This window comes from Streptomyces sp. NPDC005151, assembly GCF_053599875.1.
The window spans coordinates 1-57,671 of sequence record NZ_JBSFYR010000021.1; the positions used below are offsets into that span (position 1 = coordinate 1).

The 57,671-nt window shown below is 69.6% G+C and carries 43 protein-coding genes and 8 pseudogenes (1 of these 51 running past the window's edge); 33 read left to right on the forward strand and 18 right to left on the reverse strand.

All coding sequences use genetic code 11. The features are described 5' to 3' along the window. On the forward strand, positions 1–231 hold a 231-nt coding region (locus ACWD6R_RS14180; protein WP_451818934.1), incomplete at its 5' end, for a zinc ribbon domain-containing protein. Positions 232–303: 72 nt separating this feature from the next. Here ACWD6R_RS14180 and treY read toward each other — a convergent pair. Beyond that, positions 304–2,694, reverse strand: coding sequence for a malto-oligosyltrehalose synthase (treY, locus tag ACWD6R_RS14185; protein ID WP_451818935.1), 2,391 nt, complete (start codon positions 2,692–2,694; stop codon positions 304–306). 97 nt (positions 2,695–2,791) lie between these two features. Continuing rightward, positions 2,792–4,945: a glycogen debranching protein GlgX gene (gene glgX / locus ACWD6R_RS14190; protein WP_451818936.1), complete on the reverse strand. Its 2,154-nt coding sequence runs from the start codon at positions 4,943–4,945 to the stop codon at positions 2,792–2,794. 541 nt (positions 4,946–5,486) lie between these two features. Here glgX and ACWD6R_RS14195 point away from each other — a divergent pair. Together ACWD6R_RS14195 and ACWD6R_RS14200 are read left to right on the forward strand one after the other, a co-directional pair. Beyond that, positions 5,487–6,719 carry an SAV2148 family HEPN domain-containing protein gene (locus tag ACWD6R_RS14195; protein ID WP_451818937.1) on the forward strand — a complete coding sequence of 411 codons (1,233 nt, stop codon included), beginning with the start codon at positions 5,487–5,489 and terminating at the stop codon, positions 6,717–6,719. Between the two features lie 77 nt (positions 6,720–6,796). Next, on the forward strand, positions 6,797–7,537 hold the full coding sequence (locus ACWD6R_RS14200; protein ID WP_451818938.1) for an exonuclease domain-containing protein: 741 nt from the start codon (positions 6,797–6,799) through the stop codon (positions 7,535–7,537). A gap of 17 nt (positions 7,538–7,554) precedes the next feature. On the opposite strand, the pseudogene ACWD6R_RS14205 reads toward ACWD6R_RS14200, so the two are convergent. From ACWD6R_RS14205 to ACWD6R_RS14215, 3 genes and pseudogenes are all read right to left on the reverse strand, one after another. Continuing rightward, a pseudogene (locus tag ACWD6R_RS14205) lies at positions 7,555–7,803 on the reverse strand (DUF4333 domain-containing protein); the annotation flags it as partial. Between the two features lie 39 nt (positions 7,804–7,842). Continuing rightward, on the reverse strand, positions 7,843–8,355 hold the full coding sequence (locus tag ACWD6R_RS14210) for a hypothetical protein (protein ID WP_451818939.1): 513 nt from the start codon (positions 8,353–8,355) through the stop codon (positions 7,843–7,845). 390 nt (positions 8,356–8,745) lie between these two features. After that, the gene (locus tag ACWD6R_RS14215) at positions 8,746–9,612 is read right to left on the reverse strand and encodes a phosphotransferase enzyme family protein (RefSeq protein ID WP_451818940.1); all 867 of its coding nucleotides are present in this window, start codon (positions 9,610–9,612) and stop codon (positions 8,746–8,748) included. Between the two features lie 147 nt (positions 9,613–9,759). Between ACWD6R_RS14215 and ACWD6R_RS14220 the strand changes: the two genes are divergently transcribed. The 4 genes and pseudogenes from ACWD6R_RS14220 to ACWD6R_RS14235 form a co-directional block, all read left to right on the forward strand. Beyond that, positions 9,760–10,698 carry a carbohydrate ABC transporter permease gene (locus tag ACWD6R_RS14220; protein WP_451819000.1) on the forward strand — a complete coding sequence of 313 codons (939 nt, stop codon included), beginning with the start codon at positions 9,760–9,762 and terminating at the stop codon, positions 10,696–10,698. Then, positions 10,695–11,534 (forward strand): carbohydrate ABC transporter permease, encoded by an 840-nt coding sequence (locus ACWD6R_RS14225; RefSeq protein WP_451818941.1) that lies wholly within the window; start codon positions 10,695–10,697, stop codon positions 11,532–11,534. Before ACWD6R_RS14220 ends, ACWD6R_RS14225 begins: the two co-directional genes overlap by 4 nt. Continuing rightward, on the forward strand, positions 11,534–12,841 hold the full coding sequence (locus tag ACWD6R_RS14230; RefSeq protein ID WP_451818942.1) for an ABC transporter substrate-binding protein: 1,308 nt from the start codon (positions 11,534–11,536) through the stop codon (positions 12,839–12,841). The genes ACWD6R_RS14225 and ACWD6R_RS14230 overlap by 1 nt, the downstream gene beginning before the upstream one ends. Positions 12,842–12,857: 16 nt before the next feature. Further along, positions 12,858–13,206, forward strand: a pseudogene (locus tag ACWD6R_RS14235) (nucleotide disphospho-sugar-binding domain-containing protein); the annotation flags it as partial. A gap of 7 nt (positions 13,207–13,213) precedes the next feature. On the opposite strand, the gene ACWD6R_RS14240 reads toward ACWD6R_RS14235, so the two are convergent. After that, positions 13,214–15,601 carry an MMPL family transporter gene (locus ACWD6R_RS14240; RefSeq protein ID WP_451818943.1) on the reverse strand — a complete coding sequence of 796 codons (2,388 nt, stop codon included), beginning with the start codon at positions 15,599–15,601 and terminating at the stop codon, positions 13,214–13,216. A 451-nt stretch (positions 15,602–16,052) separates the two neighbouring features. Between ACWD6R_RS14240 and ACWD6R_RS14245 the strand changes: the two genes are divergently transcribed. From ACWD6R_RS14245 to ACWD6R_RS14265, 5 genes and pseudogenes are all read left to right on the forward strand, one after another. Then, positions 16,053–16,478 carry a hypothetical protein gene (locus ACWD6R_RS14245; RefSeq protein ID WP_451818944.1) on the forward strand — a complete coding sequence of 142 codons (426 nt, stop codon included), beginning with the start codon at positions 16,053–16,055 and terminating at the stop codon, positions 16,476–16,478. Between the two features lie 558 nt (positions 16,479–17,036). Further along, the gene (locus ACWD6R_RS14250) at positions 17,037–18,230 is read left to right on the forward strand and encodes an RNA-guided endonuclease InsQ/TnpB family protein (protein WP_451818945.1); all 1,194 of its coding nucleotides are present in this window, start codon (positions 17,037–17,039) and stop codon (positions 18,228–18,230) included. A 2-nt stretch (positions 18,231–18,232) separates the two neighbouring features. Next, positions 18,233–19,465, forward strand: coding sequence for a S8 family serine peptidase (locus ACWD6R_RS14255; protein ID WP_451819001.1), 1,233 nt, complete (start codon positions 18,233–18,235; stop codon positions 19,463–19,465). A gap of 89 nt (positions 19,466–19,554) precedes the next feature. Further along, a pseudogene (locus ACWD6R_RS14260) lies at positions 19,555–19,713 on the forward strand (DUF1697 domain-containing protein); the annotation flags it as partial. 108 nt (positions 19,714–19,821) lie between these two features. After that, positions 19,822–20,205: a nuclear transport factor 2 family protein gene (locus ACWD6R_RS14265; protein WP_451818946.1), complete on the forward strand. Its 384-nt coding sequence runs from the start codon at positions 19,822–19,824 to the stop codon at positions 20,203–20,205. A 26-nt stretch (positions 20,206–20,231) separates the two neighbouring features. On the opposite strand, the pseudogene ACWD6R_RS14270 reads toward ACWD6R_RS14265, so the two are convergent. Both ACWD6R_RS14270 and ACWD6R_RS14275 read right to left on the reverse strand, forming a co-directional pair. Beyond that, positions 20,232–21,036, reverse strand: a pseudogene (locus ACWD6R_RS14270) (ABC transporter ATP-binding protein). A gap of 14 nt (positions 21,037–21,050) precedes the next feature. After that, on the reverse strand, positions 21,051–21,920 hold the full coding sequence (locus ACWD6R_RS14275; RefSeq protein WP_451818947.1) for an aldo/keto reductase: 870 nt from the start codon (positions 21,918–21,920) through the stop codon (positions 21,051–21,053). Between the two features lie 278 nt (positions 21,921–22,198). Here ACWD6R_RS14275 and ACWD6R_RS14280 point away from each other — a divergent pair. The 4 genes and pseudogenes from ACWD6R_RS14280 to ACWD6R_RS14295 all read left to right on the forward strand — a co-directional run bounded on the left by ACWD6R_RS14280 (position 22,199) and on the right by ACWD6R_RS14295 (position 27,424). After that, positions 22,199–23,200, forward strand: a pseudogene (locus ACWD6R_RS14280) (ketopantoate reductase family protein). Between the two features lie 78 nt (positions 23,201–23,278). Further along, the gene (locus tag ACWD6R_RS14285; protein WP_451818948.1) at positions 23,279–23,863 is read left to right on the forward strand and encodes a TIGR03086 family metal-binding protein; all 585 of its coding nucleotides are present in this window, start codon (positions 23,279–23,281) and stop codon (positions 23,861–23,863) included. A 68-nt stretch (positions 23,864–23,931) separates the two neighbouring features. Continuing rightward, complete coding sequence (locus tag ACWD6R_RS14290) at positions 23,932–24,564, forward strand: DsbA family protein (protein ID WP_451818949.1); 633 nt, start codon at positions 23,932–23,934, stop codon at positions 24,562–24,564. Positions 24,565–24,799: 235 nt separating this feature from the next. Beyond that, positions 24,800–27,424: a right-handed parallel beta-helix repeat-containing protein gene (locus ACWD6R_RS14295; RefSeq protein ID WP_451818950.1), complete on the forward strand. Its 2,625-nt coding sequence runs from the start codon at positions 24,800–24,802 to the stop codon at positions 27,422–27,424. 75 nt (positions 27,425–27,499) lie between these two features. On the opposite strand, the gene ACWD6R_RS14300 is transcribed toward ACWD6R_RS14295, so the two are convergent. From ACWD6R_RS14300 to ACWD6R_RS14310, 3 genes are read right to left on the reverse strand one after another with little or no spacing between them, the layout of a single operon-like run. Continuing rightward, complete coding sequence (locus ACWD6R_RS14300; RefSeq protein ID WP_451818951.1) at positions 27,500–28,264, reverse strand: sirohydrochlorin chelatase; 765 nt, start codon at positions 28,262–28,264, stop codon at positions 27,500–27,502. A 45-nt stretch (positions 28,265–28,309) separates the two neighbouring features. Beyond that, positions 28,310–29,230: an ABC transporter permease gene (locus ACWD6R_RS14305; protein ID WP_451818952.1), complete on the reverse strand. Its 921-nt coding sequence runs from the start codon at positions 29,228–29,230 to the stop codon at positions 28,310–28,312. Beyond that, positions 29,217–30,008, reverse strand: coding sequence for an ABC transporter ATP-binding protein (locus tag ACWD6R_RS14310; RefSeq protein ID WP_451818953.1), 792 nt, complete (start codon positions 30,006–30,008; stop codon positions 29,217–29,219). Before ACWD6R_RS14310 ends, ACWD6R_RS14305 begins: the two co-directional genes overlap by 14 nt. 214 nt (positions 30,009–30,222) lie before the next feature. Here ACWD6R_RS14310 and mutM point away from each other — a divergent pair, with 214 nt between their 5' ends. Then, positions 30,223–31,092, forward strand: coding sequence for a bifunctional DNA-formamidopyrimidine glycosylase/DNA-(apurinic or apyrimidinic site) lyase (mutM, locus tag ACWD6R_RS14315; protein ID WP_451818954.1), 870 nt, complete (start codon positions 30,223–30,225; stop codon positions 31,090–31,092). Here the strand turns inward: mutM and ACWD6R_RS14320 are convergent. Continuing rightward, positions 31,082–31,486, reverse strand: a complete 405-nt coding sequence (locus ACWD6R_RS14320; RefSeq protein WP_451818955.1) for a winged helix-turn-helix transcriptional regulator — start codon at positions 31,484–31,486, stop codon at positions 31,082–31,084. The two genes, mutM and ACWD6R_RS14320, sit on opposite strands and share 11 nt — an antisense overlap. Positions 31,487–32,076: 590 nt before the next feature. Here ACWD6R_RS14320 and ACWD6R_RS14325 point away from each other — a divergent pair. Together ACWD6R_RS14325 and ACWD6R_RS14330 are read left to right on the forward strand one after the other, a co-directional pair. After that, positions 32,077–32,289, forward strand: a complete 213-nt coding sequence (locus tag ACWD6R_RS14325) for a hypothetical protein (protein WP_451818956.1) — start codon at positions 32,077–32,079, stop codon at positions 32,287–32,289. 653 nt (positions 32,290–32,942) lie between these two features. After that, positions 32,943–33,185 (forward strand): DUF2283 domain-containing protein, encoded by a 243-nt coding sequence (locus tag ACWD6R_RS14330; RefSeq protein ID WP_451819002.1) that lies wholly within the window; start codon positions 32,943–32,945, stop codon positions 33,183–33,185. A gap of 792 nt (positions 33,186–33,977) precedes the next feature. Here the strand turns inward: ACWD6R_RS14330 and ACWD6R_RS14335 are convergent. Next, a complete protein-coding gene (locus ACWD6R_RS14335) occupies positions 33,978–34,208 on the reverse strand; it encodes a hypothetical protein (protein WP_451818957.1) in 231 nt (76 codons plus the stop codon). Between the two features lie 176 nt (positions 34,209–34,384). Here ACWD6R_RS14335 and ACWD6R_RS14340 point away from each other — a divergent pair, with 176 nt between their 5' ends. The 3 genes and pseudogenes from ACWD6R_RS14340 to ACWD6R_RS14350 all read left to right on the forward strand — a co-directional run. Further along, positions 34,385–34,633: a hypothetical protein gene (locus ACWD6R_RS14340; protein WP_451818958.1), complete on the forward strand. Its 249-nt coding sequence runs from the start codon at positions 34,385–34,387 to the stop codon at positions 34,631–34,633. Positions 34,634–34,865: 232 nt separating this feature from the next. After that, positions 34,866–35,075 (forward strand): annotated as a pseudogene (locus ACWD6R_RS14345) (transposase); the annotation flags it as partial. A 61-nt stretch (positions 35,076–35,136) separates the two neighbouring features. Then, positions 35,137–35,367, forward strand: a pseudogene (locus ACWD6R_RS14350) (tyrosine-type recombinase/integrase); the annotation flags it as partial. A gap of 23 nt (positions 35,368–35,390) precedes the next feature. Here the strand turns inward: ACWD6R_RS14350 and ACWD6R_RS14355 are convergent. Continuing rightward, complete coding sequence (locus ACWD6R_RS14355) at positions 35,391–36,311, reverse strand: CAP domain-containing protein (RefSeq protein WP_451818959.1); 921 nt, start codon at positions 36,309–36,311, stop codon at positions 35,391–35,393. 148 nt (positions 36,312–36,459) lie between these two features. Between ACWD6R_RS14355 and ACWD6R_RS14360 the strand changes: the two genes are divergently transcribed. The 4 genes from ACWD6R_RS14360 to ACWD6R_RS14375 all read left to right on the forward strand — a co-directional run bounded on the left by ACWD6R_RS14360 (position 36,460) and on the right by ACWD6R_RS14375 (position 43,178). Continuing rightward, a complete protein-coding gene (locus ACWD6R_RS14360) occupies positions 36,460–36,741 on the forward strand; it encodes an acylphosphatase (protein WP_451818960.1) in 282 nt (93 codons plus the stop codon). A gap of 439 nt (positions 36,742–37,180) precedes the next feature. After that, positions 37,181–37,393, forward strand: coding sequence for a hypothetical protein (locus tag ACWD6R_RS14365; protein ID WP_018551753.1), 213 nt, complete (start codon positions 37,181–37,183; stop codon positions 37,391–37,393). Between the two features lie 305 nt (positions 37,394–37,698). Next, the gene (locus ACWD6R_RS14370) at positions 37,699–41,553 is read left to right on the forward strand and encodes an AAA family ATPase (protein ID WP_451818961.1); all 3,855 of its coding nucleotides are present in this window, start codon (positions 37,699–37,701) and stop codon (positions 41,551–41,553) included. Between the two features lie 206 nt (positions 41,554–41,759). Beyond that, positions 41,760–43,178, forward strand: coding sequence for a sugar porter family MFS transporter (locus tag ACWD6R_RS14375; RefSeq protein WP_451818962.1), 1,419 nt, complete (start codon positions 41,760–41,762; stop codon positions 43,176–43,178). Between the two features lie 79 nt (positions 43,179–43,257). Here the strand turns inward: ACWD6R_RS14375 and ACWD6R_RS14380 are convergent, their stop codons facing one another. Together ACWD6R_RS14380 and ACWD6R_RS14385 are read right to left on the reverse strand one after the other, a co-directional pair. Further along, complete coding sequence (locus ACWD6R_RS14380) at positions 43,258–44,217, reverse strand: LLM class flavin-dependent oxidoreductase (protein WP_451818963.1); 960 nt, start codon at positions 44,215–44,217, stop codon at positions 43,258–43,260. 58 nt (positions 44,218–44,275) lie between these two features. Then, positions 44,276–44,858 (reverse strand): annotated as a pseudogene (locus ACWD6R_RS14385) (cytosine permease); the annotation flags it as partial. 183 nt (positions 44,859–45,041) lie between these two features. On the opposite strand from ACWD6R_RS14385, the gene ftsY reads away from it, so the two are divergent. Continuing rightward, positions 45,042–46,253, forward strand: a complete 1,212-nt coding sequence (gene ftsY, locus ACWD6R_RS14390; protein ID WP_451818964.1) for a signal recognition particle-docking protein FtsY — start codon at positions 45,042–45,044, stop codon at positions 46,251–46,253. Positions 46,254–46,427: 174 nt separating this feature from the next. On the opposite strand, the gene ACWD6R_RS14395 is transcribed toward ftsY, so the two are convergent. Then, positions 46,428–47,075, reverse strand: a complete 648-nt coding sequence (locus ACWD6R_RS14395; protein ID WP_451818965.1) for a bifunctional DNA primase/polymerase — start codon at positions 47,073–47,075, stop codon at positions 46,428–46,430. Positions 47,076–47,499: 424 nt separating this feature from the next. Here ACWD6R_RS14395 and nsdA point away from each other — a divergent pair, with 424 nt between their 5' ends. The 6 genes from nsdA (at position 47,500) to ftsH (ending at position 57,312) form a co-directional block, all read left to right on the forward strand. After that, positions 47,500–48,975 carry a transcriptional repressor NsdA gene (gene nsdA, locus ACWD6R_RS14400; RefSeq protein WP_451818966.1) on the forward strand — a complete coding sequence of 492 codons (1,476 nt, stop codon included), beginning with the start codon at positions 47,500–47,502 and terminating at the stop codon, positions 48,973–48,975. Positions 48,976–49,344: 369 nt separating this feature from the next. Further along, positions 49,345–50,700 carry an ammonium transporter gene (locus ACWD6R_RS14405; RefSeq protein ID WP_451818967.1) on the forward strand — a complete coding sequence of 452 codons (1,356 nt, stop codon included), beginning with the start codon at positions 49,345–49,347 and terminating at the stop codon, positions 50,698–50,700. After that, positions 50,697–51,035 carry a P-II family nitrogen regulator gene (locus ACWD6R_RS14410; protein WP_037689863.1) on the forward strand — a complete coding sequence of 113 codons (339 nt, stop codon included), beginning with the start codon at positions 50,697–50,699 and terminating at the stop codon, positions 51,033–51,035. Before ACWD6R_RS14405 ends, ACWD6R_RS14410 begins: the two co-directional genes overlap by 4 nt. 31 nt (positions 51,036–51,066) lie before the next feature. Further along, positions 51,067–53,520: a [protein-PII] uridylyltransferase gene (locus tag ACWD6R_RS14415; RefSeq protein WP_451818968.1), complete on the forward strand. Its 2,454-nt coding sequence runs from the start codon at positions 51,067–51,069 to the stop codon at positions 53,518–53,520. Between the two features lie 133 nt (positions 53,521–53,653). Then, a complete protein-coding gene (ffh, locus tag ACWD6R_RS14420; protein ID WP_451818969.1) occupies positions 53,654–55,207 on the forward strand; it encodes a signal recognition particle protein in 1,554 nt (517 codons plus the stop codon). 191 nt (positions 55,208–55,398) lie between these two features. Continuing rightward, on the forward strand, positions 55,399–57,312 hold the full coding sequence (ftsH, locus tag ACWD6R_RS14425; RefSeq protein WP_451818970.1) for an ATP-dependent zinc metalloprotease FtsH: 1,914 nt from the start codon (positions 55,399–55,401) through the stop codon (positions 57,310–57,312). 27 nt (positions 57,313–57,339) lie between these two features. Here the strand turns inward: ftsH and ACWD6R_RS14430 are convergent, their stop codons facing one another. Next, positions 57,340–57,671, reverse strand: partial view of a methyltransferase domain-containing protein gene (locus ACWD6R_RS14430; RefSeq protein ID WP_451818971.1) — the 3' portion only. The gene runs 538 nt beyond the window's last position; only the last 332 of its 870 coding nucleotides appear in the window; its start codon lies beyond the right edge, outside the window — the gene reads right to left on this strand; the stop codon is at positions 57,340–57,342.

The window sequence follows — 57,671 nt, forward strand, 5'->3', positions numbered from 1 at the left end:
CCGGTGGTGTATGTCGATCCGGCGTACACCAGCCAGGAATGTTCCCAGTGTCACCACATCGACAAGCGTAACCGGCCTGCTCAGGCCGTGTTCGCGTGCCAGGTCTGTGGCTTCGTTGAGCACGCGGACCTGAACTCGTCCCACAACATCGCCGCCCGCGGCTGGTGGACGTGGGTCTGCGGGGCCCCGTCAACGGCCCCTGCCATCCCGGAACTCACGCTCCTCGCGTAAGACATCCAAGGTGGCTGGACGCAGCCGGGCCTCGCCGAAGCCATCGACGACCCGAGCAGCAAGCCCGGGAATTCATTCCCGGGTAGTTGACCGACAGGCACGGAGCAGCGCCACCGGTCGCTCGGCGAACAACGCGGCCATCGCGACCGGACCGCCCGGGAACTCCCGTCCCGGCGTGAGCAGATCCGTCCACGGCCCGTCGCCCGGCAGCGCGAGCGTCGTCCCGCGCCAGCCGCCCGCCCCGGCCAGCCGCAGCGACAGCCTGGTCACCGCCGTGACGACCTCGCCGGAGCGGCAGAAGGCCAGACAGTGCGCGGCCGCCGGGCCCTGCGCGGTCAGCGGGGTGTACGTCCCCGACTCGCCGAAGAGCTCCGGCCGATTCCGCCGCAGTCGCAGTGCCGCAACCGTGAGCGCTGCCTTCTCGCTGACGGGACCGTCCTCGGGCGGGCGGCGGAACGGTTGCCGGTTGTCCGGGTCGACCAGTGCCACGTACTCCTGCTCCGTCCCCTGGTACAGGTCCGGCACCCCTGGCATCGTCAGCTGTACCAGGGCCGCGCCGAGCGCGTTGGCCCGGGTGAAGGGTTCGAGGGAGGCCGCAAACCGCTGCAACGCCTCCCGTGCCGGCCCGGTGCCGGCGGCTGGACCGGCCGCGACGAAGTCCGACACCGCCCGCTCGTAGACCGGATCGGGCTCCGTCCAGCTGGTGAACAGGTCCGCTTCCCGTACGGCTTTCAACAGTGCGGGTTCGAGACGGCCCGCCATCTCATCGGCGGGCAGCCCCGCGCAGCCGAACGCTGTCTGCCAGGCCTGCCAGGCCAGCTGCGGATCGGGCGCGACCGCATTCGGGGCTGCCCGCGCCAGCTCCGTCAGCAGCTCCGACCACTGCTGCGGACACTCCGACAGGACCGCGATCCGGGCCCGCACATCCGCGCTGCGCTTGGTGTCGTGCGTGGTCAGCGCGGTGCCGGTGGCGGGCCAGTCGCGCGCCAGCCGGGTGCAGAAGGCATGGAACTCCTCCGGAGCCACCGCGGGGCACCCGGGATCACCGCCCACCTCGGTCGCCGAGATCAGCGGCACGTACCGGTAGAAGGCCGTGTCCTCGACCGACTTGGCCCGCAGCGCCGACGCGGTCTGCGCGAACCGGGCGCAGAATGCCGCCCGGTCCGGCCCGTCACCGAGCCGCCCCAGCGCCAGGTCCCGCACGACAGCGACGGCCGTCGCCTCCTCGGGCACGGAGAACAACGCCCTGGCGTCCCGTACGGCCGTGTCCGGCAGCGCCGCCTCCGCCGCCTCGGTGCAGGGCCCGCCAGCCGTGACGTACGGGCGGTAGACCGGGACACGGACGAGCAGTTCATCGACGGCGGTGCGCAGCGCCCACGGGGCGTGGTCGCGCAGTGCGGGGTCCTCGGCGCAGATGCGTACGGCGAGGCGGGTCAGCAGCGCGGTCTCCGCGGCCAGTTCATGCGTCACCACCCGGTACGCGGCCCGACGGACCGTCGTCGACCAGTAGCCGCCGCGGTCCCCGGCCGGGCCGGCGAACTCCCGGTACCGGCCGAGCAGCTCGGTGGCGCCCATCGGATCGGTGAACAGCCCGTCGATCCGGTGCAGCGCGTCGTACCCCGTCGTCCCCGCGACGGCCCAGCCCGCGGGCAGCGGCTCGGTACCGGTGAGGATCTTCTCCACGACCGTCCACCGCCCGCCGGTCGCCTCGTCGAGCCGCTCCAGATAGCCGGCGGGGTCGGCGAGCCCGTCGGGATGGTCGATACGCAGTCCGTCGACGACACCGTCCCGGACCAGTTCGAGGATCTTGCCGTGGGTGGCCGCGAACACCTCGGGGTCCTCCACCCGGACCCCGATGAGGTCCGAGATGGTGAAGAACCGCCGGTAGTTCTGCTCGGTACGGGCCAGCCGCCACCAGCCGAGCCGGTAGTGCTGGGCGTCCAGCAGCTTCGGCAGCGGAAGACCGGCGGTGCCGGCCCGGAGCGGGAACTCCTGCTCGCCGTGGCGCAGCACCTCCCCGTCCACCTGGAACCGTTCCATCTCGTTGCCGATCCGCCCGGCGAGCACCGGCAGCAGCACCCGCCCGTCGCCCGCCGCCCAGTCGATGTCGAACCAGCGGGCGTACGGCGAGTCCGGGCCCTCGCGGAGGACCTCCCACAGCGCCCGGTTGTGGCGCGGGACGGCGGCCATGTGGTTCGGCACGATGTCCAGCACCAGCCCGAGTCCGTGCTCCCGCGCCGTAGCCGCCAGCTGCCGCAGCCCCTCCTCACCACCGAGCTCGGCCCGGACACGGCTGTGGTCGACCACGTCGTAGCCGTGTCTGGAGCCGGGCACGGCTTCGAGGACCGGCGACAGGTGAAGATGGGAGACGCCGAGCGCGGCGAGATACGGCACCGCGTGTCCGGCGGCCGAGAACGGGAAGTCCGGCTGGAGCTGGAGCCGGTACGTGGCGGTGGGCGTCATGCGAACGTACGTACCCAGCCTGGAGCCGACTGTGACACGGCATCCGGCCGATCCATCCGGACGAGGGGTCGCCCCCTTGGGCGTGCTGCCCCGACGACTACGCCGGCCGCTGCAGCACCGCCATGCTCTGCCCCACCAGCTTCACCCGGTCACCCGCAGACACCTTCGGGCCCGCTCCCGGCTGCACCCCGTCCGGGCGGGCCGTGTCGACCACCACCGACCACTGCCGGCCATGGTTCACCGGAACGGCGAATTCCAGCGTGTCGGCGCTCGCATTGAACATCAGCAGGAACGAGTCGTCGGAGATCCGCTCGCCCCGCGGGCCCGGCTCCGAGATGGCGTGCCCGTTCAGGAAGACCGTCAGCGCCTTGGCATGCGCCGCCTGCCAGTCCCGCTGTGTCATCTCACCTCCCTCGGGCGTGAACCAGGCGATGTCCGTCAGTTCGTCGTGCGTGCCCTCCACCGGCCGCCCGTGGAAGAACCGGCGGCGCCGGAAGACCGGGTGGTCGCGGCGGAGCCAGACCATCGCCCGGGTGAACTCCAGCAGGCTGCTGCGGGACTCCTGGCCGTCCCCCTCGTCATCCTCCGTACCGGCTTTGCGAGGCTCCGGCCAGTGCACCCATGACAGCTCGTTGTCCTGGCAGTACGCGTTGTTGTTGCCGTGCTGCGTCCGCGCGAACTCGTCGCCGTGACTCAGCATCGGCACCCCCTGGGACAGCATCAGCGTGGCGACGAAGTTCCGCATCTGCCGCTCACGCAGCTCCAGCACCTCCGGCTGGTCCGTCTCGCCCTCCACGCCGCAGTTCCACGACCGGTTGTGGCTCTCGCCGTCCTGGTTGTCCTCGCCGTTCGCGTCGTTGTGCTTGTCGTTGTACGAGACCAGGTCGTGCAGCGTGAAGCCGTCGTGGCAGGTGGCGAAGTTGATCGAGGCGAGCGGGCGCCGGCCGTCGTCCTGGTACAGGTCCGAGGACCCCGTCAGGCGCCCGGCGAATTCGGCGAGGGTCCGCGGCTCGCCCCGCCACAGGTCCCGGACCGTGTCCCGGTACTTGCCGTTCCACTCGGTCCACAGCGGCGGGAAGTTTCCCACCTGGTAACCGCCCTCGCCGACGTCCCACGGCTCGGCGATCAGTTTCACCTGGCTGACCACCGGGTCCTGCTGCACCAGGTCGAAGAACGACGACAGCCGGTCCACCTCGTGGAACTGCCGGGCCAGCGTGGCCGCGAGATCGAAGCGGAAGCCGTCCACATGCATCTCGGTCACCCAGTACCGCAGCGAGTCCATGATCAGCTGCAGCACGTGCGGGGACCTCATCAGCAGCGAGTTCCCGGTCCCCGTGGTGTCCATGTAGTACTGCTGATCATCCGCGAGGCGGTAGTACGAGGCGTTGTCGAGCCCTCGGAAGGACAGCGTCGGTCCCAGGTGGTTGCCCTCCGCGGTGTGGTTGTAGACCACGTCGAGGATGACCTCGACGCCCGCCTGGTGCAGTGCCCGTACAGCCTGCTTGAACTCGCTCACCTGCTCTCCGCGGTCGCCGCGGGAGGCGTACGCGTTGTGCGGGGCGAAGAAACCGATGGTGTTGTAGCCCCAGTAGTTGGCGAGCCCCGCGTCCACCAGCCGGTGGTCCTGAACGAACTGGTGCACCGGCATCAGCTCGATCGCCGTGACCCCGAGCTCCGTCAGATGCGCGATGACCTCCGGGTGCGCCAGCGCCGCGTACGTACCGCGCAGTTCCTTCGGCAGCCCCGGATGGAGCATCGTCAGACCCTTCACATGGGCCTCGTAGATCACCGTGCGGTGGTAGTCCGTACGGGGTCGCCGGTCGTCGCCCCAGTCGAAGTACGGGTTGACCACCACCGAGCTCATGGTGTGCGGCGCCGAGTCCAGATCGTTGCGCGCGTCGGGCCGGCCGAACGGATAGCCGTACACCGCCTCGCCCCACCGGATCTGCCCGGAGACCGCCCGCGCGTACGGGTCGAGGAGAAGTTTCGCCGAGTTGCAGCGGGCTCCGCGCTGCGGCTCGTACGGCCCGTGCACCCGGAATCCGTACCGCTGACCGGGCATCACCCCGGGCAGATAGGCATGGCGGACGAAGGCATCGGTCTCCCTCAGCTCCACCGCCGTCTCGGAACCGTCGTCATGCAGCAGGCACAACTCGATTCGGTCGGCGGCCTCGGAGAAGACCGCGAAGTTGGTGCCGACGCCGTCGTACGTGGCACCGAGGGGATACGCCTGTCCCGGCCAGACCTGCATAGATATGACTCTTCCACTTCTGATCCGGGTGCTGGGGCACTTGGGACCGACCCGGCCAGATCTTCCCCGAAAGAGTGCCCCGCACCCCGTGCCGTGACCGGCGATGTTTGCCCCATGGAGCGTCGTCCGGTGCGTGCGATCGCAAGGCGGCCGGACGTCCTTGCAGCGTAGCTACCAGGGCTTTTGGCCAACGCGGCGAGCGGGCGTGCCGGACGGTGCGACGGGGAAGAGCTTGCCGGGAGGGGCACTGGGACGTGGCACGGTCCGGTCGGCCACGTCCGCCGGACCGGTCAACATCGGGCCTCTCCGTGTCGCCCGGAACCGGAATCCGAGAACCTGACCGGGGCACACGTCCGGAATGCGGCCCTTGATGGGGTGCTCAATCACTATGAATCAGCTCACTACGGCAGAACTTGCCGCAGGGAACGCGCCTGACGGTTGGGGGAGTTGAGAAAGGAGCCTGTCCATCCGGCTGCACCGGCTCCCGCTCCCGGAGTACCCTTCCTTGATCGTTGGTGGGGGAGCGGAAGGCGGTGCGCGGTTGAGCTCGGGAGGGTTCGAGCTGCCCCCAGGTGACCCAGGTCACAAGGGGGAATCCGTCGACGCCCCGCCCGGGGCGGTATCGCTTGCGCAGCCCATGGAGATCGGTGCCGAACTGGGCTGGGGCGCGGAAGCCTGGAGCGAGGTCCGGACCCGGGCCCAGCGGGCCGGGCGTGCCTATATTTGGCTGAATCTCGTGGAACAGCGGCTGCGCTCCGTGGTCGCCGCGGTGCTGCGGCCGATTTACGAGCCGGTGCACGGCGAGGACTGGGTGGTGGCCGCCGCGGGGCCCGCCGGACAGGAATGGGTGCAACGCGCCGTCGCCGTGCGCGAGGTCTCCCGCCGCAAGGGCTATCTGCTCGACCCGGCCGACGACAACGTGCTCAGCTTCCTCACACTCCCGCAGCTGCGGGAGCTGATGGTCCAGCACTGGCCCTGCTTCGAGCCGTACTTCGACGACCGGCGCGATGTCGAGCTGGCACTCGATGAACTGGAGGTCGCCCGCAATGTCGTCTCCCGCAACCGTGCGCTGAACGAGGCGGTCCTCGCCCAGGCCGAGCGCGCCTCGGCGCGCCTCCTGGAGATTCTGGGCAGCGGCGCCGCGGTGCCGTCCGCGGACCGGCTGCCGGTCGACGCCGTCGAGGAACTGGTCGGCGACCGGTACGCGGATGTGGTCTCCGTCCACTCCGACCGGGTCCGGCTGCAGCGCCAGCTGCCCGCCGAGGACCTTTTCGGCGGTTCGCGCCGCCTCGACGCGATCGGCATCGGCCTCAATCTGCTGGTGCAGAACTTCTCCGGCCGCCGGCTGGTCCGGCTCGCCGAATCGGGCTGCCGGATCCGGCTGCTGTTCATCAACCCGGCGAGCAGCGCGGTCAAGCGGCGTGAGCGGGAACTCGGGCTCAAGAAGGGCGAGCTGAGCCGGTCGGTGGAGATGAACATCCTCCACATGCGCCGGGTCCGCTCCAAACTCCGTGATCCGGGCGCGTTCGAGATCCACGTCTTCGACGAGACGCCGCGCTTCACGGCCTATCTGGTGGACGGCGACGGGTCGGACGCGGTCGGGGTCGTCCAGACGTATCTGCGGCGCGCACGCGGCATGGAGGCACCCGTGCTGGTGCTGCGGGGCGGTGGGCGCGCGGTGGTCCGGGCGGGGCAGGAGAACGAGCACGGGCTGTTCGAGACGTACCGCGAGGAATTCGAGTCCGTGTGGACCGACTCCCGGCCGGTCTCCTGACGTCCCTTCCTGCGTTGTCAGTGGTGCGTGCGAAGGTGGTCGTCACTTGGGGGAAGCACCACAGAAGGAGGTACGGGATGAGCTGGATCAGTGGGCCGTTGTCGGCGTTCGACCTGGAGACCACGGGCACGGACGTCGAGAACGACCGCATCGTGACAGCGGCGGTCGTGCGGCTCGAAGCGGACGGAGCCGTCTCGGAGGAGCGGACCTGGCTGCTGGATCCCGGTGTGGCCATACCCGAGCAGGCGTCGGCGATCCACGGCATCTCGACGGAACGCGCCCGCGAGCACGGGGTGCCGGCTGCTTCCGCGATCGAGGAGATCACCCGGGCCGTCGCCGACGGGCTGCGCTCCGGGACGCCTCTGGTGGTGATGAACGCACGCTATGACCTGTCGCTGCTCGACCGTGAGTGCCGGAGGTACGCGGTCGAGTCGGTCAGCGAGCGGCTGGGCACAACACCGTCGCCCGTCATCGATCCGTTGGTGATCGACAAGCATGTCGACAAGTACCGGAAGGGGAAGCGGGCCCTCCACGCGCTGTGTGCTCACTACGGGGTGCCGCTCGACGACGCGCACGATGCGAGGGCGGACGCAGTGGCCGCTGCCCGTGTGGTGCGGCGCATGGGGGAGAAGCACCAGCCCGTCGGAGTGATGCCGTTGGAGGACCTGCACGGTCTTCAGGTCCACGCGGCAGCCGAGCAGTCGCTCTCCCTGCAGGCCTACCTGAGGCGCACCGCGGATCCGGCGGCAGTCGTCGAACCGGCCTGGCCGCTCATCCCCCGGAGGCGGGAGCCCGCGGGGGGAAAAGAGAGAGGGTGACCCGACGCCACGGGTTGTCAGTTCGGAGCCGGTGAAGCCGCGTCGTCGGCCTTGAAGTCGTAGTGGATCTGCTCTCCGTCGACGGACGTGACGGTGACCGACACGCCCAAGGTGCTGCCGTCGTCCGCCGTGAGCGTGCAGCGGGTAGTGGTGCCGACCTTCCCGACGAGGTCCTCGGGGCACGTGATGTCCGGCTTCGGCTGACCCGTCGTGGAGGCGAGCTTGCCGGCGAGCGAGGTGGCCAGCTTGTCCGAAGACAGCTTTGGAAGCCGGGGGCCGGGGTGGCAAGTCGGGCCCCGCCGACCTCACAGCTTACCGAAGATCACTCCGCGCCAGGTCCAGCCCGACTTGAGGGCGGCGTTCTGCAGGGGGTTGCGCAGCTCCGCGCTGTCGAAGCGGAACGTCTCCGTCGCTTCGAGGCGGCCGTTTTCCCCGCGTTTGAGCGTCCAGCGGCGGGAGACGGTCCTGTCCGCGCCGCGCGAGTACTCCGACGAAGTCTGGAGCCTCGGAGGATTCCCGACGCGGGTGACCTCCCACTGCTCCTCGATGGCACGCACCTCGTGGCCCTCCTCGACCAGACGCATGCGGATCCGGACGGCACGCGTCAGCTGGGACTCGATGAAGAAGGTGTGCCAGGCGGGCTCGGCCATCCGCCACTCCGCCACCAGATCGGCGTCATGCGCTGCGCCGTCGCGGATGACGTACGGGACGTCCGGCCGGTTGAGGCTGAGCAGGGCTGTCCGCAACTCCTCAGCTGAGCGTGGCGCGACCCCGCCCTCGGGGCGTTTGGTTCCGGTCAGCATGTCGAAGAGTCCCATGAAGTCAACCTATGAGGGGTGGGATTGTCGGTGCAAGGCAGGCCGTTTCCGCACGACCGGTGAGCTCGCGAGCGTCTGCTCGCCGCCTTCTCCGGATCCCATGGGCAACCCCCGTCGCACTCGCACCTGTTCGGCCTCGCGGCCAAGAGGCATAGTACGGAGGATCATCGGGCCCCGGACAGGCTCCCCCCGGGCCCCGGACAGGCTCCCCCCGGGCCCCGGACAGGCTCCCCCCGGGCCCCGGTGCCGCCCCCTCGCCAGGCCACGTGCATAGCGCCCACGAGGACCGTTCGACGGGCCGACGGGCCGACGGGAGACGTGAGCGGGCGGTGCGGGCGGGGGTGACCCGTCGCGCGTATCCAACGCTTCCGGAGCTACAGGAAGCGCCGTTCAGAAGGGGTACCAGTGCACCTCGGGGTCGTCCTCACGCAGTGACGCGACCCTGCGCCGGAACTCCGCCAGCGCCGCCGGATTCCCCGGCGCATGCTGCGCGACCCACGCGCAACTCGCCGTTTCCCGGGCCCCCCGCAACACCGCACACCCGTCCCACTCACGGACGTCCCACCCGTAGGCGTCCGTGAACCCGTCGTACGCCTCCGCCGCCAACCCGTACCGGTCCCGGGACAGCGCCAGCACCACCAGATCGTGCTCGCGCAGATCCGTGGAGAACGTCTCCAGGTCCACCAGCACCGGCCCGTCCGGACCGACATGGACATTGCGCGGCAGTGCGTCTCCGTGGATCGGCCCCGGCACCAGATGCGGTACCAGCGCCGCAGCCGCCGCCGCGAATCCGTCCCGCCGTCCCCGCAGATACTGTGCGTCGGCCGGATCGATCGCGTCGCCCGCGAGCCGCAGCCACCGCTCCACCCCGCCGAGCAGCTCACGCCGCGGCAGCGTGAAGCCCTCCGGCGCGGGCAGTGCGTGGACCAGGGTGAGCAGCTGCGCCAGATCCCGCGGCTGGGCAGCACGTACCGCGTCGGGGAGCCGGTGCCAGACCGTCACCGGGTGCCCCTCGACCAGCCGCGCCTTCGGCTCAGCCGCCCGCACCGCGGGGACCGACGATCCGGCGAGCCACTCCGCGACGGCCACCTCGCGCTCGGCCCGATCCAGCAGTTCCGGGTTCTGCACGGCGTTCCGGCCGACCTTGACCACCAGACCGCCGACGGCGAACACCGCGTTCTCACCCAGCGCGAGCAGCTCCGCGCCGTCGGACAGTCCGGCAGCGGTCAGTACCTCGCGCGCACGCATCTCGTTCATGGATCCGATTTTCGCATCTGTGCAGGCGACCTTGACGAACCGACGACCCGTCAGCACCATGGCGAGGGCAACCTGAGCGGCCAGATCCGGGTGAAACCGATCCAATGACGCAAGGGGGTCGAATTCGTGACGTTAGCGAATGCAACGGTGCAGTCCGGGCGGCATGGCCCGCCCGGAAGCCCACAGTCACAGCAGGGTGGATCGGCCCCGCGGATCAACCGGAACGTCGGTACGTGGTTCCTCGTGCTGCCCGCCCTGATCCCGATCCTGATCCTCAGCGTCGGCCCGCTGCTCTACGGCATCGCGCTGGCGTTCACCGACGCCCAGTCCGGCCGCACCCGTTCCACCCAGTGGGTCGGCGGGCTCAACTTCCAGGACCTGCTCCACGACGCCCTCTTCTGGGACTCGTTCCGGATCGGCCTCGTCTGGGCGGTCGGCGTCACCGTCCCGCAGTTCGTCCTGGCCCTCGGCCTCGCCCTCCTGCTCAACCAGAACCTGCGGATGCGCTGGCTGGCGCGGGCCCTCGCGATCATCCCGTGGGCCATGCCCGAAGTGGTCGTCGGCATCATGTGGCGGCTGGTCTACAACCCGGACGCGGGCGTCCTCAACGAGACCATCCGCGATCTCGGGCTCGGCGACGGCCGGGACTGGCTGACCGGACTCGCCACCGCACTGCCCGCCGTGATCGTCGTCGGTGTCTGGGCGGGCATGCCGCAGACCACCGTCGCGCTTCTGGCCGGGCTCCAGAACACCCCGCACGAACTCCACGAGGCGGCCGCCCTGGACGGCGCGGGTGCCTGGCGCCGGTTCCGTACCGTCACCTGGCCGGCCCTCAGACCGGTCGCGCTCTCCATCACCGCGCTCAACTTCATCTGGAACTTCAATTCCTTCGCCCTGGTCTATGTCCTGACCAACGGCGGTCCCGGCGGCCGGACCCGGCTGCCGATGCTCTTCGCCTACGAGGAAGCCTTCCGCTACGGCCAGTTCGGCTACGCCGCGGCGATGGGCTGTGTGATGGTCGCGGTGATCTCCGTGGTCCTTGCCGTCCACCTCGCCGGCCGGCTCAGGGGAGGCGAGGACCAGTGAGTCTCCGGACCAGCAGATCCGCCCGCGCCGGACAGTACGTCGCGCTCCTGGGCTACCTCGTCTTCCTGGCATTCCCGTTCATCTGGCTGATCTCCACCGCCTTCAAGCCGGCGCGCGAACTGGGTTCCCTGCACCCCACCTGGATCCCCGAGCATCCGACCCTGGACAACTTCCGGCAGGCCTTCGACGAGCAGCCCCTGCTGCAGGCCGCCGCCAACTCGCTGGTCGCCGCGGTCTCCGCCGCTCTGATCGCCGTCGTCATCGCCACGCCCATGGCCTATGTGATGGCCCGGCAGCGCACCGGGCTCACGGCGGCCGCGAGCGGATGGGTCGTCGTCAGCCAGGCGTTCCCCTTCGTTCTGCTGATCATTCCGCTCTTCCTGATCCTCAAGAATCTGCATCTGATCAACACCCTCTGGGGGCTGATCATGGTGTACGTCGTCTGGGCGCTGCCGTTCGCGCTGTGGATGCTGGTCGGCTACGTCCGCGCCGTACCACCCGAACTCGAGGAAGCCGCCTCGGTCGACGGCGCCGGAAGACTGCGGACACTCGTCTCGGTTACCGTCCCGCTGCTGGCCCCCGGCATCGTCGCCACCGCACTCTTCGCGTTCATCACCGCATGGAACGAGTTCTTCTTCGCGCTCGTCCTGCTCAAGACACCGGAGAAGCAGACCTTGCCGGTCGTACTCACCCACTTCCTCGGCGCGGAGGGCGCGGCCGAACTCGGGCCGCTCGCCGCCGCCGCGTTCCTCGCCACCCTGCCCTCGCTGGTCCTCTTTGCGATCATCCAGCGCCGGATCACCGGGGGCATGCTGGCCGGGGCGGTGAAGAGCTGATGCGGGCATTCGTGCGTACCGCAGCCGCCGCGGCCACCGCACTGACTCTGCTCCTCACCGGCTGCAGCGGTGCCGGCGGCGGAACGGACAACAGCGGGAAGATCAAGCTCCGCTTCCAGTCGCTGGCCTGGCAGAAGGAGTCCGTCGACGCCAACAAGCAGCTGGTCGAGGAGTGGAACGGGGGCCATCCCGACATCCAGGTCGAGTACGTCCAGGGCAGCTGGGACAGCGTGCACGACCAGCTGCTCACCTCCTTCGAGGGCGACGAGGCACCGGATGTCATCCATGACGCCTCCGACGACCTCGCCGACTTCGCGTACGGCGGCTATCTCGCCGACCTGCGCACACTGCTCCCCGGCCGGCTGGCCGCCGACATCCCGCAGCAGAGCTGGCAGACCGCAACGTTCAGCGACGGTGTCTACGGGGTGCCGTTCCTCCAGGAACCCCGGGTCCTGATCGCCAACACCAAGATCCTCAAGGCCTCCGGGGTCCGGATCCCGAGCCCCGCGAAGCCCTGGAGCTGGGACGAATTCCGCCAGGTCACCAAGGAACTGACAGGCAAGGGGGAAGGGAAGGCGGCGTACGGAGTCGCCTGGCCGCTCCGGGAACCGGTCTCCGTCACCCTCAACCTCGGAGTCTCCAGCGGCGGCCGGCTCTTCCACCGCGGCGCCGACGGCAAGGTGACCATCCGTCTCGACGAGGGCGACGAGGTCATGCCCGACACCATCCGCGACCAGGTCAACACCGACCACAGCGCCGCCCGCACCACGCTCGGCATGGGAGGCTCCGACACCCTCCCGGGGCTGTTCGGCGGCCGGTACGCGATGGTTCCGCTGGGCTTCTCGTACCGTCAGCAGGTCGTCGAGCAGGCCCCGAAGGGCTTCGAGTGGACCGTGCTGCCCGCACCTGCGGGCAGCGACGGGCTCGCCCAGGGTGTGAGCCCGCAGACCCTTTCCGTCGCCGAGGCCAGCCCGCACAAGAAGGAGGCCGTGGAGTTCATCGACTTCCTGCTGCGCCCGGAGAACATGGTGCGCCTGGCGCAGGGGGACTGGATGCTCCCGACCGGCACGGCGGCGCTCGCCGACCCGGCTCTGCACACGGCCGAGAACGGCTGGGCGACCGGCGCCGCACTCGCGAAGGGGCTGCGCCCGGCGCCCGCCCAGTCGGTGCGCGGCTACCCCGAGTGGAAGGACAAGGTCGCCACGCCCGCACTCCAGGAGTACTACAGCGGGGCGATCGGACGGGACGAACTGAAGAAACGCCTGGTCGACGACGGGAACCGGGTCCTGGCGCGCTATCAGCGCTGACCGGGAAAGAGGTCCGGAGGTGCGCTCCTGGGTGCCGGCGGCTCTCCGTGCTCAAGCAGGCGGACGCGTTCATCACCCACGCGGGTGCGGGCGGCAGCCAGGAGGGGCGCGCCACCGGCACCCCGATGGTCGCCGTCCCGCAGGCGGTCGACCGGTTCGGCTACGCCGACATGCTGCAGGAGCTGGGCGTCGCCCGTCATCTGCCGAGGGCCGAGGTGACCCCGGAGGCGCTGCGCGCTGCCGTGCTCGCGCTGACCGGGGACCCGGCGGTGGCGGCGAAGGCGGCGGCGGTACGGGAGCATAGGGCGGGGGAGGGCGGCACGAAGCGGGCAGCCGGCCTCATCGAAGCCGAACTGCCCGCCTGAGCAGGGATTATCGGGACTGTCCGGTGAGCGTGTTGTCCTGGGTCTCCCCCGTGGCCCCAACGGCATGGGAGGGAATCGCACCAGGGGCCCGGTCGGCGCGCACCCCGTCCGCGGCGGCCGACTCGTCGTGTGTCAGGTCCGGCAGCCACCTCAGCCACTGCGGCAGGTACCAGTTGCGTTCGTCGAGCAGCGCCATGACAGCCGGCAGCAACACCCCGCGAATGATCGTCGCGTCGATCAGCACCGCAGCGGCCAGGCCCACGCCCATCTGCTTCATGGACTGCATCGACAGCGTGCCGAAGATCGCGAACACCGCGACCATGATGACCGCCGCGCTGGTCACCACGCCTGCCGTTGTCACCACGCCGTGAGCGATCGCGTCCCTGGTCGAACGGCCCTGCAGTCGGGCTTCCCGGATCCGGGACACCACGAACACGTGGTAGTCCATCGAGAGCCCGAAGAGGATCACGAACAGGAAGAGCGGCAGCCAGGAGACGATTGCCCCCACTCCTTCCGCACCGACCAGAGAGGCGCCCCAGCCGTGCTGGAAGACGGCGGTCAGGATGCCGTACGCAGCGCCCACCGACAGCAGGTTGAGCACGATGGACGTCACCGCGATCGTCAGTGAACGGAAGCAGAGCAGCATCAAAAGGAAGGCGAAGACCACAACGAAGGCGAATACCGGCACCACCGCGCCGACGATCTGGTCGTTGAAGTCCTTCGACCCCGCGACCTGACCGGTGATCGGCGCCTCGACGCCGTCGACCTTGCCGAGCGTGTCCGGGCGTACCTGGTCACGGAGCAGATCCAGGCTCTTGACGGCCCTGCTCTGATCGGATCCACCGACCAGTGGTACGTCGATGACCGCGATGTTCTCCGCGTCGTGTGTCACCATGCCGACCGGGCCCTTGGAGGCGCCCGACGCGACGGCCTGCTCGCGGAAGTCGGCGAGCGCCTGACGTACCGGAGCGGCGTTGATGTCGTTGGCCTTCACCACGACCCGCGCCGGGTCGGCGCCGCCGGGGAATGCCGCGTTGAGCCGCTCGTACGTCCGCACGATCGGGAGCGAGCTGCCGAACTCCTGGTCCAGGGTGAGGTTCTGGGTGTGCATGCCGACGGCGGGCAGTGCAATCGCGGTGAGTGCGCCCGCCGCGATCACCAGCGCCGCCCAGGGCCGGCGCAGCACCGAGTTGAGTACCACACGCCACACCCGGCTCTCGCCGCTCGCATCGCCCGGTTGCACGGCCGACGAGTGCGGGCGGTTGTGGTGAGCGGTCGACTTCCGCTGGGTGCCGGCGGACCGCTTGAGGCGGTTGAGGAACGGCACCCGCCCCTTCTCGACCCGCTCGCCGAGCAGCGAGAGCAGGGCGGGAAGGACCGTCACCGAGCCGACCATCGCGACCGCAACGACCATGAGCGAGGCGAGCCCCATCGCCTCGAACTCGGCGAGACCGGTGAAGAGCATGCCCGCCATCGCGACACAGACCGTCACACCGGAGACGATGATCGCGCGCCCGCTGGTTGCCGCAGCGATCATCAGGGCGGTCCGGGCGTCGCGCCCCTTGGCCCTTTCCTCGCGCTCGCGCCGCAGATAGAAGAGGCAGTAGTCGACACCGACGGCCAGACCGACCAGCAGCATCACCGAGTTCGCCGTCTCGCTCATCGGCTGGAGATGGCTGACCACGCCCATCAGCCCCATCGTCGCGATGATTGCCGTGATGGCCAGAGCCACCGGCAGCAGTGCGGCGACGAGGGCCCCGAACGCGATCAGCAGAATGCCCAGGGCGACCGGTACGGCGGAGAGTTCGGCCCGCTGGAAGTCGTCGCCGAAGGCGTCATCGAAGGTCTTGCCCATGCTGGCGCGGCCGATCTCCTCGATCACGAGACCGTCGTGCTCGCCCTGGACTTTGTCGACGGCCTTCAGCACCGGTTCGACGCGCGCGCTCGCCGTTTCGGGATCCCCCCGCATCTCGAACTGTACGAGCGCGCTGCGACCGTCCGCCGAGATGGTCTTCGTCGAGTACGGAGAGGTCACGGCGGTCACTTCACCGGTGGACTGGACCGCCTGCATCACGGCGTCGACGGCCGAGCGGAACTCCGGTGAAGTGGCCTTCACCGAGGGGCTGTCGGCCTGGATGAGCACGGTCTCGCCCGCCGGCTCCTTCAGCCCGGCGTCCTCGGTGATCTGCACGGCCCGGCCCACCTCGCCGGACAGCTGGTCGCTCTCCTTCACGTCGACCCGGCCGGTCGCCGAGCCGAGTCCCATCGCGAGAACGACGAACAGCACCCATACGGTCACCGCCGCCCATCGGTGCCGTGCGCTCCAGCCGCCGGCCCGGGCGGCGATGCCGCGTACGCGTGGCGCCCCCGTGCGCGCCGAATCCACTGTTCCCATGACGGACCTGCCCCCTCGTGGCCGACGTCGGCTCCCTGCCACCGTCGCTGCTCCGAAGTTAGGGGCGGAATCGCGTCGTCTCCTCATGCTCCACGGTGAACCTGCGGGGCCCGTTCTCCACCTTGCGGGCCAGGTGGACCCCTGAGAGGGGCGGTCCAAGGCCCTTACACGTAAAAGGCTGTCGGGCGTCGCCCAGTGAGGTGGCGGCGAAGGCGGCGGCGGTACGGGAACGGATGGCGGGGGAGGGCGGCACAGTGCGGGAGGCCGATCTCATCGAGGCCGAACTGCCCAAGTAGCTCCGCCACGAGGGCATCCCGGCGCCTTACGGCCGCTCACACCGGACGCCTTCGGCCCCGCCCCCCGGGCGGGCGGTGAGACTTTGCGGCCCCCCAGGACGTGTTGTCCGGTCGATCGTCGCGGGCAGGTCGGGGCAGTCGGGCATCATGCACCCATGAGCATCATGGTCGAGTTCTTCGTCGCGCCGGATGACGCGTCAGCCGCCGACGTGCTGGGGACCGGGCCGGGACGCGCCTTCGAGTCCCTTTCGTGCGGCAACTTAGATCCCGAGGAGGCCGTGATCGAGTGGGAGTGCCTCTTCACCGGCGCCGGCTTCGAGGAACTCGTCGAAGCCGGCGAGCCGCGCGTCGTTGCTGATGACGGCTGCGTCGTCTTTGTGATTTCGCCCCGTCTGTCCACGGCTCTTGCCGGGGCGGGCCGATCCCGGGTGCGTGAGATCGCCGCGTCGTGGGCCGGGCAGCGGGCGGAGGACGGCGAGTTCATCGAGGGGGAGGTGGCCGGCGAGATCGTGGGTGGTGTGGCCGCTCTCGCCCGCAGCGCCGCGGAGCAGGGGCACGGTCTGTACGGCTGGTTCGCGTAGTGATCATCTGCGGAGCCGACGGTGACGAAAACCGCGGCGGCAGCGCGTTCAGGTGGAGCCCGATGGTGAAACGGCCCCGTGAGCGGCCCCGGTCCTCACGCCCCGCTCCACCACCATGCGGGCGTGCCTGCTCTGCCGCGGCGTTTCGCCACGGCGCTCTGCCGCGTCACCCCCTGTCCGGGGACGAAGCAAAGACCCTGTTTGTAAAGGTCGTTGGCGGGTTGGGTGCCCGACGTGAATATGGCCAGCCGGTTTCGTATTACGAAACCTTGTTGAGTAAGTCACAGCTGCGTGAAGGGGTTGATCTGAGCGCGTCAATGGGTGAGGGTCGAGCCAGCCCCCGGAGATCTTCCGGCCGAGGGCCAATCCCCCCACAAAGAATGACGAGGAGACCCCTCTTCATCCTGACTCCTTCGTGGATACCCCCGCCTTTAGGTGAGGGAGGAAACGAAGCCCCTGCGGAGCAGGGCAGGGAAAGACGAATCGCCGCCGGGCGATTCGTCGTTGACCACCCATCAACCGCAGAAAGTCACAAGCAAGCGCGCTAATATGTGAGCCATGACCACTCACGTGAAGCGGGCGTTCAAGTACCGCTTCTATCCGACGGACGCGCAGGCAGCGGAGCTGTCGCGCACGTTCGGATGCGTGCGCAAGGTCTACAACATGGCGCTTGCCGCACGCACGCAGGCGTGGGCGCGCCAGGAGCGGGTCAACTACAACCAGACGTCGGCGATGCTGACCGTGTGGAAGAAGACCGAGGAACTGGCCTACCTGTCCGAGGTGTCCTGCGTCCCTCTCCAGCAGACGCTGAGGCACTTGCAGGTGGCGTTCACCAACTTCTTCGGAAGGCGGGCGAAGTACCCGCGTTTCAAGAGTCGGAAGAAGTCCCGTAAGAGCGCGGAGTACACCACCAGCGCGTTCCGGTACCGGGACGGCAAGCTCACCTTGGCGAAGATGTCCGAGCCGCTGGCGATCGTGTGGTCCCGCCCGCTCCCCGAGGGTGTGAGCCCTTCCACGGTGACCGTCTCGCAGGACAGTGCGGGACGCTGGTTCGTGTCGATGCTGTGCGACGATCCGGCTGTCAAGCCGCTGCCCGCCACCGATGCGGCGGTCGGCATCGACGTGGGCCTGAACCACCTGCTGACCCTCTCCACCGGGGAGAAGATCACCAACCCACAGCATGAGCGCCGTGACCGTGCCCGTCTCGCTCTGGCCCAGCGCCGTCTGGCGAAGAAGGCCAAGGGCGACGGCACCAACCGGGCCAAAGCCCGGCGCAAGGTCGCCAAGATCCACACCCGGATCACCGACCGCAGACGGGATCACCTGCACAAACTTTCCACTCGTCTCGTGCGTGAAAACCAAACGCTCGTGATCGAGGACCTGACCGTGCGCAACATGGTCAAGAACCGGAGCCTGGCCCGCGCCATCAGCGATGCGGCATGGTCTGAGTTTCGGAGCATGCTGGAGTACAAGGCAGCCTGGTACGAGCGGGAAGTGATCGCGGTGGACCGCTTCTTCCCCTCGTCCAAGCTGTGCTCCACCTGCGGCACCATCGCATCGAAGATGCCCCTGCACGTCCGTGAGTGGACGTGTGACTGCGGGACGACCCACGACCGGGACATCAACGCGGCGAAGAACCTTCTGGCGGCCGGGCTGGCCGTGACAGTCTGTGGAGCTGGTGTAAGACCTCAACGGAGTACTCCGGGCGGGCAGTCGGCGACGAAGCAGAAACCCTCACGGCGCGAGCCGTAAGAATCCCCCTCCTTTCAGGAGGGGGAGAAGTCAAGGCCATACACAAGCGCGCACGCCAGACCAAGCTCACCGCGGCGATCACCGCCGTGGCCGCAGCCGCCGGAATCACCCTGTTCGGCACGTCGTTCGCCGGAGCCACGCCCGCCCCGGCGATGGGCACGGTCTACGGCGCCGACGCGGCAACCGCCGTCCAGGGCAGCTGCATCGTGATGCTGGACCAGAAGGCCGACAAGGCGAAGCTCGCCCAGGAGTACGGCGGCAAGCTGAAGCGCACCTACAGCTCCGCTATCAACGGCTTCTCCGCCAGCGGACTTTCGCAGACCGAGGCCAAGCGGCTCGCGGCCGACCCGGCCGTCTCCAAGGTCGTCCAGAACAAGAAGTTCCACATCGACGCCACCCAGGACAACCCGCCGTCCTGGGGTCTCGACCGGATCGACCAGACCGAGACCGCAGGCGACAACGCGTACACCTACCCGGACAGCGCGGGTGAGGGCGTCACGGCATACGTCATCGACACCGGTGTCCGGATCACGCACAAGGAGTTCGAGGGCCGGGCCACCTCGGGCTTCGACGCCGTGGACAACGACGACAGCGCCGACGACGGAAACGGCCACGGCACCCACGTGGCCGGCACCATCGCCGGCGCGACGTACGGCGTCGCCAAGAAGGCGAAGATCGTCGCCGTCCGCGTCCTCGACGACTCCGGCTCGGGCACCACCGAGCAGGTCGTCGCCGGCATCGACTGGGTCACCGCGCACCACGAGGGCCCGTCCGTCGCCAACATGAGCCTCGGTGGCAGCGCCGACCCGGCCCTCGACGCCGCGGTCCAGAAGGCCATCGCCTCCGGAGTCACCTTCGCGGTGGCCGCCGGAAACGAGTCCGCCGACGCGGGCGAGGGCTCCCCGGCCCGCGTCCCGGAGGCCATCACGGTCGCCTCGTCCACGGTGGACGACGAGCAGTCGTCGTTCTCCAACTACGGCTCGGTCGTGGACATCTACGCCCCGGGTTCGGAGATCACCTCGTCCTGGAACGACAGCGACGACGGGACGAACACCATCTCCAGTACGTCCATGGCGACCCCGCATGTCGTCGGTGCCGCTGCCGTCTACCTCGCCGGACACCCGGAAGCCACCCCGGCGGAGGTCGCCACGGCGCTCACCCACGGCGCCACCCCCGACGCGATCTCCCACGCGACCGAGGGCGCGCCGAACAAACTGCTGAAGGTCGTTGAGTAGCAGGCACCACCGAAATCGGCGGCCGCCGTGCTCTCCCCCATGGGGCGCGGCGGCCGCGCTGCTCGGGCAGATCGTCCTATGGTGTGCCCATGACCACGACGTACGCAGCGTTGTTGCGCGGGATCAATGCGAGCGGCCACAGCAAGGTTCCGATGGCGGAACTGCGCACGCTGCTCACGGATCTGGGTCACCGGGACGTCCGTACCCACCTGCGAAGCGGCCATGCCGTCCTCAGCGGTGCGTCGGACTCGGCCGCTCCGGGCTCGCCGACGTGCTCCACCGTCCCGCCCTCACCAAGAGCCTCACCGCCAACACGCGAAACCGGGACACCGTCGCCACGTTCCTGGAGATGACACGTGACTGAGTCGTCGCCCGGCGTCTCCGCGGCCATCGAGGGTGAGCTGAGCCTGCTCGACCCCCTGGTCCGCGCCTCCGCCGAACTCCTCTCCCAGGTGCTGCACCCGGAGTACCGCGAGATCGACGCCACCGGCCGCTCCTGGAACCGCGACGCGATCATCGCCTTGCTGATCGCCGACGACGCACCACGGCCCGGACCGCTCACCGCGTCCCGGATGCACGGGGTCCAGCTGGCCGACGGAATCGTCCATCTGACCTTCGAGACGGAGTCCAAGGGGATACGGGCGCACCGCAGTTCGCTGTGGCGGCTGACCGGCCGGAGCTGGCTGCTCTACTTCCACCAGGCGACCCCCTTCGTCGCCGGACCCTCCGACGACGAGTGACGGCGTACGAAGGCGCGTGACCGCCCTCAGTCGCGGCTGACGCGCTGCGCACGCGCCGTCCACCTGCCGTCCAGTCGCTGACCCGGTCCGTGGTGATCACCTCGCCGGCCGGACCCGAGGCCACAGAGCGCCCCGCGCGCAGCAGCATCGCATGCGTGGTGGAGGCGGGCAGCTCCTCCAGATGGTGCGTGACCAGGACCGTCGCCAGCTCCGGATGTTCCTCGCGCAAGGTGTCCAGGGTGTCCAGCAGCTGTTCGCGGGCAGCAAGATCCAGACCGGTGGCCGGCTCGTCGAGGAGCAGCAACCGGGGCCGCGGCATCAGCGCGCGGGCGATGAGCGTACGGCCCGCTCGCCCTGCGAGAGCGACGGCCAGCGCGAACCGGTCTTCGCCTCCATGCCCAGCATCTTCAGCAACCGGTCGGCTTGTGCCCGCTGTTCGGTGCGCGCGGACCAACGCGGCACCGGCTCGACCGAGTTGGTCAGACCGGTCAGCACCACCTCACGCACCGACAGCGGCGAGCGCAGCGGGTGGCGGGGGTTGACGTGTCCCAGCAGGGTTCGAAGCTCCCGCAGGTCGACCCGTCCGATCGTCCGTCCCAGGATCTCCACCGATCCGGCGGTGGGATGGGTGACCGCGCCGAGCAGCCCGAGCAGCGTGCTTTTTCCGGCACCGTTGGCGCCGAGCAGGGCCCAGTGCTCACCGCTGCGGACGGTCAGCGAGACCGAGTCGAGCAGGACGTTGTCGTCCCGGACGAGCCGGACACCGTCGGCGCGGATCACCGGCACCGGTGCGGCGGATGAGGCTGGGACGGTCGGGGAGGTGGTGGTCACCGGCGGGTACTCCTTCATGCGGGGGTGAGCGTCTCCAGGCGGCTCATGTCCTCGGTGGACAGCCGGATCGCCGCAGCCCCGAGGTTCTCCGCCAGATGAACGGGCGAACCCGTGCCCGGGGTCGGGCACAGTACGGGCGAGCGGTGCAGCAGCCAGGCCAGGGCGATCTGCCCGCGGGTGGCACCATGCCGTTCGGCGATATCGGCGAGCGCCGCGGCGGATTCACCGGCCAGGGCGCCGTTCGCCAGCGGGAACCAGGGCAGAAAGGCGAGGCCATGGGTCTCGCAGAGTCTCAGCACCGCGTCCGACGAACGGTCGAGAAGATTGAAGCGGTTCTGCACCGAGGCGATCCCGGTCAGGGAGAGGGCCTCCTGCAGTTGGCCGGCGGTGAGGGTGTCCAGGCCGATGAAACGGATCTTACCCTCCTGCCTCAGCGCGTCCAGAGCCCCGAGCTGCTCGGCGAGGGGCACGTCCGGATCCAGCCGGTGCAACTGGTAGAGGTCGATCCGGTCGGTCCGGAGCTGCCGCAGACTGGCCTCGCACATCGCCCGCAGCTGTTCGGGACGCCCCGCGATGTGCCAGGCGCTGTCGCTGGTCCGCACCACGCCGCCCTTGGTCGCGATCACCGGACCGTCGCGGTACGGGTGGAGTGCTTCGGCGACGAGTTCCTCGGCCAGCTCCGGGCCGTAGTTGTCGGCGGTGTCGATCAGGGTCACGCCGCACTCCACCGCCTGTCGCAACACCGCGACGGCATCCTGCCGGGTGCCACGAGGCCCCCAGTATCCCGGGCCGGTCAGCTGAGCCGTGCCGAAACCGAGCCGCCGCACAGGCAGCTCGCCCCCGAGCAGGAACGAATCATCAGTAGCGCGCGAAGTATCAGGCATAACGGGAACATTAGTACGCTGCTTCGACGGCCTCCCCTCGCGGCGCCGCGAGGGGAGGCCGTCGCCATGCCGACGGGCAGCCGAGAGGACGGATCGGGCAGGCCGACGCTCATCGGATCCGTGCAACGGGTCCTGCGGCTGCGGGAGTTCGTGGCTCAGCGCCCGGACGGCGCCTCGGCCGAACGGTTCGCAGCCGGCGCCTCGACCGAGGTCCCCGGACCCCGCATAGGATCTGACCGCCACCATGTGACGTACGGCCGCACCGAACGGGAGCAGGAATGCGCTACATCATCGTGGGAGCGGGTGCCGTCGGAGGAGCCATCGGCGGGCGTCTGGCCGAGGCCGGCCACGACGTCGTCCTCGTGGCGCGCGGCGTGCAGTAGGAGGCACTGCGCGAGGCCGGCCTCCGGCTCATCACCCCGGACGGCCCCCGCACCCACCGCCTCCCCGTCGTCGACCGGCCCGAGGCTCTCGACCTGGCCCCCGACGACGTCCTCGTACTCGCCGTGAAGACGCAGGACAGCACCGCCGCGCTCGACGCCTGGAGCGCGCGACCGGTGGCGGGCGGCGGTACTGCAGGTGAGCAGCTGCCCCTGGTCTGCGCGCAGAACGGCGTGGAGAGCGAACGCCTCGCGCTGCGACGCTTCCAGCACGTGTATGGGATGTGTGTCTGGCTGCCCGCCACCTTCGTCCGGCCCGGTGAGGTGTCCGCGGCCGGAGCCCCGCTGACCGGCATCCTGCATCTCGGGCGCTACCCCGCCGGAACGGACGGGACAGCCGAGCGGATCGCCGCCGACCTGGAGAAGTCGAAGCTGCTCGCCCCGGTCGTGCCGGACGTGATGCGCTGGAAGTACGGCAAGCTCCTGTCCAACCTCGCCAACGCGATCGAGGCGGTCACCGGACTGCTCACCGGGGACGACGCCGTCGCCCTGTTCAAGCGGGCGCTCGCCGAGGGGAAGGCGGTCCTGGCGGCCGCCGGTATCGACGCGGTCGGACAGGAGGAACAGGCGAAGGCGCGGGGCGGCCGGATCCGCTTCGAGCCGTTCGACGGCTCGCCGCGCGGCGCCGGTTCGTCCTGGCAGAGTCTCAGCCGCGGTACGGGCACGATCGAAGTGGACTACCTCAACGGCGAGATCGCGCTGCTCGGGCGGCTGCACGGAGTGCCCACGCCGGTCAACGACGTACTGCAGCGCACCGCGAACACGTTCGCGCGCGAGCGGCGGGAGCCCGGAACGATGTCCGTGGCCGAACTCACCGCACGGGTCGACGCCGCCTCCTGAGCGAGCCGGACGTCCGGCACGGGCCGCTGTCGCATTTCTTCAATACCGGCGTCGGCGGCCGGCCGTACCGTCCGGTGCATGAAGACCGAGCACGCCCATATGACCGAATGCGCCGCCGAGGCGGCCCGTATCGCCCGTGGCATCAGCGCCGAACAGTTGGCCGCGCCCACCACGCCCTGTGGCGACTGGGATCTGCGGGAACTGATCAACCACTGGGTGCTCTACACCTCGCACGGCCTGGAGCACCGGGCCCGGCGCACGCCCCTCCCCGACGAGCTCACCGCCCGTGACTTCACCGCCGACGCCGACTGGGCCGAACAGTACGCGGCGCAGCTGGACCGGGCCGTCGCCGCCTGGTCGGACCCGGCCGTTTGGGAGGGCGAGATCGACCTGGACCATGCGTCCTCCCCCGCGGCCGAGATCGCCGGGATGCTCATCGAGGAGACGGCTCTGCACAGCTGGGGCGTGGCCCGCGCGACCGGTCAGGAGCTCAGACTCTCCGACGGGGCGGCCGCGTACGTCCTCGGCGTCATCGACGGATCCGCCGAGCTCTACCGGCAGTACGGCGGCTTCGCCGACGAGGTCGACGTGCCCGGATCGGCGCCCGTCCTCGCGCGCGCACTGGCCCGCAGCGGACGCGATCCGCAGTGGACCGCTGCCTGAAAGTGGCCCACTGGAGCGGATGTTGATTGGCCCGTGGCCGTACGCCAATGACTGGCTACGCTCGGGCCATGACCACTCATCGGAATCACGGTACGGACCGGGCCGTCGTCGACTTCTACTTCGACCCCGCCTGCCCGTTCGCCTGGATCACCTCCCGCTGGATGCTGGAGGTGGAGCAGCAGCGCGACATCGAGCTCCGCTTCCACGTCATGAGCCTCCACCTGCACAACACCGGCAATGAACTGCCCGACTGGTACCGGGAACTGGTCGACAAGTCGATCGGTCCGGTACGGGTCGCGGTCGCCGCGGCGGCCGAGCGCGGCGACCGCGTGCTCCGGGACCTCTACACCGCCTTCGGCACCCGCATCCACCAGCAGAAGAACGAGGACTTCGACGAGGTGATCGCCGAATCCCTCGCCGAGCTGGGCCTGCCCGCCGCGCTCGCCGGCGCCGCGCACGCGGAGACCTACGACGACGCGCTGCGGCGCAGTCATGACGCGGGCAAGGACCCGGAGGCGGACGGCTATGTCGGCACGCCGACGATCCATGTCGACGGCACGGTGTGGTTCGGCCCGGTGCTGCGTGCCGCCCCGCGCGGCGAGGAGGCGGGCAGGCTCTTCGACAGCTTCCGGGTGCTGGCCGGCTACCCGGAATTCTTCGAGCTCAAGCGCACCCGCACCGGCAGCCTCGACGTCGGCTGAGCGCCCGCACCCCTTCGGGACCGCAGGTGCTCCTCATGGTGCTCCGGACGCGGAGCCCGCCTACCCGTACCTGATCGCGTTCGGCAGTCGGCAAGCGAGGGCTTGTCGCAATTGATCCGATGACTCCTGTGAAAGTGAGGGCTCCGAGCGGGTATTTCTGCAAACTTCGTTGACCGTGCTGCGTCAACCCTCCTACCTTTCTCGTGCTGACGAGACAGATTTCATGGGAGGGAAGATGCTCGCACCCCGAAGAGCCGCGCTTGTCGCGGCTCTCTCCGCTGTCCTGGCGCTCGGCGTCCCCGGCAGCGTGACCGCAGCCGGAGCCACCGACCCGGCCGACGTGCACTCCGCAGATGTCTATGTGTCCCCCACAGGTGACGACCGCGCGCAGGGCACGGCCCCTCACCCCGTCAGGACCCTTCAGCGCGCCCGCGACCTGGCACGTACGAGGGCCGCGCGTCACGACGGCGACCTCACGGTTCACCTCGCCTCCGGTACGTACCGGACGCAGAAGCCGCTCGTCCTCGACGCCCGGGACTCCGGCCGGGACGGCCACCGGATCGTCTGGCAGGGGACCGGATCCACGGTCATCAGCGGCGGCCGCAAGGTCGAAGGCTGGAAGCCGGTCCACGGACGCCCCGGTCTCTACTCGGCACCCGCACCCCGGGGTCTCACCGACACACGGCAGTTGTACGTCGACGGAGTGCGCGCCCAGCGCGCACGCGGCGAAGTGCCCGTCGGGCTGACGGTCACGCCCACCGGATACACCGCGTCCGCGGACACCATCGCGCACTGGCGCCACCCGTCCGATGCCGAACTCGTCTACTCCAGCGGTGAAGAGCTCTGGAACGTCGAACGCAACGGCCTCGGCCAGTGGACCGAACCGCGCTGCCGGATCTCCGAGGCCGAGGGCACCACCCTCACCATGGTCCAGCCGTGCTGGGACAACTCCAACAGGCGTGTGGAGTTTCCCGACATCCCGGGCCGGTCCGTCTCCATGGTCGGCCCCGGCCATCTCACCAATGGCGGCAAGGCTTCGTACATCGAGAACGCCTACGAACTCCTGGACCAGCCGGGCGAGTGGTACCTCGACCGCTCGGCCCGCACCGTCTACTACCTGCCGCGCAAGGGTGAGGACATCCGTCGCGCGGACGTCGAGGCGGCCTCGGCCGAGAAGCTCGTCGAAGGCCGTGGCACCGCCGCGGCCCCCGTCCACGACGTCGCCTTCCGCGGGCTCCAGTTCAGCTATGCCACCTGGCTGACCCCCTCGGGGTCCGAGGGCTTCTCCGAGATCCAGGCCGGCTACACGATCACCGGACCCACCGGCTGGGCCACTCAGGGCCTGTGCGGGTTTGTCGAGGGCGGCACCTGCCCGTTCGCCTCCTGGACCAAGATGCCGGGCAACGTCTCCCTCACGTACGGGCAGCGCATCGAGTTCAGCGACAGCGTCTTCACGCATCTCGGCGCCGCCGGACTCGAACTCGGCACCGGTACGACCGACACGCAGGTCACGGGCAGCGTTTTCACCGACATCTCGGGCAACGGCCTGGAGATCGGCGGCGTGGACGGCGGAACCCCCGCCGCCCACATAGAGGTGACGAACAATCATCTCTACGGGCTGCCCCGCGAATACCACGGAGCGGTTGGCATCCTGAGCGGCTACACCCAGCACAACACCATCGCGCACAACCAGCTCGACCATCTCGGCTACAGCGCGATATCCATGGGCTGGGGAGGCTGGCCCGACAAGATCGGATCGCCCGCGACACCCAACCCCAGCCATGACAACGCCGTGAGCGACAACCTCATCTTCGACTACATGCAGATGTTCGACGACGGCGGTGGCATCTACACCCAGGGCATCACCGGCACATCACTGGCAGACGGCGAGAAGGTCACCGGCAATGTCATCCACGACCAGTGGGGCCTCGGCAAGAACGTCTACACCGACAACGGCTGCACCTACGAGACCGTCGAGGGCAATGTGCTGTACGGCGCCTCGTACGCCAATGTCGCCAGCCGCCACACCGACTACCGCGACGGTCTGGGCAACAACGACCCGACGCTCATCAAGGACAACTGGTGGGAGGAGGGCACGAGCGACGGCGACAACAAGGGTCTGGTGACCACCGGCAACCGCATCATGACCTCCCTCGCCGACGTTCCCGCACAGATCGTCGAGAACGCCGGCCTCGAGCCCGCGTACGAGGGGATTCTCGAGCGCGGCACCGGGGCGCTCTCCGTACCCGAGGCGCCGTCCCGGGTCGGCACCAGCACGGCGGGGGCGGACGCCCTGTACGTCACCTTCAACCCCAGCTTCGCGGAAGGCGGTTCACCGGTGACCGGCTACACCGCGCACGCCCTGCGGCCGGACGGGACCGAGGCCGCGGCAGCGACCGTCCCGGCCGCCGACTACAAGCGGCTGGCCTACATCCGTATCGGTGGGCTCCCCGAGGACGGCGGCCCCTTCACCGTCACTGTCACCGCGGCCAACGCGCAGGGCTCCAGTGCCCCGTCCCTCCCCTCGGCCGCACTCCGGCCGACCGCGGCCACGGTGCTGTCCGACGCACCTTCCGCGCCAAAGCTGCGCACCGCGGCCACCGCAGCGACGGTTGCCTGGACCCCGCCCAAGAACATGGGTGACGCCAAGGTGATCGGTTACCGGTTGACGGTCTCCGACGGCCGGACCATCGAGGTCAACGGGCGGGACGCCCTGGTCGGCCAGCCCTCGGCCAAGGGGATGTTCCGGGTGATCGGCGGGCTGACCCCCGGCACCGCGTACACGGTCACCGTCGCCGCTGTCACCGCGGCGGGCGCCGGACCGGCGGTCACGGTCAAGGCGACGACCAAGGCCGGGTAGACCGAAACGGCCGGGCGCCGCGCATCCCGCGCCGCGCCCGGCCGGAGCCGGCCGGACGTGTGGCCCGCGCCGGTGTCAGGCGGTGAGCGCCGCCACGCGCGGCACACACGCCTCGTCGTAGCGGCGCAGCAGCAGCCGCGCCAACTCCCGCGAAGGACCGAGCACGTCGGCCAGTACATCCGCCCCCGCCTCCCGGGCGCCCGCGGCGATACGGTCGGGGAGGCGGCCGGGCGCGATGACGTACGGGGCCACGGCAACACGACGGACACCGGACGCCCGCAGGGACCGCACCGCGTCCTCGGCGGGGGGATGGCCCCCAGGAGATGCAGCGGAGGCGAACGCAGGCCGCACGGCGCACCAACCGGTGTGCCGCAGCTCCCGCGCGATTTCAGCGATCACTGCGATCGCCTCCGGGTCTGTGGAGCCCGCCGAGGCCAGGACGAGCCCGGTCGAGCTTCGGTCGCCGGGGGAGACCCCGGCTTCGTACAGCCGCCGTTCCAGGGCGGAGTTCAGCAGCGGCGAAGGGCCGAGCACCTCCGCCTGCCGGATCCGCAGCCGCGGCAGCCGGGTCTGTGCCTCGTTCAGCACGGCGGGGATGTCGGTCTTGGCGTGGAAGGCCCGGGTCAGCAGCAGCGGAAGGGCCACCACCTCGCCGGCGCCTTCCGTGGCCAGCCGCTCCAGCACCCGCGGCACGGACGGGGCGTTGAACTCCAGGAAGCCGGTCTCCACGCGCAGTCCGGGGCGCAGCGCCCGGACCCGCACGGTGAGCGCGTGCACGGTCGCCGCGTGCCGCGGATCGCGGCTGCCGTGGGCGAGGACGAGAAGAACGGGGGAAGCCATGACGGTACTCGGTTCCTGGATCGGTTCCTGGGTCGGTGTCGTGGGTCAGCGACTGACGAGGAGGCCGCGGCTGCGCAGCACCCACCGCTCCAGCGGGCTGAAGATCAGCAGGTCGATGGCGATGCCGACGATCAGGATCAGGAAGATGGCGAGGAACACCATCGACATGCTGCTGGTCTCGCGGCCCTGCTCCAGCAACTGCCCCAGGCCCACGCCCAGATCGGGCGACGAGGCGATGATCTCGGCGGCCATCAGTGAGCGCCAGGAGAACGCCCAGCCCTGCTTCAGACCCGCCAGATAGCCGGGCAGCGAGGCGGGCAGCACGATGTGCCAGGTGCCGCGCAGCCCGGTGGCGCCCAGCGTCTGCCCGGCCCGCAGGTGCAGCGGCGGGATCTGGTCGACACCGGCGACGAGACCGTTGGCGATCGACGGGACGGCGCCCAGCAGGATCACCGCGTACATCATCTTGTCGTCGAGCCCCAGCCAGATCACCGCGGGCGGCACCCACGCCACCGACGGCAGCGACTGGAGACCGGAGAGCACCGGGCCGATTGCCGCGCGCACCACCTTCACGCGCGCCACCAGCAGCCCGAGCGGGGTACCGATGACGAGCGCCAGCAGAAAGCCGAGCAGGCCGCGCGAGACGCTCGTCCAGATGTAGTCGAGCAGGGTGCCCTGCGCCCAGGCGTTGGTCACCTCGTCCCAGACCTGGGACGGCGACGGCAGCTTGTAGTCGTCGGTGACCTTCGCCCAGATGAGGATCTGCCAGACGATGAGCACCAGCGCGACAGCCACGACCGGCGGCAGGACCTTCTGCACCAGCACCTGGCGTACCGGAGTCCGGTTCACCCGCACCGCGTCGAGCGCGTCGAGCCCCGCCTCCAGCCCGGCCAGGTCCTGGGCGGCGTCCTTGACGGTGCCGGACGCGGCGGTGCTGTCCTTGGCGGTGGTGTCAGTGCTGGCCATGTCGGCGGATCTCCCCACGCAGTTGTTCGGTGATCTCGACGGACAGCTCCGCCACCGTGGTGTCCTCGATGCGGCGCGGCTGGTCGATGCCGACCGTCCACTCCCGGGCGATCCGGCCCGGCCGCGACGACAGCAGGACGACCCGCTCGGCGAGCCGGACCGCCTCCCGCACGTTGTGCGTGACGAAGAGGACCGAGACGTTCGTCTCGCGCCAGATCCGGGTCAGCTCGTCGTGCAGCACATCCCGGGTGATGGCGTCGAGAGCTGCGAACGGTTCGTCCATCAGCAGCAGTTGACTGTCCTGGGCGAGCGCGCGGGCCATCGCCACCCGCTGACGCATGCCGCCCGAGAGTTCGTGCACCCGCTTCCCGTAAGCCCCGCCGAGCCGTACGAGTTCGAGCAGCCGCTCCGCCTCCGTGCGGCGGTCGGACTTGGGTACGCCGCGCAGCCGCAGCGCGAGTTCGATGTTCTTGCCCGCGGTCAGCCACGGGAAGAGGGCGTGCTCCTGGAACATCAGGGCCGGCCGCCCGCCGGGGGTCTCGATGGACCCCGCGGTCGGGCGGTCGAGTCCGGCCACCAGGTTGAGCAGTGTCGATTTACCGCACCCGGAAGCTCCCAGAAGGGTGACGAACTCGCCGGGGGCGACATCGAGCGTGATGTCGTCCAGGACGAGCTGCTGTCCCTCCGGTCCGCTGAAGGACTTCGAGACGTGGTCGATACGGGCGGCGTGCCCGACCGCCGTACGGTCCTCGGCCTTGGTGAGCGTGGTCGTCGCCATGGTCGTCACCTCCTGGGAGATCCTGGAACGGTCGGGTGGCTTAGCCCGACCGGCAAATGGGGGGCGGCGTCGCGGGGCTGGGCACGCACATCTGCCGCGTTGTCGTCAATCACCATGGCTCCGCCATGTCTCAATCCTCCGCCTTGCAGCTGCACGCACCCAGCCTCCATTTGCCGGTCGGTCTAAACTGTTCAGTCTCTTGAGGAGCCACTCCGTGCCCGAGCTGCCTGAGGTCGAAGTCGTACGGCGCGGTCTCGATCGCTGGGTCACCGGCCGTACGGTCGGTGAGGTCGAGGTCCTGCACCCGCGCGCGGTCCGCCGCCATCTCGCGGGTTCCACGGACTTCGCGGCCCGGCTCAGCGGCAGCCGCTTCGGTACGGCCATGCGCCGCGGCAAGTACCTGTGGGTTCCGCTGGACGACGACTCCTCCTCGCTCCTCGGCCACCTCGGCATGAGCGGTCAGCTGCTCGTACAGCCGCAGGACACCCCCGACGAGAAGCATCTGCGGATCCGGATCCGCTTCGACGACGCCCTCGGCACCGAGCTGCGCTTCGTCGACCAGCGGACCTTCGGCGGGCTCTCCGTCCACGAGAACACCCCGGACGGGCTGCCCGACACCATCGCGCACATCGCCCGCGACCCCCTGGACCCCGCCTTCGACGACGCGGCGTTCCACACCGCTCTGCGTCTGCGCCGTACGACGGTCAAGCGCGCCCTGCTCGACCAGTCGCTGATCAGCGGCGTCGGCAACATCTACGCGGACGAGGCGCTCTGGCGCACCAGGCTGCACTACGACCGGCCCACCGCGACCCTGACCCGGCCCAGGTCGGCCGAGCTGCTCGGCCATGTCCGCGACGTGATGAACGCGGCGCTCGCGCAGGGCGGCACCAGCTTCGACAGCCTCTACGTCAATGTGAACGGCGAGTCGGGCTACTTCGACCGGTCGCTCGACGCGTACGGGCGCGAGGACGAGCCCTGCCACCGCTGCGGTACGGCGATGCGCCGCCGCCCGTGGATGAACCGCTCCAGCTACTACTGCCCGAGGTGCCAGCGGCCGCCGCGGGCCAACACGCCTAGAGCGTGACCTCGCGCGCCTCGTCGTAACGGCTGCGGGCGTCGAGGATCTCGGGCATCCGGCCCTCGACGAGCTGGATCAGCCCGAGCAGAGGGCCGGCGACCTCGCGTCCCAGCGGGGTCAGCTCGTAGTCGACGCGCGGCGGATTGGTGGGCTGCGCCTCCCGGAGGACGAGGCCGTCCCGCTCCAGTGCGTGAAGCGTCTGGGAGAGCATCTTCTCGCTCACCCCGTCGACCCTGCGGCGCAGCTCGTTGAAGCGGGCGCCCGTCTCGTACAGCGCGGTCAGCGTCAGGCTGCCCCAACGCCCGGTGACGTGCTCCAGCGTGCCGCGCGAGGGGCACTGCCGGGAGAACACGTCGAAGGGCAGGCTGTCGGCGCAGTCCCGCGGGGCCGTCTCGTCCATGAGAAACAGCTTACGCCCGCACAGTGCTCTCTTTTGGAGTGCGCTGTGCGGGCGTAAGTGATGAGGCAGAAGTGCCGCCCATGCGGTCCGGAAGGCATCCCGGAGGGCCCGGAAATCTCAGAAACCGAAGAAGTGACACGGCGAATCCCCAACCTGCGGTCACGAAATCGATCAACGCTTTGACCTGCTGCTCAGCTGTCGGCAGTTGTCAGCGTTGGTCATCGTTGAGCGCCCTTCCACGGCCCCGAGACGGCCCCGGGAGGGCGCTCCGTGGTGCGATGACAGAAGAGTCACGGGCCCCTGGCCGCCAGACTCGGCGGACTCGTAGTCTCCAGGCCATGGAATGGACAGCGTTAGTCGCCACAGTGGTGGGTGCGGTTATCGGGGTGGGCAGCACGCTCGCCACAGACCGAGTGCGTTGGCGACGGGACACAGGCGAGCGTGACAGAGAGACCCTGCGCACGGTGTCTGCCCAGTTCCTGGAGGCCCTGACTGAGGCGCGCGACGCCATAAGCGATGCCAGTCGATCGGGGCACCTACCAGTGGATGAACGGACCCAGCTTGCTCGCGCCAGCATCCTGGCCCACGGCGTGCACTCGAAGCAGTATCAACTGGAGCTACTGGCCACACCGGAGGTGGCCCAGTCCGCCAGGGATGCCGCCTACCAACTGCTCCTATACCGGGACGCGGTGGTCGCCGGACATCTGCGTGACGATCCTGAGTGCACACAGGTACGGCGCGCCTTCCGGGAGGCCCGCCAGAAGCTCATGGCTGCCATGCGGTCTTCACTGGCTCGCCCCTGAGAGCCTTCGACCGCAGTTTCCCCCTCTACCTGGCACACGTGTGGCTCCTTCAGCCTGAGGTCGCCGACACGTGTGCTCGGCCAACTTGCCTCAACCCACCACTTACCCCAGCTCCCATCCCGTCCGCCTTCGACCCACACACCGTGGAGCGGGCGTGGTTCAGGGCGTCAAGGTGGAGCGCGCCACTGTACGAACGACCTTGAGCCCTGGGCCGCGACTGCTCGGCTCTGCCTGGGTCGAAGGTGGTCGGGATGGGAGCCCACTACGCTCGCCACGCTCCGGCCGGCACTCGCGAACGGCGCCCCGTCCATCCCGGAGTCTGAGCGCCCCCGCCGGAGGCATGTCGTGAAGCCGCGGGCTTGGTTCTCGTCTCATGCCTTCCGGGCCTATCCATCGTGGGCGCGCGGCGGCGGCGGCAGCGCCGAGCGGGCCGAAGGCAGGAGCGCGGGCGCAGCCAGAGCCGGGAAGCGCGCCCGGCGAAGCGGAGCGCAGCCGGGTGCTTGATGAGGTAGAGAAACCTGTAACAGCTCTAGGCACTGTCCTGGCGATCTTCGACGTCAGTGGGCTTTCGGTAAGGCCAGGACCTGACACCCCAGGTCGGCGAACGACGGGGAAGGCCGCCAATGCGGGTCGAATACGACGCCTCTGCAAATATGGCGTACATCTACCTTGTCGACGGGATCGCCCCAGGAGAGGCCGTCCGGCAGGTACCTGCCGAGGACGACACGGCGATACTCGACTACGACTCACACGGACGACTTCTGGGCATCGAACTGTTCAGCGCCAGACGCCGGTTGCACCCGGAGCTGCTGGGCAGCGCCGAGAGAATCGACCGTAACCGCGTCCGCCGAGCGCGTGATTCGTTGAGAGGGCTACCAGGAGTAGGGGCGATCTGACGGATGTCCAGTGGGAGCGGCTTGAGCCGCTTCTGCCGGTGAGCTGCCACCTACACAGCCTGTCGGCCACGTGCTGTCCGGCATAGCACCCGGACGGCACGTCATCACAACAGGGCGAACGTTGCCAGATGCGGCACTAGCTAGGGCGTGTATCGAAAGTAGATCTTGACCGCGCGATGATCTCGGCAAGTGCCGCCGATGTCGCCGACCCGTCAGCAGCCGGGTCCTCCACTGCCAAAAGCCCCACCGTTGTCATCCTTGTGTGCGTCCCTTGGCGAAGAGGGCCGGTTGATCTCATATGGGCTGAGACCTTCCCCGAAATCATCTGCATCCCTCAAGTTTTCGCCGCTTCGGGAGGAACGCTGGGCCCGTGGTCCCTGCTGTCGTGCTCGAGACCGACGGCGCGTGTCCCACCAGACGAGGCCAAGCAGAACAGCGACTACGACCACTGCTATGCCGAGGGGGAAAATCCAGCGCACAGCCGAAGCGGCCACTGTGATGTCACTGATGGGCACCTGGCTCACAAGGTGGCTCATCTGGCCCACGTCCTTCCTGAGGGGATTCCACCGCTCACAAAGCGAGGCAGAGGCTTCCGCTCATTGGAGAGAGAGCCCGCGATGGCCGGAGCCGTGGGAAACTCCAATCCCGCCGCCCTTGGCGGGATCAATCTCGCGGGGCCCGCCTGAACTGGACGTCTGGCAAGGCTCAAGCTCCCTGATAAGTCTACGGCGCGGAGCCGTACGGGGGCCGCTCCGCGCCCGCCCGGACGGAGCCTCACGGTGACACACGCCCCTAGCTAGTGCGAGTGAGTGTGGTCAGGTGATCCAGGTACTCGCGGCCTGCCGTCTCCGTCGCGTAGTCGCGATTGATGATGGCTGCAAGCTCACGGCTGACCATGAGCAGAGAAGGCAGAGACTGGCGGTCACCTTTTAGCGCCCACTTGCCGTAGTTCACGGCCTGGTCCAAGTTGCCTTGCCGGGCCGCGACCACGCCGAGAGTGATCCGTGCCTCCGCCATGCGCATGGGTGAGCACTCGGAGCCGTCGAAGTCCGTGCCCGCCCGGATCACCTCGCGGGCGAGGTTCTCGGCGAAGCGGTCCTCTCTCAGCAGGCGTTAACAGTCCATGGCGTAGAAGTCGAACTTCGCCGGGTCCACCACAAAGTGGTGATCAAGGTTCTCGGGGTACGGCATTCCTTCGATTGGCTGTCGAGGATGTCGACTTCCTCGACAGCATCGTGCACGTGGTGCGGCAAGTGAAGCTGCTCCGCAACCGCCCTGTGTTCGCTCCGCCCAAGGGCGGCAAGGAGCGGGACGTTCCTCTGCCCGAGTCCATTGCCTTCGCGTTGGCCGGCCACCTGCACACGGTTTCCCGCGGCCGAGGTGACGTTGCCCTGGAAGACAGTGAACGGTCCACCAGTCACGGCGTCGCTCACCTTCCGGAGTCCTGAGGGCCTCTCCCTGAACCGCAACCGGTTCAACGATCGCCAGTGGCGTCCGGCTCCACGTGCTGCTGGTGTGGTCGATCGTGTCCCCTGTCGTGGTGTAGGGGATCAAGGTGGTGAGCCTGGGTCGGTGCGCCCTGCATGTGCTTCCGCTGCTCCGGTTCGTGCCCCCTGAACAGGCAACGGCCATCGTGCAACGCTCCGGGAAAACGGCTAAATCCAACCCGGGGAGTGCACGATGGCCTTGTCCCAGTCTGACCTGTTGCGGCTGCTGGAGTCACTACGTGCGGCGGATGGAGTCGAGACAATCCGTGCGGTGTGCGAGCGCATTCTGCAGGAACTGATCGAGGCGGAGGCCACCGCCCGGATCGGCGCCGAGTGGAACGAGCACACCGAGTCCCGCACCACCTGGCGCAATGGGCACCGCGACAGGTTGCTGGCCACCCAGGGCAGAGAACAGCTGCCCGCCGCTACACCACACCAGGGGACATGACCGTGTGGTCACCGGGCGGGACAACGGAATGCATGCGCTGCGGCATTTTTACGCGTCCGTACTCCTGGACGCGGGCGAGAGCATCAAGGCTCTCAGTGAATACCTCGGCCACCATGACCCCGGCTTCACGCTGCGGACCTACACGCATCTGATGCCGTCGAGCGAGACCCGTACGCGGGCCGCCGTAGACACAGTTTGGGCCGCCTCGGTTGCCGATATCGGCCCCGAGACGGCCCAAGAAAGCTGACAGGTCGCTGACCTGTGAAAATCTCAGAAACCGAAGTCCTGGGTCCACCAGGGGCCGCCGGAGCCGAAGTGCACTCCCACGCCGAGGCGCTTGTAGTCACAGTTGAGAATGTTTGCGCGGTGGCCTTCGCTGTTCATCCAGGAGTCCATCACCGCCTGTGCGTCCGCCTGGCCGCGGGCGATGTTCTCGCCGCCGAGCCCCGTCACACCGGCCTTCGACGCGCGGTCCCAGGGGGTCCGGCCGTCGGGGTCGGTGTGGTCGAAGAAGCCGCGGGCCGCCATGTCGTCACTGAAGTTCTGGGCGAGCGAGGTGAGCGGGGCACTGGCCGTGACCGGGCTGCAGCCGACCTTTGCGCGCTCCTGGTTGACCAGCGCGAGCACGGCGGCCTGGGCGGAGGTGTCGCCGGCCGGGGTCGTGGCCCTGCGCGCCGGAGCGGCGGCAGATGTCGTCGGCGCCGCCGAGGCCGTGGCGGACGGCGCGGAACCGGTCGTCCCGGCCGCCGCGGGCGCCTTCGTCCTCTCCGTCTGCTCGGCCGTCTTCGAAGGGGAGGCGGACGGCGTGGCCGAGGTGCTGGGGGAGCCCGACCGTTCGGACTTCCGGGGCTCCGGGGAACGCTCGGTGCTGCGGCCGGCCTCGGCCGGCGCGATACCGCGGTCGGCCGGAGCGGTGGTGGAGCCGCCCTGCGTCAGCAGGTCCGGCGCTCCCTGGGAGCGGATCTGGTCGGCGGCCGCGCCACCGGTCACGTGGTACGTGCCGCCGCCGGGCAACAGACCAGAAGCCACGGCCACGGCTCCGACGGCCATCGCAGCGGAGACGCCGATCAGTCCCGTACGCCCGGGCATGCCGGACCGCATCCTGCGGTGCGCGCGGGCTTTCGCGGCCGCGGACGTGTCAGCGGCCGAACCTGCCACGGGACCTGCGGCGGAGCGTCGATGGCGTCCCATCTGCTGTCCCCTTCTGACGGTCTGGACGCCAGAATCGGCGTCAATACGCCTCACCCGATCGAGTGAGGCTCTGGTTTCGACGGGACTGTACGCCATGGCTCAACGGGGCGAAGTGACCCTTGAGTAATTGGCCGGTTAGCGTTCGGCCATGAACGAAGATGTACGACTCACCGCCTGGGTGCGCGGCCGAGTACAGCAAGTAGGGTTCCGCTGGTTCACCAGGGCAAATGCTTTGGAGATCGGTGGTCTCACCGGATTCGCCCTCAATCTCGACGACGGTCGAGTGCAGGTTGTCGCCGAGGGGCAACATGAGAATTGCCACCGCCTGCTGGAGTGGCTGCGTTCCGACGACACACCCGGACGCGTGGATGGAGTCACTGAGATCTGGGGCACCCCGCGCGGCGGTTACGAGGGGTTTGCGATCCGCTGATCCCGTTCCGAATGAGGTCCGAATTCGGGGTCGTGTTCGGACCGTGTTCGACAGGCGGCGAGGGGTGACGAGAAGGGCCGCTCATCTGCGTACACATGAAATGACCTGCGGAAGGACCGGACAGTTGCCAAGATTCGGTTGCCGTGCCAGGCTGCGGCAGTAAGGATGATCTCCACGCCCCCCAGGGCCCCGCAGGAGAGTCGCGCCGCGTGATCGTCAAGCCGCGCGCCCCCGGGTCACCCGCGTCTACGGGGTGTGATCGTGTTGACCGTCAAACTTTTTGGTGAGACGCTGAAAACCCCGCGCACCTTAGCTGTTTGGCAGAGTTCTTTGGCAGCAGAACCGCAGTGATGACAGAGCACTGCCGAGCACCGCGGGTGCGATTCCCTCACGACCCACACCGCATCGGTCGGTCACTCAGTGTGGAGGACCATCCATCATGGCAAAGGCGCTTCTCGGTTACGTCGGCGGTTCCGACCCGCGACTCCTCGCCGAGATGCGACGGCTCCAGCAACGCGTCCAGGACCTGGAATCCGAGCTCGTACGGATCCAGGACGAGAACGACGCGCTCAACGCCGCCGCCCAGCACCAAGAGTCGCTGCTCGACAGCATCGACATCGACGTACCTCAGGCGGAGCCGGCGCTGACCTGACCGAGGGCCCACAGGGGCCGGTCGGGCTGCTTGTGTCAGCCGTCTGAGTTCATCACCGGATCGTCACCGGAATCGTCACCGGATCATTGAAGATCATCACTGTGATCTGTCGCCTTCTTGATCCGCCGCGTTCTTTGATCCGTCACGCAGCACTGTGCAAGATTTGCAAGGGGCGCTTCGGCGTCCCTTCTTTCTTTTCCCCGACTGCGACAGACCCGCCCCGGACGTACACCCCTACCCTTACCGTCTGATGTGCCCTGCACCTTCATCAGCGAAACCGAGAGCGAAAGGTAGAGTCCGGCGGCGTGCATCTCAAGGCCCTGACCCTGCGTGGTTTCAAGTCGTTCGCCTCCGCCACGACCCTGCGGTTCGAACCCGGGATCACCTGCGTCGTCGGCCCCAACGGTTCCGGCAAATCCAATGTGGTGGACGCGCTCTCCTGGGTCATGGGTGAGCAGGGAGCCAAATCCCTGCGCGGCGGCAAGATGGAGGACGTGATCTTCGCCGGCACCACCGGGCGGCCGCCGCTCGGACGCGCCGAGGTGTCGCTGACCATTGACAATTCCGACGGTGCGCTGCCTATCGAGTACGCCGAAGTGACAATCACGCGGATCATGTTCCGCAACGGCGGCAGCGAATACCAGATCAATGGCGACACGTGCCGACTCCTCGACATCCAGGAACTTCTCTCCGACTCCGGTATCGGCCGGGAGATGCACGTCATCGTCGGACAGGGCCAGCTGGACTCCGTACTCCATGCCGATCCGATGGGGCGCCGCGCATTCATCGAAGAAGCCGCTGGTGTGCTCAAGCACCGCAAGCGGAAAGAGAAGGCGCTGCGGAAGCTGGACGCGATGGGAGCCAATCTGGCCCGTGTCCAGGACCTCACGGACGAACTGCGGCGGCAGTTGAAGCCGTTGGGCCGGCAGGCGGCCGTCGCCCGGCGGGCCGCCGTCATCCAGGCCGATCTGCGCGACGCGAGGCTGCGGCTGCTCGCCGACGACCTGGTACGGCTGCACGACGCGCTGCGCAGCGAGATCGCCGACGAAGCGGCGCTGAAGCAGCGTCGGGAGGCGGCGGAGGCGGAGCTGAAGGCGGCCCTGACGCGTGAGGCGGAGCTGGAGGACGAGGTACGACGGCTGGCGCCGCGCCTGCAGCGGGCCCAGCAGACCTGGTACGAGCTGTCGCAGCTTCGCGAGCGGGTACGCGGCACGATCTCGTTGGCCGACGCCCGGGTGAAGAGCGCCACCGCCGCGCCCGAGGAGGAGCGGCGCGGTACGGGATTCAGAGACCCTGAAAGCATGGAGCGCGAGGCCGCCCGGATCCGGGAGCAGGAGGCGGAGCTGGAGGCCGCGCTGACGGCGGCGGAACACGCGCTGGAGGACACCGCTGCCCACCGGGCCGAGCTGGAACGGGAGTTGGCGGCCGAGGAACGCAGGCTGAAGGACGCGGCCCGCGCCATCGCCGACCGGCGCGAAGGGCTCGCCCGGCTGACCGGGCAGGTCAACGCGGCGCGCAGCCGGGCCGGTTCGGCGCAGGCGGAGATCGACCGGCTGGCCGCCTCGCGTGACGAGGCGCAGGAGCGGGCGGTCAGGGCGCAGGAGGAGTACGAGCAGCTCAAGGCCGAGGTGGAGGGGCTGGACGCGGGTGACGCGGAGCTGGGCGAGCGCCACGACGCCGCCAAGCGGGCGCTGGTCGAGGCGGAGTCGGCCCTCTCCGCCGCCCGGGAGGCCGCCACCGGCGCGGAACGGAAGCGGGCGGCGGTCGCGGCCCGGCACGACGCCCTGGCCCTGGGCCTGCGCCGCAAGGACGGCACGGGCGCGCTGCTCGCCTCGCGCGACAGACTGTCGGGCCTGCTCGGCCCGGCCGCGGAACTGCTGACGGTGGCCCCGGGCCACGAGGTCGCGGTCGCGGCGGCACTGGGCGCGGCGGCGGACGCGGTGGCGGTGACGGACCCGGCTACGGCAGCGAGCGCCATCCGGCTGCTGCGCAAGCAGGACGCGGGGCGGGCGGCGTTGCTGTTGGGGGGTGCGACCGCGGATGCGGGTGCGGGGCCGGAGGCTGATACGGGGCAGGTGCCCGTCCAGGGCGGGGCCGCGACGCAGCAGGTACCCGGGCAGGGTTCGGCGCCCGCCGCGGCCGGGGACGTCACGGGCCGGACCGCCGAGTCCGGTGCGGGGCACGTACCGGGGCAGGCTGCCGGGCAGGACCGGGCGGCCCACACCGGTGCGGCGCACGCGCCCGGCCACCACGCCGGCCACGTACCCGTGCCGGGTCCGGCCCCCGACGTCCCGTCCCGCGGCCCCGCCGGCCGCCCCGAGGCACCCGGGCACGTGCTCCGCGCCGCTGCCCCGGACACCCCGACCGCAGTCGCCGATCTTGTCCGCGGACCCGCTGAGCTGATGGCTGCCGTGCGCCGGCTCGTGCGTGGCATGGTCGTCGTCCCCACCCTGGAGGACGCCGAGGATCTTGTTGCCGCGCATCCCGAGCTGACCGCCGTGACCGGTGAAGGAGACGTCCTCGGGGCGCACTTCGCGCACGGCGGTTCCGCCGGGGCGCCCAGCCTGCTCGAAGTGCAGGCCTCCGTCGACGAGGCCGCCGCCGACCTGGCGGATCTCGCTGTCCGGTGCACCGAACTGGCCGAGGCCCAGCGGCTCGCGGGGGAGCGACGCAGTGCCTGCGCCGCTCTCGTCGAGGAGCTGGGGGAGCGGCGCAGGGCCGCCGAGCGGGAGAAGTCGGGGGTGGCCCAGCAGCTCGGCCGGCTCGCCGGGCAGGCCCGCGGAGCCGCGGGCGAGGCCGAGCGGTCGGCCGCCTCCGCCGCCCGTGCCCAGGACGCCCTGGAGCGGGCGACCGAGGAGGCCGAGGAGCTGGCCGAACGGCTGCTCGTCGCAGAGGAGATGCCGGTCGAGGAAGAGCCGGACAACTCCGTGCGCGACCGGCTCGCCGCCGACGGTGCCAATGCCCGCCAGACCGAGATAGAGGCCCGACTCCAGGTCCGTACCCACGAGGAACGGGTCAAGGGACTTGCCGGGCGTGCGGACTCCCTCGACCGCGGTGCCCGCGCCGAACGCGAGGCCCGTGCCCGTGCCGAGCAGCGTCGCGCCCGGCTGCGTCACGAGGCTGCGGTGGCCTCGGCCGTTGCCTCCGGTGCCCGTCAGCTCCTCGCCCATGTCGAGGTGTCCGTCGAACGGGCCGGGCAGGAGCGGGTCGCCGCCGAGGCGGCGAAGGCGGAGCGCGAGCAGGAACTGATCGTCGAGCGTGGCCACGGACGTGAGCTCAAGGGCGAGCTGGACAAGCTGACCGACTCCGTCCACCGTGGTGAGGTGCTCGGCGCCGAGAAGCGGCTGAGGATAGAGCAGCTGGAGGCGAAGGCCCTTGAGGAACTGGGCGTGGAGCCGGCCGGGCTGGCCGCCGAGTACGGCCCCGACCAGCTGGTGCCTCCGTCGCCGGCCGCGGAGGGCGAGGAGCTGCCGGAGGACCCGGAGCACCCGCGCAACCAGCCGAAGCCGTTCGTCAGGGCGGAGCAGGAGAAGCGGCTGAAATCCGCCGAACGGGCGTATCAGCAACTCGGGAAGGTGAATCCGCTCGCCCTTGAGGAGTTCTCGGCACTGGAGGAGCGGCACAAGTTCCTCTCCGAGCAGCTCGAAGACCTGAAGAAGACCCGGGCCGATCTGATGCAGGTCATCAAGGAGGTCGACGAGCGGGTCGAGCAGGTGTTCACGGAGGCGTACCGGGACACGGCCCGTGAGTTCGAGGGCGTCTTCTCACGGCTCTTCCCGGGCGGTGAGGGGCGGCTCATCCTCACTGATCCGGACAACATGCTGGCGACCGGGGTCGATGTCGAGGCGCGCCCGCCGGGCAAGAAGGTCAAGCGGCTCTCCCTGCTCTCGGGCGGCGAGAGGTCTCTGACAGCTGTGGCGCTGCTGGTCTCGATCTTCAAGGCCCGGCCGAGTCCGTTCTATGTGATGGACGAGGTCGAGGCGGCGCTCGACGACACCAATCTGCAGCGGCTGATCCGGATCATGGAGGAGCTCCAGGAGAGCTCGCAGCTCATCGTGATCACGCATCAGAAGCGGACGATGGAGGTCGCGGACGCGCTGTACGGCGTCTCGATGCAGGGTGACGGGGTCTCCAAGGTCATCAGTCAGCGGCTCCGCTGAGGCTTTACTAAATCTTCAAGTCTTCAACACACCTTTTGGGTGGTTCTGGATAGATGTCGGCTCACATGCAACATTGACTTCGAAACTTGAACGCATAGTCTCTGAAGCGTCGTTTTTAACTTCAAGTGGTGGCGCCTGTGAAGTTATGCGCCACTTGGAAGAGTTCCCCCCACGCCTGACGACGCGGCCAGGCACCAGGAGTTCATGTGACCAGCACATCGCAGCCACCGGGATCCGGAGCCCGCGCGGCCCATCCGGAACACCTCGGCCACGTCATCTTCATTACGGCAGCCGCTGCGATGGGCGGCTTCCTCTTCGGCTACGACAGCGCCGTGATCAACGGCGCCGTCGAGGCGATCCGGGACCGCTACGACATCGGCTCCGGAACGCTGGCCCAGGTGATCGCCATCGCCCTGATCGGCTGCGCCATCGGCGCCGCCACTGCGGGCCGTATCGCCGACCGGATCGGCCGCATCCGCTGCATGCGGATCGCCTCGGTGCTCTTCACCATCAGCGCCATCGGCTCCGCGCTCCCGTTCGCCCTCTGGGACCTGGCCTTCTGGCGGATCATCGGCGGCTTCGCCATCGGCATGGCCTCGGTCATCGGCCCGGCCTATATCGCCGAGGTCTCGCCCGCCGCCTACCGTGGCCGGCTCGGCTCCTTCCAGCAGGCCGCGATCGTCATTGGCATCGCCATCTCGCAGTTGGTGAACTTCGGCATCCTGCAACTCGCCGACGGCAAGCAGCGCGGAACGATCGGCGGCCTCGAAGCCTGGCAGTGGATGCTCGGCGTCATGGTCGTTCCGGCGCTCCTCTACGGCCTGCTGTCGTTCGCTATCCCCGAGTCGCCGCGCTATCTGATCTCCGTCGGCAAGAACGAGCGGGCCAAGGAGATCCTCTCCGAGGTCGAGGGCAAGGAAGTCGACCTCGACGCCCGCGTGGCCGAGATCCAGACAGCCATGCACCGCGAGCACAAGTCCACCTTCAAGGACCTGCTCGGCAGCCGCTTCGGCTTCCTGCCGATCGTCTGGGTCGGTATCGGTCTCTCGGTGTTCCAGCAACTCGTCGGCATCAACGTGGCGTTCTACTACTCGGCGACGCTGTGGCAGTCCGTCGGTATCGACCCGACCACCTCGTTCTTCTGGTCGTTCACCACATCGATCGTCAACATCATCGGTACGGTGATCGCGATGGTCCTCGTCGACCGAGTGGGCCGCAAACCGCTCGCGCTCGCCGGCTCCACCGGCATGGCGATCGCACTGGCCTGTGAGGCCTGGGCCTTCTCCGCCGATCTGGTCAACGGCAAACTCCCCACCACCCACGGTGTCGTCGCCCTCATCGCGGCCCACGTCTTCGTGCTCTTCTTCGCCCTGTCATGGGGTGTGGTGGTCTGGGTCTTCCTCGGCGAGATGTTCCCGAACAAGATCCGGGCCGCCGCGCTCGGTGTCGCCGCGTCCGCTCAGTGGATCGCCAACTGGGCGATCACCGCGAGCTTCCCGAGCCTGGCCGACTGGAACCTGTCGGGCACCTACATCATCTACGCATGCTTCGCCGTGCTCTCGATCCCCTTCGTGCTCAAGTTCGTGAAGGAGACCAAGGGCAAGGCGTTGGAGGAGATGGGCTAATCCCCGCTGCCCCTCTCCTCGGCCAGGGGTCCCCGGCCCGTGCCCGCGGGCCGGGGACGCGCGTCCGTCCCTGCGTACGTCAGCCGGCGATCGCCTCACAGAACAGCCGCAGGCTGCGCCACCCCTCCTCGACCGGCATTCCGCCGCACAGCGGATGCAGCACCAGGCTGTCGGCATCCAGCGCGGCCAGCTGCTCCGGGGTGACGATCCGGTAGACCCCTTCGTCCCGCAGCTCCGCCACCGTCGTGGCCGCCGAGCGCACGGCCGACCGGATGTCCTTCGACTGCCAGGAGGCGTAGGTCCGCGCCTCGTGCAGGAAGTGCTCGCCGTACCGGTCCCACGTCCGCTCCGGATCCTCCGACACATGCAGCAACGGCGTCTTCGCCGCCGGCATCATGCAGGAGCCCTCCGTCCCGTGCTCCGCGCGCCGCTCGTGGTAGTACGCCTCAAGTTCCGGCAGATGCGCGCTCGGGAAGAACGGCAGCCCCAGCCGGGCCGCCCGCCGCGCCGCCGCCCGCGAGCTGCCACCGACCAGCAGCAGCGGATGCGGCTGGGTGTACGGGCGCGGGGTGACCCGGACGGTACGGCCGCGGTACGGGAACGGCTCACCGGTCCACGCCTGCAACAGGGCCTCCAGCAGCTCGTCCTGGAGCCGGCCGCGCCTGCCCCATTCGACACCCGCCTGTTCGTACTCCTCGGGCCGGTAGCCGATGCCCGCGACCGTGACCAGCCGGCCCGCGCTCAGCAGGTCGAGGACCGCGATGTCCTCGGCCAGCCGCAGCGGATCGTGCAACGGCCCGATGACCGCCGAGACCGTGACCGCGATCCGGCGGGTGGCGCCGAAGACCGACCCGGCGAAGACGAAGGGGGAGGGCAGCCAGGAATCGGCGGCGCCGTGGTGCTCCTCGGTCTGCACGGTGTCCACGCCGTGCGCGTCTGCGTACGCGGCCATCTCGAGCGCCGCACGGTAGCGGTCCGACAGGGACGCGGGGGTGGCATCGGGATCGACGAGATTGAACCGGACCACTGTGAAGGCCATGACGCGTGTCCCCTTCGCCGGGCGGGCTTGGCGAGGCGCGACAGTAGCTGACGCGGAGTCAGAAGTGTAGGGGTGTGTCGTCCTTGCGCCCGGTGGGCCGCGGCAGCAGTGCGTACAGCCCCCGGAGACGGCGATCGTGGCCGCCCGGCCCAGACCGCCCCGTCCGATCCAGGTGGCGGCGAGCGGGCCGGAGAACCACGTCACGCCCGTGAACAGCAGCCCCCGCCGTCAGCCCCGCACCCCACGCCGCGACAGCGGGCACGGCGAAGCCGCTGGTGTACCAGTAGGCGCCTGCGGGACTGGTGTCCAGCAGCGCCGCGGCATCGTACGTACGTCCCCGCGGCTGATCCACTCCGAATACGCCGATCCCCGCCGAGAACGTCACGGCGGGCAAGGTCGGAAAGGAGATGGACGAATCCAGGAAACTCGTTGCCACCATCATCAGCAGACTCCCCAGAAGGAGGCTGATCGCGGCATTCACGCCGACCGCCCAGGTGCGAGGAAAACGCGAATCCCGGTGTCTGTGCGGTGAAACCGGCCGAATGCATCGACATCGCATTGATCAGCACCATTCCGACCACGGGAGTCAGCGGATACGGCACCGAGATCCAGTCCGGCAGCAAGGTGCCGATGAAGGCGACCAGGTGGGGAAGAGGGTGCGGACCCGGCCGGTGCGCTCGCTGTCGGGGACGGGGTCCAGGCCGCGGGTCTCCGCGGGCGGGATCGTACCTTTACCGCCAAAAGGGCCATAACGACCTGCCGGATCCCGGAGTGGTCCTCCGGGGCCGCCACCTGGCGGGCATGTGACTGATACTGGGTGGGTTATGGAATTCGTCATCCTTGCTGTAGTCATCGCCGCCCTGGTCGTGGCCGGCCTGATCAGCGGGCTCGTGGTCAGCGGCCGCAAGAAGAAGCAGCTGCCCCCGGCACCGTCGAGCACGCCGACCCTCACTCCCGCCGAACCCCATGTCGGCGAGGAAGCCGAGACACCGCGCGAGGAACCGCGCCGCACCATCGAGGAGGCCGGTCCCCCCGGCGCCGAGGCTCCCGCCGAGGAAGCCCCGGCAGTCGCCGAGCCGGCGGCGCCCGCAGTTCCCGCGCTGGAGATCCCGGAGCCCACCGCGGGCCGTCTCGTACGGCTGCGCGCCCGGCTCGCCCGCTCGCAGAGCACCCTCGGCAAGGGACTGCTCACGCTTCTGTCCCGCGACAACCTCGACGAGGACACCTGGGAGGAGATCGAGGACACCCTCCTCACCGCCGATGTCGGCGTCGCCCCCACTCAGGAGCTGGTGGAGCGGCTCCGCGAGCGCGTCCGCGTCCTCGGTACCCGTACCCCCGAGGGGCTGCGCGGCCTGCTGCGCGAGGAGCTCCTGGCGCTGCTCGGCACCGACTTCGACCGTGCGGTCAAGACGGAGAGTGGTGTCGACACGCCCGGCGTCGTGATGGTCGTCGGCGTCAACGGCACCGGCAAGACCACCACCACGGGCAAGCTGGCCCGGGTCCTCGTCGCCGACGGCCGCAGCGTCGTGCTCGGCGCGGCCGACACCTTCCGTGCCGCCGCCACCGAACAGCTCCAGACCTGGGGCGAGCGCGTCGGCGCCCGCACCGTGCGCGGACCCGAGGGCGGCGACCCGGCGTCGGTCGCCTTCGAGGCGGTGAAGGAAGGCATCGCCGAGGGCGCCGATGTCGTCCTCATCGACACCGCCGGCCGACTGCACACCAAGACCGGGCTCATGGACGAGCTCGGCAAGGTCAAGCGCGTCGTCGAGAAGCACGGCCCGCTCGACGAGATCCTGCTCGTCCTCGACGCCACGACCGGGCAGAACGGCCTGGTTCAGGCACGGGTGTTCGCCGAGGTCGTCGACATCACCGGCATCGTTCTCACCAAGTTGGACGGCACCGCCAAGGGCGGCATCGTCATCGCCGTCCAGCGTGAACTGGGCGTACCGGTGAAGCTCGTGGGTCTCGGTGAGGGACCGGACGACCTGGCTCCGTTCGAGCCGGAGGCGTTCGTCGACGCACTGATCGGCGACTGACGGGCCGATTGCGGCTCCTCCGCCCCCGAACGCCGGGCGGGCTCGACAGCGAGCCCGCCCGGCGTCGTCGTTCCCGCCGCCAGTGCCGTGACCGGCAGTGTCTGCCCCATGAGGAGTGTCGTCCAATGCGGCGAGCGGGCGTGCTGGGCGGTGCGAAGCTTGCCGGGAGGGGCACTACGAGCGATGGCAGATGTACGCCAGGGTGCCCAGCAGCAGCCGCGCCTGCGGAGGCGTGGCCGCCGTGTCCAGGACCGGCGGACGCAGCCAGCGGACCGGCCCGAGACCGCCCTCGTCCGACGGCGGTGCGGTGATGTGGCAGCCGTGCCCCAGTGCCCGCAGATCCAGATCAGCGTCGTCCCAGCCCATCCGGTACAGCAGCTGCGGAAGTTCGGCGGCGGCGCCCGGCGCAACGAAGAACTGCGCCCTCCCGGACGGCGTCACGGCCACCGGGCCCAGCGGCAGCCCCATCCGCTCCAGCCGCACCAGCGCCCGCCGCCCGGCCTGTTCGGCGACGTCGAGCACGTCGAACGTGCGCCCCACCGGCAGCAGCATCGAAGCGCCTGGCGCCTCCGCCCATGCGCGTGCCGCCGTGTCCAGTGTGGCGCCCGCCGGCACCTCCTCGGCGAACTCCAGCGGATGAGCGCCGGGGGAGAGGCAGGTGGTGTCCCCGCAGGAGCACCTCCCGGCCGCGGCCCGCGCCCCCGGCGCGACGGCCCAGCCCCACAGTCCTGTGTACTCGGCCACCGCGGTGCACTCGGCCGCGCGGCCTCGACGCCGTGAGCCGGATCGCATCTCCCGGATGCCGCCGATCGTGAAGCCCATGCCCCCTCCAACGGGTCCGGCTCGCCGGTGGTTACGACGCGGAGTACTGTGGTGACACTCCGTCGCCCCGTCGATCCGGCAGCGCCCGGATGGCGTCCGGGGTCGTGCGACACGAGCCGCGCGCCCCTGCGCGCATCACTGCGTCGGCTGCTGATCGTCGTCTGTCAAGTGAATCGCGCCGGACGGCAGGCGCGTTCATCCGAAGGGGTGGCGAATGGTGGCGTTTCTGTGAATGCCCTCGCGGGGGCGGTGATCGCAGAGTTACCGTCGGTACACGAACCGTGGAAGTATGTGCGCCTGTGGGTATGCCGGAGGCAACCCGTTTTCCTGTTCGATGGTGCGCAACCTCCGTACGGACGGCTTCGGCTCACGGCATTTTGATAGTGGTTCGCGCGACAGTATTCAGTGGGAAGGGGGCGTTCCAGTGAGTGGCAGCGGCGCAGGCGATGCGAATGCCCGTAAGCGCCCGAACGGGCAATTGGGGTCATGGTTCGTGCGCAGCGGCTGGTCGAAGGGCGAGCTGGCGCGGCAGGTGAACCGCAGGGCGCGCCAGATGGGCGCCCACCACATCAGCACCGACACCTCCCGGGTGCGGCGCTGGCTCGACGGCGAGCAGCCGCGCGAACCGATCCCGCGCATCCTTTCCGAGCTCTTCTCCGAGCGCTTCGGCACCGTCGTCGCCGTCGAGGACATCGGGCTGCGCTCCGCCCATCAGTCACCGTCGGTGTCCGGAGTCGACCTGCCCTGGGCGGGCCCGCAGGCCGTCGCCCTGCTCAGCGAGTTCTCCCGCAGTGACCTGATGCTCGCCCGCCGCGGCTTCCTCGGCACCTCGCTCGTCCTCGCCGCGGGCCCGGCCCTCATCGAACCCATGCAGCGCTGGCTGGTGCCGGTCGCCGCCGCGGCACCCGCGGAGCCCGAGTCGCCGGCCGCCGCCCGGCGCCCCTCCCGGCTCTCCGGCCCCGAGCTCGACCTGCTGGAATCGACCACCGTGATGTTCCGCCGGTGGGACGCGCAGTGCGGCGGCGGACTGCGCCGCAAGGCCGTCGTGGGCCAGCTTCACGAGGTCACCGACCTGTTGCAGGAACCGCAGCCCGCGGCCACCGCCAAGCGGCTCTTCCGGTGTGCGGCCGAACTCGCCGAACTGGCGGGCTGGATGAGTTACGACGTCGGTCTCCAGCCCACGGCCCAGAAGTACTTCGTCCTCGCGCTGCACGCCGCGAAGGAGGCCGGCGACAAACCGCTGGGCAGTTACGTCCTGTCCAGCATGAGCCGCCAGATGATCCACCTCGGACGGCCCGACGACGCCCTCGAACTCATCCATCTCGCCCAGTACGGCAGCCGGGACTGCGCCACCCCGCGCACCCAGGCCATGCTGTATGCGATGGAGGCCCGCGCGTACGCCAACATGGGCCAGCCCAGCAAGTGCAAGCGAGCCGTCCGAATGGCCGAGGACACCTTCCTCGACGCCGGGATCGAAGGCGAGCCGGAGCCCGACTGGATCCGCTTCTTCTCCAAGGCCGAACTCTACGGCGAGAACTCCCACTCGTACCGTGACCTCGCCTATGTGGCCGGCCGCAGCCCCACGTACGCCTCGCTCGCCGAGCCGATCATGAAGAAAGCCGTCGAGGCCTTCGGTGAGGACGACGAGCATCAGCGGTCGTACGCGCTGAACCTGGTCGGCCTTGCCACCGTGCATCTCCTCAAGCGCGAACCCGAACAGTCCACGGTGCTCGCCGAGCGGGCCCTGCGGGTCGCCAAGAAGGTCCGCTCCGAGCGCGTCAACACCCGGCTGCGCAAGACAGTCGACACCGCTGCCAGGGACTTCGGCGACATTCCCGCGGTTGCCGAACTCACCGATCTCCTCACCGAGCAGCTGCCCGAGACCGCCGAAGCGGTCTGACCGGGCGCCCCCTCACTCCGGCCACGACGACCACCCTGCACAGACCGACTTCGGCTCCCCCTTGCCAGGTCAGCGGGTGATCGGCGTGGCCGGTTCGCGTTCCCGTTCCCGTACTCCAGAGTTGTCACCGCACCGTATGCGGCCGCGGCCGCAGGGTAGGCCCGGCCCCGGATACGCCACTCGCGGTTCATGGGGACGTAACACGCCACACCTCTTCGTCACTGCGGCGAAACACCGTGCGGCATCGGCGGAAACCGCGCTGGGCGAATCTCATGGCGCATAACCGGCCCGCACCTTTTCCACAGTGGTCCCGCACGTGGTCCCGCAGGTTTCGCCCCACGCGGCCGCACCGACGACGAGGAGACGCCGATGCCCCCAGGCATCACGACGCTTGCCGCAGACGCCCCGACGCTGTCTGCCGCCAACACAGGGTTCATGCTCATCTGCTCGGCCCTGGTGATGATCATGACCCCGGCCCTGGCCTTCTTCTACGGAGGCATGGTCCGCGTCAAGAGCACCCTCAACATGCTGATGATGAGCTTCATCAGCCTGGGGATCGTGACGATCCTGTGGGTGCTCTACGGATTCAGCCTCGCCTTCGGCACCGACATCGGCTCGTTCATCGGCTGGAGCTCGGACTTCGCCGGCCTGAGCGGGATCGGCATCACACAGCTCTGGGACGGCTACACCATCCCGATCTATGTGTTCGCCGTCTTCCAGCTGATGTTCGCCATCATCACCCCGGCCCTGATCAGCGGCGCTCTCGCCGACCGCGTCAAGTTCACCTCCTGGTCCCTGTTCATCACCCTGTGGGTGACCGTCGTCTACTTCCCGGTCGCGCACTGGGTCTGGGGCGCCGGCGGCTGGCTCTTCGAGCTCGGCGTCATCGACTTCGCCGGTGGTACGGCCGTCCACATCAACGCCGGTGCGGCAGCCCTCGGCGTGATCCTCGTCATCGGCAAGCGCGTCGGCTTCAAGAAGGACCCGATGCGGCCGCACAGCCTGCCGCTCGTCATGCTCGGCGCCGGTCTGCTGTGGTTCGGCTGGTTCGGCTTCAACGCCGGCTCGTGGCTCGGCAACGACGACGGCGTCGGCGCGGTCATGTTCGTCAACACGCAGGTCGCCACCGCCGCCGCGATGCTCGCCTGGCTCGGCTACGAGAAGATCCGCCACGGCTCCTTCACCACCCTCGGCGCCGCCTCCGGCGCGGTCGCCGGACTCGTCGCCATCACCCCGTCCGGCGGTGCGGTCAGCCCGCTCGGCGCCATCGCCGTCGGTGCGATCGCCGGTGTCCTCTGCGCCATGGCGGTCGGCCTCAAGTACAAGTTCGGGTACGACGACTCCCTGGACGTCGTCGGCGTCCACCTCGTCGGCGGTGTCGCGGGCTCGCTCCTCATCGGCTTCTTCGCCACCGGCGGTGTCCAGTCCGACGCCAAGGGCCTCTTCTACGGCGGTGGCCTCGACCAGCTCGGCAAGCAGGCCGTCGGAGTCTTCGCGGTCCTCGCGTACTCTCTGGTCGTCTCCGCGGTCCTCGCCTTCCTCCTCGACAAGACGATCGGCATGCGGGTCGACGAGGACGACGAAATCTCCGGCATCGACCAGGTCGAACACGCCGAGACCGCGTACGACTTCAGCGGCGCCGGCGGCGGTGCGGCCCCGCGTACGGCCTCCACGCCGGCATCGGAGACCACGGCAGCAGCGCAGACCAAGAAGGTGGACGCATGAAGCTCATCACGGCAGTCGTGAAGCCGCACCGGCTAGACGAGATCAAGGAGGCCCTCCAGGCCTTCGGCATCCAGGGCCTCACGGTCACGGAGGCCAGCGGATACGGGCGCCAGCGCGGCCACACCGAGGTCTACCGGGGCGCCGAGTACACCGTCGACCTCGTCCCCAAGATCCGTATCGAGGTCCTCGTCGAGGACGAGGACGCCGAACAGCTCATCGATGTCGTGGTCAAGGCCGCCCGAACCGGCAAGATCGGAGACGGCAAGGTCTGGAGCGTTCCCGTCGAGACAGCCGTACGGGTCCGCACCGGCGAACGCGGCCCGGACGCACTCTGACCGACGGCCTCGCAAACTGAAAGGCAGCTGGGTGACGAGCACCGAAGTGACCACCGAATCCGAAGACTCGGGACCCAGCGGCTACGCGGCGGCCCGGCTGCGCCTTCTCCAGGAGAAGGTGCAGTCCGGGCCGCCGCGCCGTGCGGCCCTCGCCTCACTCACCGACGACTGGCTGACCGCCCTGTTCGCCACCGCCACCGAACAGACCGGCGTCCGCGGCGCCGCCCTCGTCGCCGTCGGCGGCTACGGCCGCGGCGAACTCTCCCCGCGCAGCGACCTCGACCTCGTGCTCCTGCACGACGGCAGCGCCGACACCGGAGCCATCGCCTCCCTCGCCGACCGCATCTGGTACCCCGTCTGGGACCTCGGCCTCGCCCTCGACCACTCCGTACGGACCCCCGGCGAAGCCCGGAAGACGGCCGCCGACGACCTCAAGGTGCAGCTCGGACTGCTCGACGCCCGGGCCGTCGCCGGAGACCTCGGCCTGGTTGCCGCGATGCGCACCACGATCCTCGCGGACTGGCGGAGCCAGGCTCCCAAACGGCTTCCCGCCCTCGACGAACTCTGCCGCGAACGCGCCGAGCGCCAGGGCGAGCTCCAGTTCCTCCTCGAACCCGACCTGAAAGAGGCCCGCGGCGGCCTGCGAGACGCCACCGCCTTGCGCGCGGTTGCCGCCTCCTGGGTCGCCGATGCCCCCCGCGAAGGCCTCGCCGAGGCCCGCCGCATCCTCCTCGACGCCCGCGACGCCCTGCACCTGACCACGGGCCGCGCCACCGACCGCCTCGCCCTCCAGGAACAGGACCAGGTCGCCACCGCCCTCGGCCTCCTCGACGCCGACGCACTGCTGCGCCAGGTGTACGAGGCCGCGCGCACCGTCTCGTACGCCACCGACGTCACCTGGCGCGAGGTCAACCGCGTCCTGCGCGCCCGGTCCGTACGCCCCCGGCTGCGCGCCATGCTGGGCGGCGGCAAGACCGCCGTCACCGAACGCACCCCACTCGCCGAAGGCGTCGTCGAGGCCGACGGCGAGGTCGTCCTCGCCCGCACCGCCCGCCCCGAACGCGACGCCGTGCTCGTCCTGCGCGCCGCCGCCGCGGCCGCCCAGTCCGAACTGCCGATCTCCCGCCACATCGTGCGCCGCCTCGCCGCCGCCGCCCGCCCGCTGCCCGTGCCCTGGCCCGCCGAGGCCCGTGAGGAACTCGTCACCCTGCTCGGCGCGGGCGAGGCCACCATCCCCGTCTGGGAGGCCCTCGAAGCGGAAGGGCTGATCACCCGGCTGCTGCCCGACTGGGAACGCGTCCACTGCCGCCCGCAGCGCAACCCCGTTCACACCTGGACCGTCGACCGTCACCTCGTCGAAGCGGCCGTCCGCGCCTCCTCGCTCACCCGCCGCGTCGGCCGCCCCGACCTCCTGCTCGTCGCCGCCCTGCTCCACGACATCGGCAAGGGCTGGCCCGGCGACCACTCCGTCGCCGGGGAGGTCATCGCCCGCGACGTCGCCGCCCGGATCGGCTTCGACCAGCGCGACGTGGGCGTCATCGCCACCCTCGTACGCCATCATCTGCTGCTCGTCGAGACCGCCACCCGCCGCGACCTCGACGACCCGGCCACCGTCCGCTCCGTCGCCACCGCCGTCGGCAGCGCGTCCACGCTGGAACTCCTGCACGCCCTCACCGAGGCCGACGCGCTCGCCACCGGGCCCGCCGCCTGGTCCACCTGGCGCGCCTCCCTCGTCGCCGACCTCGTCAAACGTGTCGCCGCGGTCCTCGCCGGCGAGGCAACCGCCGATCCGGAACCCGTCGCACCCAGCGCCGAACAGGAACGGCTGGCCATCGAGGCGCTGCGCACCGGCGAACCCGTCCTCGCCCTGCACGCCCAGGCCGAGACCCCGGACGAGGACGGCGAACCGGAGCCCATCGGTGTCGAACTCCTCATCGCCCTCCCTGACCGCCCGGGCGTCCTGCCCGCCGCCGCCGGAGTCCTCGCCCTGCACCGTCTGACCGTCCGCGCGGCCGACCTGCGCGCCGTCGAACTCCCCACCGAGCTCGGCGAGTGCGCCGACATGCTGCTGCTCAGCTGGCGGGTGGCGGCGGAGTACGGCTCCCTGCCGCAGGCAGCCCGGCTCCGCGCCGATCTCGTACGCGCCCTGGACGGTTCCCTCGACATCCCGGCCCGCCTCGCCGAACGCGAAGCCGCCTACCCGCGGCGCCGCGGGGTGAAGGCACCACCACCGCGGGTGACGGTCGCGGCGGCGGGCTCACGGCTGGCGACCGTGATCGAGGTACGCGCCCAGGACGCTCCCGGGCTGCTGCACCGGATCGGGCGGGCGCTGGAACAGAGCGCGGTACGGGTGCGCAGCGCCCACGTGTCGACGCTCGGCGCCAACGCGGTGGATGCCTTCTACGTCACAGGGACGGACGGGGAGCCGCTGTCCGACGCACGCGCAACAGAGCTGGCCCGAGAGGTCGAGCGGGCCCTGGGCTGACTCCCGCGCGCTACGTGGAAGGGCCCTCGTCCGTCACGAGAACCGGGCGAGGGCTTTGCGTTTCCCGGCGTCCGGATACCCTTGGGGACGACTGACCTGTACCCGACCCCGACCCTGAGGACCGACGAGCGCCGTGTTCGATACTCTCTCCGACCGCCTTAGCGCGACTTTCAAGAACCTCAGGGGCAAGGGCCGCTTGTCCGAGGCGGACATCGACGCCACGGCCCGCGAGATCCGTATCGCCCTGCTCGAGGCCGATGTCGCGCTGCCCGTCGTGCGCGCTTTCATCGCCAACGTCAAGGAGCGGGCGCGCGGCGTCGAGGTCTCCCAGGCGCTGAACCCCGCCCAGCAGGTCGTCAAGATCGTCAACGAGGAGCTTGTCGGCATCCTCGGTGGCGAGACCCGGCGGCTGCGGTTCGCCAAGAACCCGCCCACCGTGATCATGCTCGCGGGTCTGCAGGGTGCCGGTAAGACCACCCTCGCCGGAAAGCTCGGCCTCTGGCTCAAGGGCCAGGGCCACTCCCCGCTGCTCGTCGCCTGTGACCTCCAGCGCCCCAACGCCGTCAACCAGCTGAGCGTCGTCGCCGACCGCGCCGGTGTGGCGGTCTACGCCCCGCAGCCGGGCAACGGCGTCGGCGACCCGGTCCAGGTCGCCAAGAACTCCATCGAGCACGCCCGCTCCAAGCAGTTCGACGTGGTGATCGTCGACACCGCGGGCCGTCTCGGTATCGACCAGGAGCTGATGCAGCAGGCCGCGGACATCCGCGACGCCGTCAGCCCCGACGAGATCCTCTTCGTCGTCGACGCGATGATCGGCCAGGACGCGGTCAACACCGCCGAGGCCTTCCGCGACGGTGTCGGCTTCGACGGCGTGGTGCTCTCCAAGCTCGACGGTGACGCCCGCGGTGGTGCCGCCCTGTCGATCGCCCATGTCACGGGCAAGCAGGTCATGTTCGCGTCGAACGGTGAGAAGCTCGAGGACTTCGACGCCTTCCACCCCGACCGCATGGCGTCCCGCATCCTCGACATGGGTGACCTGCTCACCCTGATCGAGCAGGCGGAGAAGACCTTCAGCCAGGAAGAGGCCGCCAAAATGGCCTCCAAGCTGGCGTCCAGCCAGGGCAAGGACTTCACGCTCGACGACTTCCTGGCCCAGATGGAGCAGGTCAGGAAGATGGGCTCCATCTCCAAGCTGCTCGGCATGCTGCCCGGCATGGGGCAGATCAAGGACCAGATCAACAACATCGACGAGCGCGACGTGGACCGTACCGCCGCGATCATCAAGTCGATGACGCCGCACGAGCGCCAGGAACCGACGGTCATCAACGGCTCGCGCCGGGCCCGTATCGCCAAGGGCTCCGGTGTCGAGGTGTCCGCCGTGAAGAATCTGGTGGAGCGGTTCTTCGAGGCGCGCAAGATGATGTCGAAGATGGCGCAGGGCGGCGGCATGCCGGGTATGCCGGGGATGCCCGGCATGGGTGGCGGTGCGGGCCGGCAGAAGAAGCAGGTCAAGCAGGCCAAGGGCAAGCGCAAGAGCGGCAACCCGATGAAGCGGAAGGCCGAGGAGCAGGCCGCGGCCGCCCGTCGTGAGGAGGCGGCGGCGCAGGGTGGCGCGTTCGGTCTTCCGGCGGCGCAGGAGGACCAGAACTTCGAGCTTCCCGACGCGTTCAAGAAGTTCACGGGCTGACACCCGATGCCCCCAGGGGCACACAGGTGAGGGGCATCCGCCGTGGGCGGGTGCCCCTCACTCGTGCCACCCGGCTGCGCGCCCGTACCGCGTCGGCGTCCCTCCACGGGCCCAGTGGACAGCTCCTCCGAGGGCTTTGATCGTATTTCTCCTTTAATGTCGGCTCAACGGCTGTCGGCAGAGGAGCGCGCGTGACCAATCCCGTACCGCCACGCGATCGGACCGACCAGCCGTGGCGCTCCGAAGGTGCCCCACCGCCCACGCCGCAGGGCCGGAAGATGCCGGGCGGCTGGGGCCGACTGCTGCTGACCGCGCTGGCCGTCTATCTGATCGCCAACCTGGTGCTGTCCTTCTTCAACGGCAGGAACGAGCCGACCATCGCGTACACGGAGTTCAGCAAGCAGGTCACGGCGGGCAACGTCTCCAAGATCTACTCCAAGGGCGATTCCATCCAGGGGCAGCTCAGGAAGGAGGCGAAGATCCCCGGCACCGGCACCACGTACACGAAATTCGTCACCCAGCGGCCCGCGTTCGCCGACGACAACCTCTGGGCCGAGCTGGTCAAGGACGACGTCACCGTCACCGCCGAGCCGGTCGTCAAGGAACGCAGTTTCCTCGCCAACCTGCTGATCTCGCTGGCGCCGATGCTGGTGCTCGTCCTGCTCTGGGTGTTCATCGCCCGGCGGATGTCCCGGGGCATGGGCGGCGGGATGGGCGGCTTCGGCCGCAAGGCCCCGCCCAAACCGGTCGAACTGGAGGCGGGCAAGCGCACCACCTTCGAGGATGTGGCCGGCATCGACGAGGTCGAGGGCGAACTCAACGACGTCGTCGACTTCCTGAAGAACCCGCAGCAGTACCGGAGGATGGGCGCCCGGATGCCCGGGGGAGTGCTGCTCGCGGGTCCGCCCGGCACCGGCAAGACACTCCTGGCGCGGGCCGTCGCCGGCGAGGCGGGCGTGCCGTTCTTCTCCGCCTCCGCCTCCGAGTTCATCGAGATGATCGTCGGCGTCGGCGCCGGCCGGGTACGGGAACTGTTCGCCGAGGCCCGCAAGGTCGCCCCCGCCATCGTCTTCATCGACGAGATCGACACGATCGGCCGGGCCCGCGGCGGTGGCTCCGGCATGGGCGGCCATGACGAGCGCGAACAGACGCTGAACCAGATCCTCACCGAGATGGACGGCTTCTCCGGATCGGAAGGCGTCGTCGTCCTCGCCGCGACCAACCGCGCCGACGTCCTCGACCCTGCCCTCACCCGGCCCGGCCGCTTCGACCGGATCGTCCAGGTGAGCCCGCCCGACCGGAGCGGCCGGGAGGCCATCCTGAAGATCCACACCCGGCAGATCCCGCTCTCCGACGACGTGAGTCTCGCCCAGGTGGCGCGGACGACCCCCGGCATGACCGGTGCCGACCTCGCCAACCTCGCCAACGAAGCCGCGCTACTTGCCGTCAAGCGCAAGCAGTCCGAGGTCAGCCAGACCGACCTGTCGGACGCCCTGGAGAAGGTCCAGCTCGGAGCCGAACGACCGCTCGTCATGCCGGTGGAGGAGCGGCGCAGGACCGCGTACCACGAGAGCGGCCACGCTCTGCTCGGCATGGTCCAGCCGGGCGCCGACCCCGTGCGCAAGGTGACCATCGTGCCGCGCGGCCGGGCCCTCGGCGTCACTCTCTCGACGCCGGACGCCGACAAGTACGCGTACACCGAGCAGTATCTGCGCGGCCGTATCGTTGGCGCCCTCGGCGGCATGGCCGCGGAACAGCTGGTCTACGGAGTGGTCACCACGGGCTCGGAGAGCGACCTGGAACAGGTCACCGGTCTGGCGCGCGGAATGGTCGGACGCTGGGGGATGAGCAGCAAGGTCGGCAGGCTGACGGCGATCCCCGGAGACGTCCAGCACGCGTACGGACTCTCGGCGGCGCCGGCCACGCTGGACGCCGTGGACGACGAGATGCGGCGCATCGTCGACGAGTGCTACATCGAGGCGCAGCGGCTGCTGCGCGAGCACCGGGAGAAGCTGGACGCGCTGGCGTCGGCGCTGCTGCAGAACGAGACGCTGGACGAGGAGGCGGCCTACCGGGCGGCCGGCATCCCGCGCCTGGCCAAGTAGGACCGCCCCATCGCGTTCGCACCTGCTTCAGGAGGTGCAGACGAGATAGCGGAAGACATTCGGCATCCACACCGTGCCGTCCTGGCGCCGGTGCGGGTGCAGTGCCTCCGCGACCTCCTTCTCCACCTGGGAGCGGTCCGTCGCCCGCACCGCTGCATCGAACAGCCGCGTCGACAGCAGCCCGCGTACCGCACTGTCCACGTCCGCGTAGCCGAACGGGCACGCCACCCGCCCCGAGCCGTTCGGATTCAGTCCGGCCCGGAACGCCACGTCCTCCAGATCGTCCCTGCGTGCCGGGCGCCAGCCGCCCGCGCGGGGCGCCCGCGCCCCGTCGGTGAGCCGGGCCGCCACCCGGAGCA

Bases quoted from the DNA above. Each gene is read 5' to 3' on its own strand.
- treY (WP_451818935.1), bottom strand. From the start codon at position 2,694: ATGACGCCCACCGCCACGTACCGGCTCCAGCTCCAGCCGGACTTCCCG.
- glgX (WP_451818936.1), bottom strand. From the start codon at position 4,945: ATGCAGGTCTGGCCGGGACAGGCGTATCCCCTCGGTGCCACGTACGAC.
- ACWD6R_RS14200 (WP_451818938.1), top strand. From the start codon at position 6,797: ATGAGCTGGATCAGTGGGCCGTTGTCGGCGTTCGACCTGGAGACCACG.
- ACWD6R_RS14210 (WP_451818939.1), bottom strand. From the start codon at position 8,355: ATGGGACTCTTCGACATGCTGACCGGAACCAAACGCCCCGAGGGCGGG.
- ACWD6R_RS14215 (WP_451818940.1), bottom strand. From the start codon at position 9,612: ATGAACGAGATGCGTGCGCGCGAGGTACTGACCGCTGCCGGACTGTCC.
- ACWD6R_RS14230 (WP_451818942.1), top strand. From the start codon at position 11,534: ATGCGGGCATTCGTGCGTACCGCAGCCGCCGCGGCCACCGCACTGACT.
- ACWD6R_RS14240 (WP_451818943.1), bottom strand. From the start codon at position 15,601: ATGGGAACAGTGGATTCGGCGCGCACGGGGGCGCCACGCGTACGCGGC.
- ACWD6R_RS14245 (WP_451818944.1), top strand. From the start codon at position 16,053: ATGAGCATCATGGTCGAGTTCTTCGTCGCGCCGGATGACGCGTCAGCC.
- ACWD6R_RS14250 (WP_451818945.1), top strand. From the start codon at position 17,037: ATGACCACTCACGTGAAGCGGGCGTTCAAGTACCGCTTCTATCCGACG.
- ACWD6R_RS14275 (WP_451818947.1), bottom strand. From the start codon at position 21,920: ATGCCTGATACTTCGCGCGCTACTGATGATTCGTTCCTGCTCGGGGGC.
- ACWD6R_RS14285 (WP_451818948.1), top strand. From the start codon at position 23,279: ATGAAGACCGAGCACGCCCATATGACCGAATGCGCCGCCGAGGCGGCC.
- ACWD6R_RS14290 (WP_451818949.1), top strand. From the start codon at position 23,932: ATGACCACTCATCGGAATCACGGTACGGACCGGGCCGTCGTCGACTTC.
- ACWD6R_RS14295 (WP_451818950.1), top strand. From the start codon at position 24,800: ATGCTCGCACCCCGAAGAGCCGCGCTTGTCGCGGCTCTCTCCGCTGTC.
- ACWD6R_RS14300 (WP_451818951.1), bottom strand. From the start codon at position 28,264: ATGGCTTCCCCCGTTCTTCTCGTCCTCGCCCACGGCAGCCGCGATCCG.
- ACWD6R_RS14305 (WP_451818952.1), bottom strand. From the start codon at position 29,230: ATGGCCAGCACTGACACCACCGCCAAGGACAGCACCGCCGCGTCCGGC.
- ACWD6R_RS14310 (WP_451818953.1), bottom strand. From the start codon at position 30,008: ATGGCGACGACCACGCTCACCAAGGCCGAGGACCGTACGGCGGTCGGG.
- ACWD6R_RS14320 (WP_451818955.1), bottom strand. From the start codon at position 31,486: ATGGACGAGACGGCCCCGCGGGACTGCGCCGACAGCCTGCCCTTCGAC.
- ACWD6R_RS14330 (WP_451819002.1), top strand. From the start codon at position 32,943: ATGGCGTACATCTACCTTGTCGACGGGATCGCCCCAGGAGAGGCCGTC.
- ACWD6R_RS14335 (WP_451818957.1), bottom strand. From the start codon at position 34,208: ATGCGCATGGCGGAGGCACGGATCACTCTCGGCGTGGTCGCGGCCCGG.
- ACWD6R_RS14355 (WP_451818959.1), bottom strand. From the start codon at position 36,311: ATGGGACGCCATCGACGCTCCGCCGCAGGTCCCGTGGCAGGTTCGGCC.
- ACWD6R_RS14360 (WP_451818960.1), top strand. From the start codon at position 36,460: ATGAACGAAGATGTACGACTCACCGCCTGGGTGCGCGGCCGAGTACAG.
- ACWD6R_RS14365 (WP_018551753.1), top strand. From the start codon at position 37,181: ATGGCAAAGGCGCTTCTCGGTTACGTCGGCGGTTCCGACCCGCGACTC.
- ACWD6R_RS14380 (WP_451818963.1), bottom strand. From the start codon at position 44,217: ATGGCCTTCACAGTGGTCCGGTTCAATCTCGTCGATCCCGATGCCACC.
- ftsY (WP_451818964.1), top strand. From the start codon at position 45,042: ATGGAATTCGTCATCCTTGCTGTAGTCATCGCCGCCCTGGTCGTGGCC.
- ACWD6R_RS14395 (WP_451818965.1), bottom strand. From the start codon at position 47,075: ATGGGCTTCACGATCGGCGGCATCCGGGAGATGCGATCCGGCTCACGG.
- ACWD6R_RS14405 (WP_451818967.1), top strand. From the start codon at position 49,345: ATGCCCCCAGGCATCACGACGCTTGCCGCAGACGCCCCGACGCTGTCT.
- ACWD6R_RS14410 (WP_037689863.1), top strand. From the start codon at position 50,697: ATGAAGCTCATCACGGCAGTCGTGAAGCCGCACCGGCTAGACGAGATC.